This is a genomic window from Acetobacter persici (assembly GCF_018256955.1).
Lineage (GTDB): Bacteria > Pseudomonadota > Alphaproteobacteria > Acetobacterales > Acetobacteraceae > Acetobacter > Acetobacter persici.
Genome location: NZ_JAERKU010000019.1, coordinates 1 through 57,671 on the forward strand (window position 1 = coordinate 1; position 57,671 = coordinate 57,671).

Genomic DNA, 57,671 nt, shown 5'->3' on the forward strand with positions numbered 1-57,671 from the left:
CTTTGTCCATCAGGGGGGCCGGCTGCGAGGGTTTCCCGCAGACCCTGTTCAAGAAGGATCTGCGCCACCCGAAGCCACGCAGTTGGGTAGGGGGAGCGTTGGAGTGATTGGCCGGATGATGTTGCGGTCGTTTGGGGAAGGCGTGTCTGCTCTGGTGTGAGGCACTCCAAAAGGAGAGTCTGCATGCGGAAGTTCAGAAATCTGTCTTGCGCATTGAAAAGAATAGAAAATTCTTTGCTTTTACTCGACATGGTTCTGCTGCTTCCCAGAAAACGCCTGATCTTAATAATAGACAGATAGACAGTAGATTTCGAATTACAAGCTCAGCAGATCATCGGCCCATCTATGAGTCCCCCTCAAAAGGGACTCCTGGTCGTCGTACCTTTGGTGCACGGTATCCGAAGTATCCAGCACAGTGCGATTGTCAAAGCACTCAACAATCAGAAGGGGTGAAGATGGAAGCGTCGGAGATTCCTGTTCTCACGATGGAGCAGAAGATAGAATGGCTGAAGCAGCATTGTTACAAGCATGATATCGTGAATACAGTTCGAATACTTAATATTATCAGGTGGGAATGGCACGTTGTTGGACCCGATACGATTTTGCAACATTGCCCCGCGGAAGTCCGGATTGGGTTGTCTCGAAGTGAATTATGGGCGCTAGTGATGCAGGTGGTCCGATCTGGAGACAGTGGTGGGGTTTTGCGGTATCATTATAGTCCTGGTGAGCGTCAAGAATTTTTGATGAACCACTCTCGTTATAATGTACGCAGCCAATATATTGAAATGGTACATATTATCTATCGGCGCTGGGTACCGATCACACCCCCGACCTTGATTCTCTGTTATCCAACTTCTTATTGGAGATATGCTCAAAAAAGTGCATGGGGAGAAATAAAGGACGTGGCACAAAAAAATATTTACTATCCTGAAAAATTTATTCCTGATCCCATTGACTGGGAGGCTATGGGATTTGATGAATTGTTTCAAATGGCCTGTATCGCAGATACCCGAGACGAAGAAAGAAGGGTTCTTGTTCCTGTCCGGGATAATTTAAAATACCCCGTAAAAACTGATAATCTGGAAGTGGAGGCTATTCAGAGCCCAAAATTTGAAGAATGGGCATCTTTTCGAAAAGAGCCTTTAACACTCAAGAATGTTGTGGAGGAATTTCTTCAACGCACGTGGCCACCTGGGACGATCGAGCAGCGTCAAATATCAGAAAATCTGAAAGCAGCCGGCTGGGGACCAGCTCGTACGGCAACATGCAGATTCTGGGTCAAAAAATAGATATGCCGGATGCAATTCGTTAGCGTTGCTTTTGTAAAGAATTTTCGGGCCATTCACGTAAGAATAGCCCGGTAATATTATGCTTTTTTTATGATTTTACTGGGACCGGTGAAAGCCGTGTGCAGGGTTTTCGTGACGCCCTGTTCGTGATGGTGATCGCGGATATAGCTTTGGCCAGCCTTCGAGTTTTGATTAAACAGGTTGCGGTCCGTGTGGGCGAGAACAATCAGCTGTGCCAGATTTGCATTTCCGGTGCCGACAAGCTTTGTCAGTGCTTTGGGTAAGATCAGTCCCTCGGTGGCGATCGGCGTCATGACACACGGCACGCCTGCAGCAAGACTGTCGAGGACTTTTCCTTTAATGCCTGCACCAAACCGCAATGGGGCAACAGTCAGCCTTACCTGATCAAGCACCTCGCAAAGATCAGGAATATGCCTAAGAATATGGACACGGTCGCTGGCAAGGCGCCGAATTTCTTCCGGCATCGCGCTGCCAACAAGATGGCAGATGATATCCGGCGCCTGTTTCCACACCAGCGGCATGATCTCGTCGACCAGCCAGTGAGCAGCATCAACGTTGGGCGCATGAGCAAAATTGCCGATAAAGGCGAGGCCGGCGCGCTTTTGGAATCCCGGGACACGTTTCCTGACACGGACAGCCCATGGTGCATGCACAACGGTGGCAGATGGCACGTCCCGGCACAGCAAATTTTGCTCAGCGAGAGAATGGGTTAGCACGACGTCTGCCTTGCGGGCCATCTCATATTCGGACGCTTTCAACCGGCGTGCCGTTGCGAGCAGTTCGGGGCGTCCCTCAATGACAGCCTGACGGGCGACGCGAACATGATGCAGATCCGCTACCGCATAAACAACCCGGGCCCGGCGCTGGGTCTGGCGAACAAGGGTCATGTAACACGATGCCACATGTTCCCGATGGAGGTAAACAACGTCGTAGCTGTTGGCATGCCGCGTCAGAACCTCTTCCACCGAATTATAAAATGGCAGGGTGCAGAGCATGACATCCGGAACAGGGAAGGGAGCCCGCGTTCCCATCCCGTCAGCGGCGACAAAGGTCACCTGATACCCCAGAGTTTGCAGGGTTCGGACATGCGACAGAACAGCCACTGATCCGGCGTCCCGCTGGCCGTCCGGCAGGGCGCTGTCGATGACCAGCGCTCTCGGGGCTGGGGTGACGGGTTCAGTATATCCTCGTCTGGTGAGTTGCCGGTTCAGCGCCATACGGGTGTGGTCTGTGGCTGTCTCTGCTCGCACCTGCTTCAGGCGATCGACCTGCTCCAGCAGGAAGGACAGGACATGGTTCTGTGTCTCGAGGCTTTCTGCCGACGAGACTGCGGTCTTCACCGCTTGCTCCAGATCTGGATCAAAGCTGTCTGCTTGCGGCAGAACAGTAGGCGCGCCCAGCAGAGAGCCATTGACGGCCCAGCGTATCTCGATGGTGTGCCGCGTCAGCGGAGAGAGGGGCGGAAGCAGAAGAAGGTCGAACCCGCAGCCTTCAGGACCCTGTCCAGCCTGCAACACATCGGGGCGACGCCCGTTTGCGACCGTGCTGGCACGAAGCTGCCCATTGACCACGATCTGAAGGGGTGCGGGTACTTCGGGGGTGGAGGGGTTGTAGGCCCAGCCTGCAATCCGGTCCCGCGACACGAGATCAACCCAGCCGCGAAGAGAGTTCGGAGAAGCGGGGTGAGTGGTTCGAGTTTCGGTCTGCGTTTCAACCACAGGTTCAAGGCCCCTGGGAGCATGTCCGAGCTGACCTGTTCCGTGCAGTGGCTGAACATCAATCATATGGCGCTGGTGCGGAGACAGGCCACCGGGAACAATGAACCGGAAACCACACGCCATCCCGACATCCTGTCGTGTCAGATCGGCCGTGATGGCCCCAATACAGATACCATGATCCAGAATGCGCAGAAGAACAGGTTCGGCGCTGTCAGACCACCGCGCCCATCCCCTGACTTCCGTGTGGGTCACAGCGTCCAGATAGCCTTCCAGATGTCTCGAACCTGACGATTTTTCCGTGTTGTCTGGCCCATCTGTTTGGTTCAGACGGTTTCGAATAGTTTCAAGAAGAACACCTTCTTCAACCCGCGGGGCGCAATATCGAGCCGGTTTTTTCTGGGTGTCGGGATGCAGCGCAGCGTATTCTGGAGCATTGTGGAACATGCCGCGCGAGGAATCATCGACAAAGCTTTCCGCAGGTGCGCCTTCGGCCAACAGGATATCATGGCTCTCCAGTTCAACATGAAAATACTGGACACGATCAACCCGTTCCGCCTGCCGGATGGTCTGGCCGTTGACCAGCAGAACCGCCGGAATCAGGACGTCATCGATGAACATTGCATGCAGCGGGGAGACCCAGAGATCGCGTCGTGGCAGGTCGTTGCCCAGAGACCCGGCTGTAAAAATGACAGGTAGAACAGAGGGGTTTCGGGAGGCAAAACGTCCGGAGTAGCTCCGGTGGCCAATCCAGTGGATGGGGCGTGTCTCCCCGGATGCTGTCACTACCCGGTCACCAATTCGCAGTGTTTCTACCGGGATATCGCCATGATCCGTGGTGATCAGCGTTCCGGCGCAATAACAGGGTGTGCCGTCATCAGCCTCCAGAGTGGCCAGCGTGCCGCCATGTCCATCGCTCGAGAGAACGAAATGCTCGCCAGTATAATCTCCGTCCAGTGTAACGGATGAGGTGACACCCCTGGCAGTGACGTCAAGAATAGGGTCACCCACGATCTGGGCTGCCACAGCATCGTCCCAGCTCAGAGCAGAAAAATCGAGACTGCCTCCGTCTTCAATCGTGACGCCGTCCGCAGGCACCGTGTCAACGCCGAGAATGCCACCACTTGCGACAGTGACATTCGTGAAAGTGGCATCCGATTGCAGAACAAGAGAAGCTCCCTGCCCAAGGGTCACACCTGTAACGGTCGCCCCTGCTTCAATCAGCATGCCGCCGTTTTGCTCAAGCGTGACATTCCTGATAGTTGCCCCGGAATCAACCCGCATGCTCCCGCCGCGCAGGGTTGCGTCGTTTACTGTCCCGGCAACTTCGATGTATCCCCCATCCGTCAGGAGAACGGTATGGGCGGTACCGCCCTGTTCGATAATTCCCCAGCCGGAACTGGTAAAAGTGGCGTCTTCCAGAAGGCCGCCATAGGCTTCGAGAAAGCCGTTTTCGTCGTTATCCCCAGTGACGGTCACGCCGGAGGCGAGGCCGCCAGTACTGATAGTGAGATCTCCCTGGTCGACAAGGGTATTAAGGGCTGTACCGCCGCTCTCAACCCATAACTCTCCATCATCTCCGAGCTCAGTGTCCTGCCAGACGGCACCATTTACGACGTGAACATCCGAACTGACGAGACTTATTCCTGACGCTGAGGCTGACGTCACCTTGGCCATTGCACTGAAATCCTTCCCGGACGGACCGCAACGAGGCGCGGTATTTCTCAGGAAAGATTAGGTGAGGAGCTGTAGAAAAACAAGCGGAAACACGTACAATTTTTATTGTGCGAGTTTTCGTGGAATGAATAGCGTAATTATCCCCGTGGCAGGCCACCAAACCAGACCACTTCTCCGACAACCTTCAGGCTTTGAATGTCTTCTGCCGACAGGTCCTGCGGTGGGTAACGATCATTGTCAGCCAGAACGCGTATGCCGCCACCCAGACGCAGGTCAAGGCGGCGTAGCATGACGGTCTCATCGACTTTCAGGGCATACAATGCGCCTCCCTGAACCTGAGTCGAGGCCGTATCGATCATGACGAGATCTCCATGGAGCAGGGTCGGTGCCATGGCGTCGCCTGTAACATCTGTCAGGCGGAGTGCTGCGATGGTTGGGCGCGTCAACGTCGTTTCCAGCCAGCCTTTACCAACCCTCAATCCTTCTTCCCGATCATCCAGCCAGGGGATGACAATCTGGTGGCCACCGCGTTGCGGAGCAGGGCGGGAGGGAGATTGGCTCAGGTGTGTTTCGCCAACGCCATAGGCAAGCCAGTCCAGTGTTACGCCGCAGACCCGTGCCAGAGAGGCAACGGCAGAGAGCTTCATCTCACTGCCGTTCATGTAATCACGCAAAGTTGTGTAAGGCACGCCCGCAGCCTTTGCTGCATGTGTAATGCCAATGCTCTGGGCAGCCTGACGCAGCCGTTCCCCGCGCTCGCGCATCATTTTGATCTGCTCATCCATGAGCTTGCGCTTTCTGGGTCGGGGCGGTGACATGCGAACGCTCCATAACGGAAAAGTTCGTCATTATACGACGAGGCGCTTGCATGTATAGTCGGGGAGCTGTAAGTTCCATGGAAAGCATATGAAGCGGGTCTCCGTGTCTCATGGGCCTGTTCTCGCATGAACAGCGCGGTCTGTCGAAGGGTTTGTCATGTCTCATGAAGCGCCTTGCCTGTCCTCCGTGCCGCCCCGGGATCGCCGGCTCGAAGACCTCCACGCCGGATTGCATGATGTCATGCGGCTGGTGGAACTGGAGCATCAGGTCCTTCGGGGGCGGCTTGATACGCTCAGAGCCGATACAGATGGTGTGAAAACCCTTGAAGGCGTCATTGTTCTGGGGAGCGTGGTGCATCAGAAACTGACACATCTGCTCGCACTCTGCCGTGATGCAGGAGACCTGTAAGATGTCGTTCCTGATCTCGTCGCTGTCAGGGGTGATCCGTTCGGCCCCACGCCTGAGTGCCTTGCTTGCTGTCGCAGGCGCAGGCGGCCTGAGCTTTATTCTGTTCTCCGGGCCGCACGGTGAAACTCGCGATTTGCAGAAGGTGCTGGTTGAGCGTCATCCTCAGGGCATGCGGTCCTGTGTGCTGTTACGCTCTGGTGCGGGGATAGACTTTCGTGAATGGGCCAATAAACGGTTCTGGATGCGGTCGTCGCCCTGGACGGCTCCCACGGCCCACCCGTTTCTGTTTCATGCCGGACCAGCAGATGAGGCGCCCTCGGATCTGGTGACGGATCTGACGCAGCGTGGTGTTCTGGAACGGCATGTCGTGCCAGTCACATTCAAAACGTCCGGCGCAACGAAAGAGGCCGTATTTTACGCGACATCCCGGAATAGTCCGGATTTTAGCTATACGCTACGCCAGCCCGGGCGCCTCTTCGACGGGTATATTCCGATTGCGACCCGGGCCTATCCTGAACAGGTGCCGCAAAAAGGGGAGGGAGAGCGTGATGAACCATTGCTGCTTCACCCCTATCTGATCAGTGAGGTCGATGGGGTCTGTGTCGGTCTGACGCTCCGCAGGATTGTCGATATCCGGCATCCGGAGCATGATCCGACCGGCCGGGAGATCATTACGGCGACGGCTGTGTATCGCAGCGACGGCCCCAAAGACTGGATGCAGACACCCGTCTTTCGACGCATGGCGGGAACATTTACCGGGCTGGAGGCCGGGGCCGAAGTGCGCCACCATCTGATCTATCGCAAAGGGATTGATGGCCTGACGCTTTTTGCCGAGCAGCCGGAAGGATGAGAGTCATGCGCGTTCAGTGCGTTTCCCTAAAAATCTGTGTGGTTGCCATGAGTTGTCTGGCCTTCGCATTGCCAGAACGGAGTTATGCCGCTTCAAATGCTGAGGCGGCCAAGGCAGCTGATGCCATATTGGAGCAGGTTCGCCATGATCCGGCAGATCGTGGAGAGATCGAAAATGGCAACAGTCGGCGGGTCTGTCTTTCTATCGGGTCAGAGGCCTTTCTGAGTCTTTCGGCCTATCCACGCTCGATCGATGTGGCCAATCGGGTCGAGAAAGGTGTTGAGCCCGGGGAGGGGTATAATGCCTCCACACAGGGCGTGCTGTTTGGGGAAGGGCCGCGGAATGTGGAGCCAGGTCCCTTCATCCAGGCGTTGATGGACGCTGGCCTTGTGCAGCGGGTTCCTGTGACCTGGCGTGTCCATGCTCAGCATCCTGCAATGCCAACTGCAGCGCAACTCGGGCTTCACGATCTCGATGACAGTTCGGAGCCGAAGCCTGATGAAGGTCCGCCGGGTCAGGAAGAAACCACGCAGCATTTTGCGGGCGACCTGTTTCTGGCCACGGGGCCTGAAGCCATGGCGATCTTTGACGGACCTTCAGAAGACCAGAGCGTACAAAATAGTCTGAAGGCACCTCATCTCGCTGGAGATACCGCGCCGTCCGGGGTGCGGGTGCCAGCCCGGCTCTGTTACGGTCTTACAGCCCAAAAAGTTCTGGAATATGGTCCGTTGCAGTCTGTGGCGCCACAGCATGACCGGATAACAGTCGTTCTGCTCATGACACCAGAGGGAGCACCGGTCTGGGCACAGGACCCTCGTATCCTGCAGGTGCTGAAAGGCCATTTTGTGGTGTCTCAGGATGTTCGCATTGGTACCTATGACAGCTATGGCGATGGCTGGCACAAAAATAACCTGACTTTTCTGAAAGATCTTGCTGAATCAGGGCACGTGACCGGAGAGTGATAAGCGTTCGGATAAGGTGCCTTGGTGTTTTGCGCGTTTGAGAAAAATCAGAGTTAAGGCATTTTTTTATAATAAGGCGTCTCTGGAAAGGGTATTTCATGAAGAAGGTATTTGCAGGGCTTTCTGTGGCCGTCGGCTTGGCTGTTGGCCTGCCGCAACAGGCACATGCTGTGAACTGGCAGAAGCTCGCCGATGCAGCAGCATCGCATTCGTACGGCAATGAGCAGGGAACGCAGCCGGGGAGGGCGGCGACATCAGCTGATGCACCGTTCTTCGCACAAACGAAGGGAATCAAATTTGCAAAAGGGTCTTTTTATCCTGCTGACCCTGCATCTGATCCAGATGCTCAGGCGCTTGAAAAGGCACCCCGTATTGTGGATGTCAGTTTCGGGCCATCACAGCCTCATGTGACGGTGCTGATTGCCTATTCCAATTATTATGGTCCCGTGGGAACGCATATTGCGCTGACTGACGCGCAGCATAAGGTGCTGTGGGAGAGTGAGGCGCCAGAGATCCGCATTCTGCCGACAGAAAATGCAGGTGTGCATGATTTTGCGTCTGCACTGTCCTATCCGGGGTGGGTCATCAACAGGTGGCAGCCTGCTTCTCATACATGGAGCAAATTCACGTCGGTGGGCACGCCGTTCTGACCAGAGATCTGGCGTATGACGATGCTGAGACTGGTGGGTATCCCCGCATGATCATGAACGTGGCCTGCGACCGTAAATGAGATCGATAGTCTGAGCCAATAACGGGAAATGACGTCACAATGACATCATTTCCCGTCCTGTCATCGTCCCTGACGGTGTCATGACACTTCAAAACTGCTGTCATGAATGGCGTCATACGGTGTGGCCGTGATGGAGTGGACTGTCTGGGCCGCAAAAATGGCCGCCTTTTCCCTTTTCTGTCCCGCTTTTGTCTCTTTTTCGTCCTTTCGAAGGGAGTTTGAAGGCACGCTACCGCAATTTCATATGCACTCTGCGGTATGCATATGAAATTGCTGGGTTTTTTCTTCTTTTCTCTCGTTCTATCGCATTTAAAAATGCTCTCTCCCAACTCATTGTTTTGAAATGAATTTTCTAAAAAAGGGCTTTTCTGACCGGGGCGGGGTGGAGACGCTTTGTCTGTGTGTTCCGGTGACTGTGCATATCCGTCAATGCCCCAGAGGAAGAAGGACGTGATGTGTGTGGTCTTTTCCTCCCTATTTTGGACGACAAGGACAAAAATCATGTCTCATTACCCTCTTTCCGACCTGCTTCCCGTCACCGATGACGTTGTGCATGCAGCGATGGAACTCAAAGCCCTTCATGTTCTGGAGGGTGTTCTGCTGCTCGAGATCCTAGGCGGTAGCGAAGCCGCTTTTGAGGCGTTGGAGGGGCTGGTCATATTGCATCGCGACATGGAACGTCGTTATGGCCGCCTGGAACAGCTTCTGGCGGCTCCAGTGACGATGAAGCGGGCCGCCTGACCTCATCAGCCACGCTCTATACTCTATCCCAGACAATCTTTTCCTGGCTCCGTGTCACGCTGCGTGATCGGAGCCATTTTTTTAGGATACTTCCTAATGACACCGGATTATCGCTTCGACCCTCTTCAGTTTCCAATGCCTGCCAGGACCGGCCTTTTCCCGCGTCGGGATATTGATCTTTATGCTGAGCTTTCGGCCCGTGTTGGCGTCTGTGTCCATGGCTTTATGCTGGCAGATCTTGGGCGAAAGGCCTGGGATCTGCGCAAAAAATACTGGCAGCCAGGGGAGGGGGCATGGGCGGCCTTTCGTGAGGCTGTGCATCAGTGCCATCCGCACCTACCTGTCGAGGAAAAGCTCGCACAGGACGGTCATGAGTTTGATTCTCTTTACGAATTGGCCGTATACCGACGCCTCAAGTCTACCCTGCCTTCAACGTTAAAGCTCGACATTCATCCTGTTGTGAAAGGATGCTTTTTTGAGGAAGCGGCTTTCGCCGATTTCAAAGTGAGTTCGACCCAGTCCGGCAAAAGCTGTTTTATCGAAGTCGTCGGTCTGTTTGACCGGACATTCACGGCTTATTCGTCAACACAGAAGGCGCGAAAGGACGAGACCTTAAGGCGACTTCATCGCTATCCATCCAGTCAGCGCCCGATACTTATTTTTAAGGATATGGTCTGTGATCCTGAACAGGTCACTGCAGCCCTCAGGCAGGCGATTGAGGCAGTCGCGGAGGACGGACTGCGAACCGCTGCCTGATGGGGGGCTTGCCAAATGACGCCATGATGACACCTAATTTTGGGTGTCACTGCCTGAAAAGTGGCGTCATGACATCAGAAACATGCTGTCATGCTCGTGTCATGACGCCTGCCACTGAGAAGACGACAACAAATGCGAGAAAATGCCTGATTATGGAAATGGCAGAAAACAGCCATTTCCTTTGGTATCCTTATGGTTGTCGCCATCGGCAGATGAAGGCACGCTACCTCAATTTCCTACGCTCCTGTTCGGAGCATAGGAAATTGCTTGTTTTTTCTGATTCTATCGCTGAACAGGTTCGGCTGGTTCAATAATCTCCGTATTCTGTCATCTGTTGGAAACATCCCGTCACCAGAAGATGAGGTCCACTTTTATGCGCAGCAGAAATCACATGCTTTGGCGGCTTACTTCAAATAAAAAACGTCTCTACAAAACCATGGGCAATTCAGTCTTTGACTGCAGTGCCCCGGCGGACGACCGTCCCTCATGGTGTCAGGCCACACGTGCAATTCAATTTGCGCGGCATACCTACGGTGTAATCTGTTGGCGAAAAGCTGGCATGCCTATACCAAAAACGTCGAAACCATTGCAGCGGCATGCTTGTAAAACGTCAGTGGAGTGATGATGGACTATCTGGCCGCCATGAAAGTGTTCGTCCGGTCTGCCGAACTGGGCACGTTCACCCGCGCCGCAGAGGAAGCCGGAATTAAGGTTTCTACCGTCTCTCGCTACATTACTTTTCTGGAAGATGACTTGGGAGCAGCCCTCTTCAACCGATCGACGCGTCATCTGCATCTGACGGAAATGGGCCGTATTTTTTATGAAAAGGCTTTTTCTTTGCTGGATGATATTGAACAGATTCGTTCACTCGTCCCCACTCTTAACGCTATTCCGCAGGGGTTGCTTCGCATCCAGCTTCCAGGCGCGTTCGCGCGGAAGTATGTCGTAGGAGTTCTGGGGGAATTTCTGGCCCAGCACCCGATGATACAAGTGGAAACGATTTTGGCCGACGCCGAACGCGACATCATCGAAGGCGGCGTGGACGTTGCGTTGAAAATCGGTGCTCTGGCGGATTCTCAGCTTGTCGCAAGAAAAATAGCATCAAACCATTATTGTTGTTGCGTCAGCCCATCCTTCAGGGACGTCAACGGGCGGCCTGATACGCCGCAGGCGCTTGCCCATCGTCCTTGCCTGCCGCTCAGCCTGCAATCCGGCGCGACATGGGCTTTCAGATTCGCAGGCGGCTGGGAAAAAATAAAGGTCTCAGGGCCTTTGCGATCTGACGATCTGGAATGTCTCCGGGCCGCCGTTATCGGGGGGGCGGGTTACGCTGTTTTGCCCCATTGGCTCGTCAACGACGATCTGCAATCAGGTTTATTGGAAAATGTCTTGGCTGATTATGAGTTCTCTTCGGAAGGCGAAGCCGATGAGGGAATCTGGATCACCTATCCCCCCAAAAAAATTGTCCCCTCAAAAGTACGAGCTTTCATATCTTTTTTCGAAAACCGTTACCGCGCCGCAATCGAGTGGTGAGGCTTTATACAATGAGCTTCCCCTCGGGACAAAACTCCTGTGCGGCGCGGGTTATCGATCTCAACGCGGCGGTTCAATATCTTGCCGAAAGTACTTAATCAGAAGTGCTTAAAAAACTTCAAAAATGAGAGCCGCCATGGACAAATATTCACCACAGCAGACCCCGGTTACGCTACGTGACGAAGATGGCCCTGCCATCACGCGTGACGCCGAATACTTTGAGTACAGCACCGCGGCTAACCCTATCCGGCCCAGCCTGACGCCCCGGATTCCATTCCATTTCTTCTCACCTGCTCTCTACGTGGAAGGGCCGTCACGGGTGGTCCCGCTAGACATGAGTGAGGCGTTAAAATGTGAGGCTCCTGCGACGGGGCCTGGACTTTGCGCGAATTTCGTTCGTGTCGTCGCAGGGGACTCCCTTGTAATGCAGCCTAAATCGACGTCGACAGTGTTCTACGTCATCCGAGGCGCCGGATCAGTTAAAGCTCATGGCGCAACGTTTGAATGGAATGAAGGAGATTTCTTTACTGCCCCCGGCGTCAGCGTGATCGAACTGAAGGCGACAGGCGATGCTGCGCTCTACTATGTCAATGACGCTCCCTTGCTGCGCTACCTTGGAGTGGAGCCCAGCGTCGCCCAGTTCGAGCCGACACTCTACCGGGCGGAAAAAGCGAACGCCGAATTACGAATAGTCGCATCTCAGCCGAACGCCGGTGAAAAAAGTCGGGTCAGCATTCTGCTCGGTAACGCTAATTTCCCTTACACCCGCACTGTGACGCACGTGCTCTGGGCCATGTACGGGATGATTGGAGCGCATACGCAGCAGAAACCGCATCGCCACCAATCCATTGCACTCGATTTTATCGTCGACTGCGACACGGGATGCTACTCCCTGCTGTCGAAAGAAATAGATCAGGACGGTAATATGGTCGATCCCACCCGCGTCGACTGGGAAACCGGCAGTGCCTTTGTAACACCGCCCGGATACTGGCATGCCCATTTCAACGAATCTGACAGGGATGCCCGTTTGATCCCTATCCAGGACGCGGGTCTGCAGACTTATCTGCGTACTCTCGACATCAGATTCACGTGATCGATGAGGACGCAAATCCGTCAATTCATCGTAGAAAACGTCTCTTGCCCGCCAAGTTTTACTCATCGTCCTGCTGGGGATGGAATTGTTTACCGGTATGGAATGATATTTCGATCACGTTGGGCAACCTTGCCGGCGGCATCGTTTTTACAGGGGAGCGCTTTAAGCGACCCACAGGATCACGCCCATCTCTAATCAGGATCCGGCTTCCCGCCTGATCCAGGTCTGCGTTAGAAGGACAAAGAGGACTTTTATCATGAGCGAAACCGCCAAACCCCGCTACGAGACTTATGACCAACCGGCTGGCGGCTGGGGCGCGGCGAAAGCGACCGCCAAGGCCCTGCTGGAGCAGAGCGTCATCGGCAAGGGATCTCGTGCGCTTCTCTCCATGAACAAGCCCGGCGGCTTCAAGTGTCCCAGTTGCGCCTTCCCTGATCCGGACCGCGAAAAGACGCTGGAATTTTGCGAAAACGGCGCGAAAGCGCTGGCCGTGGAAGCCACGAAGAAGCGTGTAACGCGCGCATTCTTTGAACAGCATACCGTCACGGAACTTATGACGCAGAGCGATTACTGGCTTGAGGAGCAGGGGCGCCTGACCGAGCCTATGCGTTACGATGCCGCGACGGATCGCTATGTGCCCGTCACGTGGGATGACGCATACGAGATGATCGGCAGGCATTTGCGCACCCTGAAAGATCCGAACGAGGCTGAATTCTACACGTCTGGCCGTACCTCAAACGAGGCAGCGTTCCTGTATTCGATCTTCGTCCGCGCATATGGCACGAATAACTTCCCTGACTGTTCCAACATGTGCCACGAGCCCACGTCACGCGGCTTGCCGCATGCGATCGGCATAGGCAAAGGCACGATCGTGATGTCCGACTTCGACAAGGCGGAGGCGATCTTCATCTTCGGACAGAACACCGGCACGAACTCGCCACGTATGATGAGTAACCTCGTCCATGCGCGCAAACGCAACGTGCCGATCGTGGTTGTAAACCCTATGCCGGAGCGTGCGCTAATCCGCTTTACCGAGCCTCAGGATCCAGTGAAGATGGCGACGTTCGGCTCGACAGCTATCGCCAGCGAATTCGTGCATATCCGCATCGGCGGCGACCTCGCCCTTGTAAAAGGCATGATCAAGGTCCTTCTGGAGCGAGAAGCCTCCGGCGAGAAGGTGCTCGACCAGGAATTCATCGCTGAGCACACCCACGGTTTCGAAGCCTGGCGTGACGAGGTTCTTTCCTGCACCTGGAACGATATCACTCGTGTTTCCGGAATTTCCGAGGAGCAGATTCGTCGCGTCGCGGAAATTTACGCGCGCTCCAAAGCGACTGTTCTGTGTTTCGGCATGGGCATCACGCAGCACCAGCAGGGCTCGCGGATGATCCAGCAGCTTGCGGCGTTGCTGATGTTGCGCGGCAATTTCGGAAAGCCCGGCGCCGGCATCGCGCCTATTCGCGGTCATTCGAACGTGCAGGGAGACCGGACTGTCGGTATCGACGAAAAGCCAACCCAAGCTTATCTCGATCGTGTGCGCGACACGTTCAACTTTGAACCGCCGCGCAAGCACGGACATCACGTTGTGGAATCCGTGGAGGCGATGATCGACGGACGCTCCAAGGTCTTTATTGGCATGGGCGGTAATTTCATACACGCCATTCCCGATACCGTTATTGCTTACGAAGCGATGAGCCGCCTCGAGCTTACCGTTGGCATAGCCACTAAGCTGAACCGGGGTCATATCGTCCATGGCAAGGACGCGCTGATCCTTCCGGTGATCGCCAGATCCGAAATCGACCGCACGTCAGTGGGCGAGCAGTTCGTCACGATCGAGGACGCGATGTCGAACGTGACGTCCTCGCGTGGCGTGCTTGAGCCCGCGAGTCCGGATCTGCGGGCTGAAGTTGAGATTGTCTGCCGCATCGCGCGTGCGACACTCCCTGACAGCGATATTCCTTGGGAAAGCTACATAGAGGACTACGATCTGATTCGAGAAAAGATCGCGCAGGTTTATCCCGAAATATACGAAGATTTTCTAAATAAGATCAAAGACCCCAAGGGTTTCCACCTTGATATTCCACCTCGTCGTCGCGCGTGGAAAACGTCTACGGGCAAAGCAAATTTCCTAACAATCCCCGGCCTTGCCGTGGACAGCGACGTCGCGGATCCCGACATGTTGCGTCTTTCTACCATTCGCTCGCACGATCAGTATAACACGACGATTTACAGTAATAGTGACCGGTATCGCGGCGTCTACAACGATCGCATGGTTCTGTTCCTCAACGCTGCGGAGCGAGAGGAACGCGGGCTGAAGAAACACGCACGCGTGGCACTCGAAACGATTTCCCGCGATGGCGTGAGGCGGCGGGTTGAGGGCCTGACAGTGTTGGACTATCCGATGCCGCGGGGCTCGGTCGCAGGGTATTATCCCGAATTAAACCCTCTTCTGCCGTTGAGTCACTTCGACGATATCAGCGGAACGCCTGCCGCGAAGTCCATCCCCGTGCGTATTGTCGCTGTTGTCGGGACGTCGGAGGAAAGAACCGCCTTGGCGGAAAATGCCGAACTGGGGCGGTGGCAAGGTGTCCCGTAGCGTTATCAGCTTCCGTCGTGCTCACTGAAGATCAAAATAAACTTACAGGCTGTTTTTAAAAAAGGCCTAAATCACCCGAAAACGTGAGTCATACTCAAAGGTTTCTGTAGGTTTTTTCTTACGTTGAAGGTGCCGTTTTTTAGGCGCGAAGAAAGTGGCCGGAGCATTGCCCGGCCACTTTTCTATTTTACCAAATGACGATAAGCAGTTTGGAGAGGCTGACGTGCCCCCGAGACACTTGTCTGGCGATCTGATCGGGTGTCCTGCCATCCAGTTGGGAATGGGGACGCACCGTGTTGTAGTCTTTCCGCCAGTCAGCCAGAACCTGGAGGGTTCGAAGAACCGTTGATTGAGTCCCCTTTTGCCTGATTTCAGTTTTTTGTCGTGTTGATTGCTGGTTCGTGGACCTGATTTTCACCCTGCGGTTTGAGCAGAGTGAGGGTCTTATGCCCTGAATTACTACGCGATAGCGTTAATCCGCTCCAGTAGGAGAAAGCGGCGCATATTATAGACGATATTGGCCAGCCCGATCCTCATAGTGGCTCGTGTTATGCCTACGGTTCGTATGAACAGTCCTGTCTGCGCTTTCTGATCAGCAAAAACATGTTCGACACGCGACCGGATAACGGACTTTCCTGCATTCGATTTCTGGATATGTCGTGGCATGGGCTTGAGATGAGGCTTTTTCCTGTGAACCTTCGAGACAAAGCCATGCTTTTCCATGAAGTCCTCATTGGCTTTTGAGCGGTAGGCTGTATCTGCCCAGACATCAGACGCCGTATTGCTACCATCAAGAAGTCCCTCACGCAGTCTGGCACCATCGCTGGCAGCGGCATCCGTCGTCTTCCATTTGCGGATCAGCCGAAACTTTCGGTCGATGGAAATATGCAATTTATAGCCAAAGAAAGGGATGGCGAGATCCGTAGACGGGATCGTCCAGTCATCCTGACGCTTTGCTTTGGTGAACTTCAGCGTCCATCGTGCATGACGATCTTTATGGGACAGCTTTGACGGCTTGTCCTGCCCAATCCTGTGGGATCCGTCCTTCCCGCAGATCGGCCTTCTCCTCATTGGTATTACGCTGCTTTGGGGCCGCTACCAGTGTAGCATCCAGGATCTGGCCTGACATCGGCAGATAACCAGCGTTACGCAGGGTCACATCAAAGCGGTTAAACAAAACATCAATTGCTCCCGCCTGTGTCAGACGTTCCCGGAACAGCCAGACGGTCCTGGCATCAGGCACGCGGTCAGACAGCCCCAGACCAAGAAAGCGCATGAAGGACAGGCGGTCGTTGATCAGGTATTCCGTCCGTTCGTCGGACAAATTGTTCAGCGTCTGGGTGACCAGAATTTTGAACATCAGCACTGGATCAAACGGAGGACGACCGCTTTTGCTTCCGTCTGAATAGGCCAGTGCCTTGGTCAGCTCCGGACGGAACACCTCAAAATCCACAGTCCGGGAAAACGCTTCAAGTTGATCACCAAGCCCGTCCAAACGAGAAAGCCGCTCTTCAACATCAAAGAAACCGGCCTGTTTCATGTCGCCACTCCTCCAATAAAAACCGGAAAAATGGAACCACAGAGAGGGCCGCAAAACCAAGAGGTTTTTCGAACCCTCCAGCTTGTGGCGCGGTAACAGATGAAGCACCCTACACTACTAAATTGCGGTCACAGTTCCGTAAACAGGCCACCACTGATGTACATTCACGGCTTCAACTATATCCGTGATTTCAGACTGCGCCAGACCCTGCTCCTGTGCCTTGCGGGCGACTTCGATGGCGACAACGCTTGATGTTGCACGAAGGTCTGCGTTGGACGGCAGAAGAGCCGAGCCGGGTGCGGTATCGGTTGCCTGACTGGCGACTGCTTGTGCGGCAGCAAAGATCATTTCGTCAGAAACCTGACGCGCTCGCGATACGATTGTCCCAAAGCCAAGGCCCGGATACAAGGCTGCATTGTTCGCTTGGCCTATTGTGTAGGAAACGCCCTGATAGATGACATTATCAAACGGCGCACCCGTTGCGACGAGCACGCGCCCTTCCGTCCATTCAATAAGCTGGGCGGGGGTAGCTTCGTGCAGGTTTGTTGGGTTGGATAGCGGAAGAATAATCGGGCGCTCGACATGCGCGGCCATATCCTTCACCAGTTCTTCGGTAAAGAGGTGAGGGGTCGTCGAGGTGCCGATCAGGATGGTCGGATGCACATTTTTGACGACTTCAGCCAGTGCGATAATGCCGCCACTCTCGGCTTTTTCACGCCGTAGGGTAGCCATTGCAGGCCATCTGGTTTCAGTGGCAGCCAGAGTATCGGCAGAGGCACGCGCCCATGACTCAACTTCAGAAGTGGGTCTGGCGTAGCTGATCTGAAAATCAAGAAGTCCGTGCGTCATGTCCTCGGTTAGCAGGCCGGGCAGATCCACAAGCCAGATGCGACGGGTTGCTTCATCCTGTGAAAGGCCATGCCGCATCATCTGGTCACGAATTTGATCGGCAATGCCTACACCGGCCGTCCCGGCTCCCAGAATGACCACACGTTGATCGGACCAGAGGGTATTGCTGCGTTGGACTGCATTGAGCAACGCCCCCAGCACAATGGCGCCGGTTCCCTGCATATCGTCGTTAAAGGTCGGAACCTTGTCACGGAAACGGCTTAAAATACGGCGGGCATTTGTTGAGCCGAAGTCTTCCCAGTGCAGCATGGCTTTGGGGAAGAGTTTTTTGGCGGCTGTTACATAGGCATCGATAAAATCGTCATAAACCTTACCGACAACGCGGCTATGCCGATATCCGATATAGAGTGGATCGTTGAGAAGTTTTTCATTATTTGTTCCGACATCCAGAACAACTGGAATGACGCGGTGCGGGTCAACGCCTGCCGCGGCCGTATAGACTGCCAGTTTGCCGATGGAGATATCAATTCCGTTGGCCCCCCAGTCGCCAATGCCAAGAATTTCTTCAGCATCACTGGCAACCAGAAGGTCAATGTCGTCGGCGCTGGCGCCGAACGCCGCGAGTTTTTCCTCAATTTTCTCAGGCTCGTTAATGCTGAGAAAAACACCGCGCGGGCGGGTTATGACTTCACTATACTGCTCTATGGCCTGCCCAACGACAGGATCGTACACAACAGGCAGCATTTCCATGAGATGACGCTGAAGCAAGGCGTAAAACAGCGTCACGTTGTTATCGTGAAGCCTCCACATGTAGATGTGCTTATCGAGATCGCTTGGTGCTTTACGATAAGCAGAAAGAGCGCGGGTTAACTGGGGTTCCAGCTCAGTGGTTATGACCGGTGGTAGCAGTCCGTTCAGTTCGAGAGAATCCCGCTCATCTTGGGTAAAGGCAGTGTCTTTATTGAGTGCGGGGTCACGCAAAACATCATAGCCTCTGGCTGTCGTCTCGATTTTTCTCGATTTACCTGTGCCAGTAATCTTTGCCTGTCTGCTGAACATTTCCCTCTCCTAGAGTGGTTTGATTTTCATGGTGCTGAAATTTCGAGATCAGGAGCGCTACAGATCATTCAATCCGTTTGAATCGAATGATGCTGCGCGACAGCTTGCCAGAGTCCCAGTTAGGCATTTTGCGCCATGGTGTAATGACATTGGCGTAATCGCCATTAATTTCTATGGTGCGTCTTTGCTCTGTTCCCACCCACTCCGGTGCCCACGCCGTCTGCACACTGGTCACCCATTGGTTGCCTTCAACCCTGTAGCGACCGATATATGCAACGAGTGTTTTCATCAAATGAGCGCGGTCTGCATCTGTTTTTGCCGGCTGTCGGTCACTGCCTTCAAGATTGAAGGCAACCCACCCATCTGGCGTGAAAATGACACGCCCACGGGGGGACGGGCCCATGGCATCAATCATCTTACCTGTTTCTTTATCTTCCACTTTGTAAGAAACAAGTCCCCACACGCCAACGATATTTTTTTTCAGATTGGCTGTTTCTGCGGATGTTGACGTGGCTTCTTTTGTATCCTGTGCACATGCGGGCACTGCGGCGGTCAATACACTGACTGCGCATACAGCAATCACGGATTTTACATGCAAGGAAATATGTTTTGCTAAGGCCATGAAAGTTAATCCCCTTTTCGTCTTTTATTTACGGAATGTCCGCAAAAACCAGAAACACCCAAGTGCGATAATAATGGCTCCTCCGGCTATGCCGATACGGCTCAAAACGAGTAGTGGCGATTTTGGGCCACCCTGACGGATCGTGGCGACTTGTGCTGGTGATACAGAAACCTGAGGCCTGCCATATGTATCAAAAACATATTTTGTAAGTTTGGCTATTTCCTCATCATTGAGTTGCGCGGCATCTGTTTTTTTTCCTCCAAAGCCGGGCATGAACGCTTGGGTACCTGCAACATGACGGTCAACACCGAAAAGAATGGTCGCAATCAGATTGTCCGGGTTGGAGGCGCCTGTAACGGAGTTGTGCCATAATGACGGATAATATCCGTCGCGACTGCCCTGTGCCTTGTAGTTATGGCAGGAGGCACAATTTCCCATAAACAGTTCAGCGCCGGAAATATCGGGATTATCTTCCGACCGGATGGGTTGATCGCCTCTGACACGGTCCGCGCTGGAAACCGGCTGTCCAAGAGCGAAGCGTGAGAGATTCCCATCAGCTGGGTCACGCACTGGCTGTGTTGATGCAAGGTATGTCGCCAGAGCGTTCAGGTCTGCCTCGGTCAGGTGCTGGAAACTGTGTTCGACGGCTTCTCCCATGCCACCCGCGGCCTGTGCCAGACCGTCTATATGGCCTGATTTCAGGTAGGTCTTGATTTCGTCCTGCGACCAGTTTCCTATGCCACTGATTTTGTCCGAGGTGATATTGGGAGCATACCATGAACCAAGGCTCGCGCCCCCAAGGGCTTTGGAGGTCTCTTCCTGCATAAGAAAGCCGCGCGGCGTGTGGCAGGTTCCGCAATGCGCTGGCCCCAGCGCGAGATAGGCTCCTCTATTCCACTCTGTCGAGCGTGATGGGTCAGGCTGGTACGTTGTATTGTTACGAAACAGGATATTCCAGAACATCATTGAGTTGCGGATGTTCATTGGAAAAGGAAGGGCCGTTTTTGGCGGAGCGCTCTCGACCGGCTGAACGGATTTCATGAAATACAGGTACAGGTCGTGTATGTCCTGATCTGTCATGTAAGAATATGCTGTATAAGGCATTGCAGGGTAGAGATTGCTCCCATCCTTGCGGATGCCTTTACGGACAGCACGAGAGAAATCCGCTTCGCTATACTCGCCGATACCATATGTTTTGGATGGCGTGATGTTGGTTGAATACATCGTGCCCAGCGGCGTTTTCATGGCCAGCCCACCGGCAAACGGTTTGCCGCCCGGCGCGGTATGGCAGGCGACGCAGTCTGATGTGACCGCTATGTAGGCACCCGGATCTGTATTGCCGCCATCTTCGGCTGACGCAGCGCTGCACAGGAGTATCGGCCCCGCCAGAGCAGTAAGGAATGAGAGCCTGAAGGCCTGTATGGTTCTAAGCATGGTTCAGTTGCCCGACGATTGCATCCGCAGCTTTAAGCGCCAATGCGGCCATAGTGATCGTGCTGTTCCCGCTGCCGCCGGTCGTCATTGCGCCACCACCTGGCAGGAAAAGATTGTCATGGTCATGGGCCCGGCAATCTGCATCCACGACTGAATCGCTTGGATCGTTGCCCATGATCGTGCCTCCCATGATATGATCGCTGTGCAAGAATTCAGGTGAAATCTTGATATCTGTCGCGCCGAGTGCAGTGGCGAGTTTTTTAAGCAGGGGAACGGTATAGTTTTCAGCACTTCTCCGTACATAGTCGCCTACATCGTAATAGATGCGAGGACGGTTCAGGCCGAGCCAATCCTTTTTGTCTGATAGGGTCAGGCGGTTGAAGGGCAGCGGAAGCGGTTCGTGCTCAACGGTCAGGCGGGCAGTGCAGGCTGACAAACGACGGATTTCCTGATCAAGGGCTTTGCCGTAAAGACCTTTTTCAAGAGCGGCCAAACCTCCGAGTGTGCTTCGCGCCATGTTTTCCATACGGAACATGGCACCGGCATACTCCCGCCGGAAATCACCCTGACTCGTGTTCATGATACTGCTGCTCTGAACAGGGCCTACGCCGGTCCAGAGTGGTTCCGACATTTCAATGTCCGCGATCAGCTTTGGCTGATCCATCATGTTGCGGCCGACCTGATCTGAACTATTGGCGACACCACCAGGGTTTTTGTCATCAGCAGATAAAAGGAGGAGCTTGGGCGTTTCTATGCCATTGCACGCCAGCACAAAGATCTTGCCTGAAACGGAATGTGAGGCTCTGTTCGGGTCGTAGTAGTGAACGGCCTCGACCCTCTTCTGGGCATTTGTTTCAACGCGATAGGCGACAGCATTCGTGATGATCCGGCCGCCTTTTGCCTCGATGCGGGGCAGGGCGGTTGCCGCATCGTATTTTGCAGCGATCGGGCAGACTGGAAAGCAGTTATTGTTTCCGCAGCACGGGGGGCGGCCATCAAATGAAACGCCACTGTTGCGTGCTTGTGGGGCGGGAAGGTTCTGCATGCCAAGGGTTGCGGCAACATCGGTCAGCCGCTGCTCGCCCGGACCAAAGGGAATGGGCCCCATTGGGTAGGGGCGAGAGCGCGCGGTGCGTGGCGGCCATTGCAGGGCTGGGTCACCGGGGCCACAGACACCCATCGCATGCTCTGCCCGTGCATAGTAGGGTTCGAGCACATCATAGCTAAAGGCCCAGTCACGCCCTACGCCATATAGGCTTTTAAGTCGTAGGTCATCCGGCGTCATACGCCAGCAGATACCGGCCCAGTGCCAGGTGGCACCACCGGCGTAACGCACGTACCCCTGCTCGTAGGCTTTGGCATTTGGTCCTGTCAGGTCAAGATACGATGCGGCCTCAGTCGGGGTGCGTGTTTCAAGGTGCGGCGCCCACGGCTTAGGGGGATACGGGGCGTTCCAGTGGTTGCGCAGTGTGGGGGGCAGGTTACGGTAATTTTCAACGATGGTATCGCGACTGACACGGGGACCTGCCTCGAGCATGACCACTGAAAGCCCGGCATCAAGGGCCTGTTCTGCGATCAGGCAGCCGACGACGCCAGTACCGACGATGACAACATCGCTATTGAGAGTGGAGGGCATGAACAATTCTCCAGAGAAGTTCAGAACGCAGGCATGTTCAGGAGAGGAACGGGAGTCGCATTCCATGCATTGGGTGCTGACTTCGCGTAGGAGGGGACCGTCATGACATCGTTGGTGACTTTGAACATGAGCGCCTCTTCAAAGGCGACAACGCGATCCCCCGATTTGCTGTGCACTACGCCTGAATACCAGGCTGATATTATTTTCAGGGCTGAGTTTTTTAGTGCTGTATCAGTCAGTGCCGGCATGAGATGTTCAACATCCACAACGCTATTTTTCATGATGAAGTCCTGAAGTGCTGTGACTGTATTGTCAAAACCCTCTTCGGAATCACTGAGTGCGTTGTAGATTTTATGACCGACAAAGGGATCCAGTTCGTGTGGAACAAGAAGTTTCGAGACGAGCATGAACTGTACTATGCTGTCAGGCTCATGTATGTGTCCGTTTGACGCGGCAAGGCCCAGAGACTGTGTAAAGCTGGCGGCGGTGGCAAGCGCACTCATACCAAGCAGCAGGCTTCGTCGGTTTATTTTGAATTCTTTATGAAAGGGTGTCATCTGTTAGCTCCTGCACATATAAATTTTATTATGTGGTTGCCCCGATAGATGAGTGGACTTGAATATATAAATAAACATTCCTAAAAATATTTATTTATATATTCAAGAACGGAAAGGGTTTGTTGGAATGTTATGGGTGATCTGTGTGTTGTAAATGTATTAGCGCAATCCTAAATTTTAAATTACAATTATATTATTGATGTAATTGAATATGATATTATGGCGATCTCTATAATATTCTATGGGGATCCATGAATTGTTTAGATCAAGACCGACTCTCTCCATTCTTTAGAACCACCGTAATGAGTGACGCTGTTGAGAGCATAAAGTTGCAGCTTTATCTGAATGAAGGATACTACGTATGATTACGGAGTTGCTTTCGTCTGGTCGATCGTTCATCGCCAAAGTAAGGGCTCCATTGAGGGACTTCTGGGATCTGTCAAATCAAGAGATTATGGTGCGAACACGCCATAGGCACCTCGTGACTGCTTCTCTGGCTGCATTGGGCCTCGTGGTATTGGGTGCACTCTCACGCTGTCTGATCTCACCGCTTCTTGGCAGCACCAGAACATTGTTTCTCCTTCTCCTTCCCGGGGTGCTTGTTGGTGCTGTGACCGGCGGCCTCTTGCCCGGTCTCACGGCTGCGATCCTTGCCTCGGTGATGGGCTCCCTGCTTTTGGCGTATGACGGTGCTCCGTCGATCGAAAACTGGGTTGAAACGCTTCTGTTTGCGACACTCTGCGTTCTGATCACCTGCGGGGGCGAATGGCTGCTGCGTGCCCGGTGGCGCACGGCCGCGATGGCGCAACGCATCCTCGAACGCGAAACCCATCTACGTTCCATTCTCGACGCCGTTCCGGACGCTATCATTATTCTGGATGAGCAGGGGATCGTGCAGTCATTCAGTCATGCGGCCGAGACATTGCTGCGGTGGAGTGTGATGGAGGCGATCGGCGCGAATATCGCGGCCATCGTTCCCGAGCTTGGTGCGCCTCCGGCTCTCGACAGGCAGGGCTTTGCGTCCATTGCCCGTCGGGGGAACGGGACGACGATTCCCGTCGATCTGTCCATAGGCCGCCTGAGTTCGGGAGGGCGCCCATTTGTGATTGTTTTCCTGCGTGACCTTACGGAGCGCGAGGAGGCAGATTGCCGCATGAGACAGTTGCAGGCCGAAGTCACGCATATCTCCCGCCTGTCGGCAATGGGTGAGATGGCGGCGACACTGGCGCATGAACTCAACCAGCCACTGACGGCCATTACAAACTTTCTCAATGGTGGCCGTCGTCTTCTGCAGAAGGGAAGCGGGCAGAACGAACTCGTGCAGGAGGCCATAGACAAAGCGGCGCTACAAGCGCTGCGGGCAGGTCAGATCATACGATCGTTACGGGAGTTTGTCTCGCGAGGAGAAGGGGACCTGGGGCTGCAGAGCCTGACAGCACTTGTAGAGGAGATGGCGGTGCTGGCGCTGGTCGGTATTGCGGAGCGCGGCATCAATGTGTCCTTTCGTCTGGATTCCAATGTCGATCAGGTTATCGCGGACAAGGTCCAGATTCAGCAGGTGCTGCTCAACTTAATCCGTAATGCCGTGGAATCTATGGAAGATTGCCACGAGCGGCGTCTTGTTGTCGCAATTGACGCCTTTGAAGGCATGGCACGAGTGTCCGTAACAGATACTGGCGCCGGAGTGAGGCCAGAGATCGCCGGCAAGCTGTTCGAGCCTTTTTCGACAACGAAAGATCATGGTATGGGAGTCGGCCTGTCGATCTGTCGCACCATCGTAGAAGCTCATGGAGGACGCATTTGGGCGCAAGCGGTGCCCGAGGGTGGGACATGCTTTCTCTTTACCCTCCCTTGTGCTCGGATAGAGGGGGTAGGCGAATGAATTCTGATTGCACCGTCCATGTAATCGACGACGACGAGGCCGTGCGTGAGTCCCTTGCCTTTCTGTTGCTTGCATCGGGATATACCGCACGGACCTACTCATCGGCGGATGAGTTTCTCAGCATCCTCGACCGGATCGAGCATGGTTGCGTTGTCACCGATATCCGGATGCCCGGCATGGACGGCCTCGATCTCGTTAGCCATCTTCAGGACGTTAGGCCCGTCCTGCCGGTCATCGTGATCACGGGACATGCCGATGTTCCCTTGGCTGTGCAAGCGATGAAGGGTGGCGCTCGCGATTTCATCGAAAAACCGTTCGGCGACCATTCCATCCTTGAGGCGGTGGCTTCCGCTCTGCAAAGCGACGGTGAGATCAGTGCTGGTCGGACGCCGGCGCATGTCGTTCGTCAGCGGATCGCTGTTCTGACGAATAGGGAGCGACAGGTTCTTCGCGGTCTTGTTGATGGTCAGTCGAACAAGGCTATTGCTCGCGAGCTTGAAATAAGCCCGCGAACAATAGAGATTTATCGAGCCAATCTCATGACGAAAATGGACGCTCGCACCCTATCAGAATTGGTGCGGATGGCGCTCGTGGCGGGAGAGCATCTGGCGTAATCTTGAGAGATTGAAGAGATGTTGGCCAGTATTGAAAATTATCCCAACGAGGCAAGGCGGTTGTAACGGTGGTGCACCGAGGCCTATTCCGGGATACGTATCGTGGAAGGGTGGGGGATAGCGATACAGGGATATCAGTTTCGGCTGAAGCTGGAGGGTTCGAAGACCCGTTGATTGAAGCCCTTTCAGCCCGATTTTGGACATGCAGGTATTGAAGGTTCTGGATGATGATTTTCACTGAATTTGTCATCGCATCAAGTCGTCAGCGAAGCGTCGCAAAAGCGTCTGTAACTGATTGAGGTCGGCATCCGTCCAATCGATGAGAATACGGTTGGCCAGCCTCTCACGGGCCACATTCAGCAGATCGACCATTTCCTGCCCCTTGCCAGTCACTGTCGCTTCGCGAATGCGCCTATCCGTTATGGACGGCTTGCGCTCAATAAGGTCCAATTCCTCTAACTTGCTCATTTGTCGGCTGATCGTCGTATGATCGCGACCCGTTCTTTCCGCGAGTTCGACAACGCCGATAGGACCGTAACGCCATACCCGCCCAAGGAGCGGAAACAGAGCCCGATCCAGCGGTATGCCCGCTTCTTCAATCAATCGATCATCCCGGCGTGGACGGTTGATCTCGTCCACCAGATCGATGATCGCGGCATGCAGTTTACGCAGGATGTCAGGGTCGTGTGCATTATTCACGTTTTTCGTTGCCTTCGATGCCAATCTCATATACGTGAATATTACACATTGATTCGCGGAGTTGCCAGTGTCCTTCGATACAGATGTCCTGATTTCGGGTGCGGGTGCCGCAGGCCTGACACTTGCGATCGACCTTGCTCGGCGCGGGGTTTCGTTTCGATTGATCGAGCAGAATATGCAGCCGTTCAGCGGATCGCGCGGGAAAGGTATCCAGCCCCGAACAATGGAGATTTTCGAAGATCTCGGCTTCGTCGATCGCATTGCGGCAGCAGGCGGCCCCTATCCGCCATTACGCTCCTATCGTCCAGACGGTACCACACAAGAGACGCTTTTGACTGAAGCGGACGTCTTCCCGCCGACCGCCGAACCCTATGCCGCGCCACTGATGCTGCCGCAGTTCGCAACCGAAGCCGTCATGCGGGAGCGACTTGCCGAGCTGGGTCACCATCCTGACTTTGGCACACGGCTGCTTAGTTTTGAACAAGATGCCCATCGCGTCACGGCGAGGACGGAACAGGAAATCGGTGAACGAATTATCCGCGCTCGCTTTCTTGTCGGAACCGACGGCGGTCGCAGCTTCGTCCGCCATGCTCTGGCTATTGGTTTTCCGGGAGAAGCGCTCGGTGTACGTGCGATCGTTGCCGATGTGCGGTTGGAGGGGCTTGATAGGTCCGCCTGGCATCGTTTCCAGTTCGATTCACCGGCGACGCAGGTGATGATCTGCCCACTGGCGGGAACGGACCTGTTCCAGGTTCAGGCGCCTGTGGCACTGGATGGAGAGATCGATCTGTCTCCGGCCGGGCTGACCGCGCTCATCGGAGAACGAACTGGTATAGGGGACATTATCGTCCGTTCGGTGTCCTGGTCCTCGGTCTATGCGATGAGTGCGCGTCTAGCCGATCGCTATCGGGTCGGGCGCGTCTTCATTGCGGGAGACGCCGCCCATGTTCACCCGCCAACCGGTGGTCAGGGCCTCAATACCAGCGTTCAGGACGCCTATAATCTCGGCTGGAAGTTGGCTTCCGTGCTCTCGGGCGCACCGGAAGCGCTGCTCGACAGCTACGAGGCGGAGCGTCGGCCGATTGCATTGAACATGCTGCGTCTTTCGACGCGGCTGCTCGAAGAAGCAAAGCAGGGTACCATGCGGCGCGATCGCGAAGCGCGTCAGCTTGACCTAGACTATCGCAGATCATCATTGAGCATGCCCGGTTCGGTGAACTGTAGAGTGCAGACGGGCGATCGCGCACCCGATGCTCCCTGTCTCGGACAGGCGGGGCAACGGACACGGCTGTTCACGGTTTTTCAAGGAACTCATTGGACTTTGCTTGGCTACGAGCCACACGACCGGCCATCGGCTATTGCGGGTGTCCGTATCGTCAGCATCGGCTCGAGGCATGAATTCGTCGACGAAGGTGGCGATATTGTCCAAGCATATGGGGTCAAACCCGGTCAGTGGGTGCTCGTGCGTCCGGACGGTTATATCGCCGGGATCTTTCCCTCTGAGGGACTGGAGCCGCAGCTTTCGCGCTACCTCGCGCATGTAATGTCGTTCTGTCCAACCGATACGCTCGGAGAGTCATGAGGGCGACGGTCGCTGGTCTCGTCCTATATTATTGCAGTTCTGGGGAAAACGGAACCTCCGGTCTTGAGTGGGCGGTAACAGGAACAGGAGGCTGGATTTGTGTTAATATTGGGATAAATATATAAAACTCAATTATATATGGTTTAGATAGTTTGAAATTTCGACCAGATTTTTGTCTGGATCTCGAATGTAAACGGATTTTATAGGTCCATTAGCTCCTGTTCGTTCTATCGGACCCTCTTCAATACTAATACCAGCGTTGTTGAGGTCAGCTATTACGTCTTCCAAAGGCGTTGTGGCAATCAGGCAGAAATCTGTCGAACCCGCTGTAGGTTTAGCTGCCTTGGGTGTAAACTCATGACCTGTCTCATGCAGGTTAAATTTCTGGTTGCCATACTTGAGAGCTTTTCGTCCGGCACCAAAGGTAATAATCTCAAATCCAAGTATGTCGTGATAGAAAGAACAAGTTTTTTCAATATCCGCCACAGTCAACACAAGGTGGTCTAGGTGATCAATCTGGATCATAGAACAGCTCCCTAATATAATTTGTGTATTCTAATATAAGCAACAGCTTTGCGTCGATGCATGACGTGCCGCTGACTGTGATAGTGATGTCAACTTTCGGTGTGGCGAGATGGAGGATTGAGCTGCCGAAATGAGGGGAAGAACCGACTGACAACTCCTTTATGCGCTAGTTACCTGAATCTGAAGTTCGGTTCATTGTCTTGTGACAAAAACGTTTCACCGAGGCGAGGATCTGGTCGGCTGATTTGACCCACCGATACGGCCTTGGATTTTCGTTATGTGCGTCGATAAAGGTTGTGATGTCGGCTTCGAGTTCAGTTATTGACCGATGCACGCCGTGCTGGAGTTGCTTGCGCGTCAGTTCGGCGAACCAGTGCTCCACCTGATTGATCCAGGAAGCCGAGGTGGGCGTGAAGTGAATATGCCAATGCGCGCGGCGCGCGAGCCACGTCTTTATTGTGGGCGTTTTATGCGTGGCGTAGTTGTCTATCACGAGGTGAACATCCAGGTTATCAGGGATCTCGGCGGCGATACGTTTCAGGAAGTCCAGGAATTCCGTGGCACGGTGACGTTTGTAGCATTTGCCGATCACCGCACCCGTCGCGATGTCGAGGGCTGCAAACAGCGACGTCGTACCGTTCCGGAGATAGGTATGTGTACGGCGTTCCGGCACGCCGGGTGCCATGGGCAGTGAATTGCCTCGGGTTTTGTGGAGACGTTTTTTATCTGATTTAAGCGGCTAAAGCATGTGATTTCTGTTGTGCATAAAAGCGAGCCTCAGCTTCTGCTGGCGGGATGTTTCCAATGGAGGACAGGAGCCGCCGATTATTGAACCAGTCGACCCATTTCAGTGTTGCCAGCTCAACAGTGTCCCTGTTTTTCCATGGTCCCTGGCGTACCATCAGATCCGTCCCGTTATAGGCAAGGTTTTCGCGTTCGATGATGCTCTGGGGGCTTATGGTTTTCTGGAAGAGGCGACGCATACTGGGAAGATCGTGATCCAACGCGCCCTTGCATGAGAGGTCATATCGGACAAGATCAGTGTGTTGGAGAGAGGAACCATATGATATGACGAAATGTCCGGTAGTGACACTGAATAACGGTGTGGAAATGCCTCTGCTCGGCTTCGGTGTTTATCAGATGACCAATGCGGCAGAGTGTGAAGCCGCCGTTCTGGAAGCCCTGCATGTGGGCTATCGCCTGATCGATACGGCCGCCGCTTACGAAAATGAGGAAGCTGTCGGCCGGGCCATCGCTGCAAGCGGTATTCCTCGGAACGAGATTTTTATCACAACGAAGCTTTGGGTTCAGGATGCCGGCTACGAGACAGCCAAAGCGGTGTTCCACCGTTCTCTGGAGCGTCTGAAACTCGATTATCTTGATCTGTACTTGATCCACCAGCCTTATGGAGATGTACACGGCTCTTGGCGGGCAATGGAGGAACTGCAGGAAGGTGGCAAGACACGTGCGATTGGTGTGAGCAACTTTCATCCGGACAGAATCATGGACCTGATCGCCTTTAACCGCATCAAGCCCGCGATCAATCAGATCGAGACGCACCCATTTTGCCAGCAGATTGCCACACAGGCATTTTTGGCCGAGAATGGCGTTCAGATCGAATCTTGGGGACCTTTCGCCGAGGGGCGCAACAACCTTTTCAACAACCCTGTGCTGACGGAGATTGCGTCTCGGCATCATCGCTCCGTTGCTCAGGTCGTGCTGCGCTGGCTGCGGCAACGACAGGTCGTCTCCATCCCGAAGTCGGTCAACGCCGAGCGAATTCGACAAAATTTCTCGATATTCGATTTTGATCTCGATGACGAGGATATGGCGTCAATCACGACGCTCGATACGGGGCAAACGGCTTTTACGGATCATCGCGACCCTGAGCGAGTCAAACGGATTGCCGAGATACGCTTCAAGACCTGACGGTTATGTGTGTTGGTGTTGGACCTCCAACGCACATTTTTACGCTACATAGCGTAGCCAGGCTTTTTGTAGAGTGATGCCTCTTTGTCCTGAATATCAGGTCTATAAACCTGATTACGCCAGTCTGACGAGGCAACCTGGATGGTTCGACAAACCTCTTGGTTTTGAGGCCCTCTCTGTGATTCCCTCTTTTGTGTGATGACTGGAGGAATGGCTGATGAGGCAGTCTGGTTTCTTTGATGTTGAAGAGCGGCTTTCTCGTTTGAGCGGGCTTGGTGATCAGCTCGAAGCCTTTTCCCGGACTGTGAATTTCGAAGCATTTCGTCCTGATCTGGATAAAGCGCTGGCCTATGCAGACGGCAGTAAAGGCGGTCGTCCGCCGTTTGATCCTGTGCTGATGTTTGGACATGTCACGGTTTAATTCCGGACCATAGGTTGTCTGTGAAGCGGCGTTGCGCTCATAATCCAGAGGGCTTTTCCATTGAAGTGCAGGGTGCAGCCTCTGCGGATTATAGAAATCATTAATGTAGGATGTGATGGCCTGCTCGACGTCCTGACGCGTCGTCCATGCTTGCCGCCACAGGAGTCCTGCTTTTAAGGTCTTGAAGAAACTCTCCGTCACCGCATTATCCCAGCAGTTTCCCTTTCTGCTCATGGACACGAGAAAACCATGAGCAGAAAGGAGTTTGCGGTAATCCTCTGAACAATACTGACTGCCACGATCCGCATGATGGACGCAGCCTGGTGGTGGCTGACGCAAGGCAATAGCGCTCTGTAACGCAGTCGTGGCAAGATCTGCGGTCATACGGACCTCAAGGTTCCAGCCGATGACTCTGCGTGAGAAGAGGACCAGCACCACAGCCAGATAAACCCAGCCTTCACATGTCCAGATGAATGTGATGTCCGCTGTCCATTTCCGGTTCAGCGCTGGTGCTGAAAAATCCTGCCCCAGAAGGTTGGGTTCAATACTGTGCTTGTGCGAACTGTTCGTAGTCACCTTGAAGCGTCGTGTCCTGACAACACGAATGGCATTCTCGCGCATCAGACGTCCAACGCGACGATGCCCGACAGACAGACCTGCCGCCCTGAGTTTCTCTGTCATACGAGGACGTCCGTAGCTTCGCCTGCTCTGAGCGTGAATGGTGCGGATATGGACCATCAGGATGTCATCCCGTCTTTTGCGGGCACAGACCGGGCGTCGTCGCCAGGCCCTGAAACCCCGGTCGCTGACACCAAACAGGCGGCAGACCCGTTCGCGTGAAAGTGGCCCATGATAGCGAGCGATAAAGGCGAACCTCACGACTTTTGGCTCGCGAAGAACTGTGTCGCCTTTTTTAACAGCTCCCTCTCCTCCCGCAGCAGAAGGTTCTCACGGCGTAATCTCTCATTCTCACGCAATAGCGCCGTATGATCTGTTGTGTCAGCGACTACAGTATCAAGCTTTTGCGCATCGCGGATCCATTTCTTCAACGTCGAGGAGCCGATCCCCAGATCCTGGGCAATACGCTCACGCGACAGACCGCTGCTCGGAGCTAAACGCACCGCCTCATGCCTGAACTCTGCCTTATAAACTCGTCCCACTCCACGTCTCCTTCATGACCATCTTCGGTCTTAAAGGCCCGGAACTAAATCGTGACACGTCCATGTGGGGCATGCCCACCAGCACGCCGCTCCAGAGTCTGATCCTGCGCGCATGGTCGGACGGCAAGGTTGTCGCGTCCGTCTGCCATGGGTCGGCAAGTCTGACCGGAGTTCGTAACCCCGATGGAACCCCGTTCGTGAAAAGCAAGACGATCAGCGCTTTCACGGATAGTGAGGAAGACCCCAGTTCTCAGTGAAAATCAACAGCCGTCCTCCCCAAACGGCGATGTGCCAACGTGGTCATTCGGAACAGCCACGGAAGACAGGACGGCAACCACCACATCTCATAAGTGCCACATTGCTTCCAATTTGGATGAAATAATCTTCCAACCTTCCCGTAGATCCGAACCGCTCCGACGGACAGGATACCGTTCAGTTCATGGCTTGGGGACCGACAGTCCGCCCCTTGGTCAGTTCGGTTTTCTGGAAGGATCATCTCATGCGTTTCTCTTTATCCCGCATCGCAATTCTGGCAGTTTCGGTCGCAGTTCTGCCAGCCATCGCCTCTGCCCAGACGGTGACGAACCCGGCTCAGGTCCAGTCCGGCAGCTATGCCATCGAACCGGGCCATACACAGGTCGGGTTCTCGCTGCTGCACTTCGGTTTCACCTATTATAGCGGGCTTTTCTCCAATGTTTCCGGCACGCTGGAGTTGGACGCCAAAACGCCGTCCGCTTCCAAACTCTCCGTGACCATCCCGGTTGCATCTGTTCAGACGACCAGCGACAAGCTGACGGAAGAACTGAACAGCGACCAGTGGTTCGATGCAGCAAAGTTCCCGAATGCAACCTTTGTCTCCACTGAAGTCAAGCGTTCCGGCAGGAACGATGCCACCGTGACCGGCAACCTGACCCTCCATGGCGTCACGAAGCCCGAGACGCTGAAGGTGCATTTTGTCGGCGCCGGCATCAACCCGATGGACAAGAATTACACGGCCGGCTTTGAAGCCACCGCCACGATCAAGCGCAGTGACTTCGGCGTGAAGATGTATGTGCCCTATGTCGGTGACGATGTGACGCTACGCATCGCCGGTGCTTTCGAAAAGCAGGGCTGATTTCATGAACACGGTCCCGATGCGTGCCGAAAGAGCATCGCGATACGGGGCGGTGGCGATCGGCCTGCACTGGCTGATCGCCACCGGTATCCTGATCCTGATCGGCATGGGGATGACCATGGATCATGTTGCCCTTGACCCGATGCGCATGTTCCAACTGTACCAGCTCCATAAATCCATCGGGATTTCTGTCCTGCTGCTGGTCTGTCTGCGGGTAGGGTGGCGCCTGACCCATGCGGCGCCGGCGCTTCCCGCGGACATGCCCGCCGCGGAACGTCGGGCGGCCCATCTGGCTCATCTGGTCTTGTATGGGCTACAAATCGTCCTGCCACTCAGCGGCTGGGCCATGGTATCGGCGTCTGTGCTCGGCATTCCAACCGTGCTGTTCGGCACGGTACCGTGGCCGGACCTTCCGGTTTTCGCAATGCTGCAGGACAAGGCTCCCGTGGAGGCAGTCCTGAAGGAGTTTCACCATTGGGGCGCCTGGACGCTGGTCGTTCTGATCGTCCTGCATGTCGCGGCCGTTTTGCGGCATGTCCTGATTTTACGGGATTCCGTGCCTGGGCGCATGCTGCCCTGGCCGGTTGTATCGTCGCGTCGCAAGCGGCCGGAGGATTTGCACAATGCCATCCATTAAGACGATCGCCGCGTTGGCGCTTGCAGCAGGTTTTTCTCTGCCCCTGTCTGCCCTGTCCGCGGACTGGACGCTCGATCCGGCGCATAGCACGCTGGCCTTTTCGGGCAAGCAGACCGGAACGCCGTTCAGCGGTCATTTCGGAGCATTCGACGGCACCATTTCCTTCGATCCGGAGCATCCGGAGGCCGGACAAGCCCATGTGACGATCGTCCTGTCGAGCGGTGTCACGGGAGACCGCCAGCGTGACGGCGCCCTGCCGGGAAAGGACTGGTTCGACGTTGCGCATTTTCCGTCAGCGATATTTGACGCGCGGAACTTCCGTGCCACGGGAGGCAATGCCTATGAGGCAGTCGGAACCCTGACAATACGCGGGATCAGCAAGCCGGTCACCTTGCCCTTCACGCTCGATATCAATGGCTCCGCACTTCATGTAAAAGGGCATCTGGATCTCGTGCGCTCCGCCTTCGGGGTCGGGCAGGGACCATGGGCGACCGGGCAGTGGGTCGCGCTGGAAGTTGGCGTCGACCTCGACATCACGGCGCAGCGGAAGTCCTGACCTATGAGAGAGCATCCTGTCTTTCCCACGGGGTTTGCCGTGGATCATGTCGTACTGACAGTGAACGATCCGGAAAAGGTTGCGGCCTTCTATCAGAAGACAGTCGGCCTCGAAGGACACGGCCGGGATGGGGAGACAATGCGCCTCGGTGCCGGTGGCACGTCCCTGCTCGAACTCCGGCAGGACAGACATGCCCGGCTACGTTCCTCCCGGGAGGCGGGGCTGTTTCATACGGCATTCCTGCTGCCGTCCCGCTCTGCGCTGGCATGTTGGCTCGACCATGTGATCGAACAGAAGCTACCGGTTGTCGGCGCCTCGAACCAGGATGTGAGTGAAGCCGTGTATCTGTCCGATCCCGAGGGAAACGGCGTCGAAATCTATGCCGATCGCCCTGCGTCCACCTGGATCTGGCAGGACGGGACAGTGCGTATAAGTACGGCGGCCCTCGATATTCCCGCTCTTCTCGGGCAGGCCCGGGGGGCACGCTGGGATGGCGCGCCACACGGCACGCGGGTCGGGCATGTCCATCTTCAGGTCGGCACCATTGAGGCCGCGGAGGATTTTTATGCCCGCAAACTCGGTCTGGATATAACCTGCCGGTATCCGGGGGGCACGTTCTATGCGGCGGATGGCTACCATCACCATATCGCCACCAACATCTGGAACAGCCGTGGAGCGGGCCAGCGTCGTTTCCCCTCGACCGGGCTGGCCGAAATCGCCCTGTCGGACTTCCGGCCTCCAGCGGCAGGATTGACATCCGTTCCTGGCCCGAATCCCTCCACGAACGAGGTGACGGTTGCAGATCCATGGGGTACGCTGATCCGTTTGCACACTCCAGAAGCACTGGGAGAGCCTGATTTGAGAACGTGCGCTGTCGAAGACCGGACGCAGATTGTCTTTATCCTTGGTACCGGCGCTCACTCAGGTTGTCCTCGCTCAACCAGCTCATATTTTCAAACAGGCTGTGAGACTTTCCTGCACAATGGGATGCAGGGCCAGGCAGGAAAAATCCGGAAGGGACTTGCATGTCGGATGACCGTTTTCACACCTACCGTCCTGAAGACGGGCATGGTCTTCTGCACGATCCGTTTAATGCCATCATCGCGCCACGGCCGATCGGGTGGATTGCGACGGTTGATACGGAGGGTGTACCCAATCTTGCCCCCTACAGTTTTTTCAATGCGTTCAACTATATCCCACCGATCATCGGGTTTTCCTCGATGGGCTGGAAAGATACGGTCCGCAATGCGCAGCAGACCGGAGAATTTGTCTGGAATCTGGTCACGCAGCCGTTGGTCGGGCGCATGAATCTGTCGTCCGCTGCATTCGACCGGCAGATTGATGAATTTGATGTGGCGCGACTGGCGAAAATTCCGTCCTGTCGTGTTCGGCCGCCACGGGTTGCTGCCAGTCCGGTGCAGTTTGAGTGCCGTGTGACGCAGATCGTCCAGCTTGAGGCGGCTTCCGGGGAGCGCCTGGAGAGCTGGCTTATGTTGGGGGAAGTGGTGACGGTCCATATCGATCGCTCTTTTGTAAGCGAGGGAATCTACGAAACCGCTGCGGCGCGCCCCGTTCTGAGAGCCGGCGGAGCAGGATGGTATTCAGAACTGGCCGAGGCTTCCATGTTTGACCTGCGTCGCCCGTCATCGTCCGACACCGCTCTGGACGAAGGTGCCGGCTTGCCGGTTCTGCCTTCTACGCCCTGAAAGAAGATTACCAGCCTTCGTCCCATTCTGCCCGGCTTCGGAAGTAATCCGAGAGGAAATCGGACAGGGCCCGTACCTTTGCGGCAAGATGCCGCGCGGGGGGGTAAAGGGCATGTATTCCCAGCGCTGGCGGCTCGAAGTTGTGCAGCAGGGGCGTCAGCTTACCTTCCCGTATTTTCGGGCCTGCAATGAAGCTGGGCAGATAGGCTATTCCCAGGCCCCGTTCAGCCGCTGTCAGGCAGGCTTCCCCGTTTGAGAAGGCGATGCGTCCGGTCACGGGAACCTGAATGTCCTGTCCTGATGACTCGTCGTGGAAAGACCAACAGTGGGGTGTGCGGAAATTGGTGTCGATGATGCATGTATGCTGCGACAGTTCTTCCGGACGCTGGGGTGCGCCATGGTCCGTGATGTAAAACGGGGCGGCGATAGTGACGATCCGGGCATCGCACAGCCTGCGGACAATCAGGCTGCTGTCGGACAGACGCCCGATACGGACGGCGACATCAAAGCCCTCCTCAACCAGGTCCGCCAGCCGGTCCGAAAAACTGACATCGAGGCTGATGGCGGGATATTGCTCCGCGAAGGCCAGCAACGCCGGCACCAGTTGGACAGCGCCGAACGACATCGGAGCCGTGATCCGCAGTCGGCCCGAGGGTGCGCCCGATGTCTGGCGGATGGATGCATCGAGCGCGTCGCGCTGCTCAAGCAAAATCCTGACACGCTCATAATAAACCTGGCCGATCTCGGTAGGGGAAAGGGCGCGGGTAGTCCGCTTGATCAGTTGCACGCCCAGATCGGACTCAAGGCGGGACAGCATCTTGGACGCCTGGCCGCTGCTGACCCCCATCCGCCCGGATGCCGCGACAAAGCTGCCTGTTTCCAGAACGGCAACGAACAGGCGGTCAAGGCTCAGACGATCCAAATCACAGGTCCTTAGGAGGCAGACGCACCCGGAAGCAGAAGGGACTGTATGAAGTCCTGTGCCCGCCTCACTCCCGAAGCCGTCAGAGTATGACCGACACCGGGCAGAATGTCACATGTAACGGTCATGCCGATCGTCGTCAGGGTCTGTGCTGCTCTTTGAGATTCCTGCACCGGCATGAGGGGGTCCGCATCGCCATGGATCAGCAGAATGCGTGTTCCCGTGGACGGAGCATAGAAGGGGGGCGAGGCAAGCCGCCCGGAAAAGGCGGCCACGCCAGCCACGGGCCAGCTGCCGGAGACCGCGGCATCCAGCGCCATGATCGATCCCTGGGAAAAGCCCACAAGCACCACCCGGTCCAGCCTGTTTTCAAAGCCGGCCTCCGAGATGCAGGACTGGAGCGTGTCGTCAAAAGCCTGCCGCGCAGCGACGATCCGTTCCGTCCGGTTGGCCTCCGTCACGCCCTTGATGCTGAACCATTGTCGCCCGTCTGGCGCAAGGTCGAACGTGAACGGCGCATCGGGAGCGGCAAGGGCGATCGTGGGCAGATCCGTCCCCCATTGTGCCAGTAACGGCGCAAAAGAGGCGCCCCGACTGCCGACCCCATGCAGGAAGATAACCAGGCCGGCACTCATGTCCCCGCCCCCGATGGGAGGGGTGTTGCAGGCATGTGTGCCGCCCATGTAAGGTCGGGCCCGAGGGGCACGATGCCATTGGGGTTCAGCGCCTTGATCGAATAATAGCCGCACTTGATATGGTCGAGGCTGACGGTTTCCGCAACCCCCCTGACCCCGAGCATCCGTTCCAGATAGCGGCTCAGGTTAGGGTAGTCCGCGACGCGGCGGCGATTGCACTTGAACAGCCCGTGATAGGCGGCATCGAAACGGACCAACGTCACGAACAGGCGGATGTCACTTTCGGTCAACTGGTCTCCGACCAGCCATGAGGTGCTTCCGGACAGACGTGCTTCCAACGTGTCCAGCATGCTGAAAACACCCTCGAAGGCTTCCTCATAAGCCTGCTGGGTTGTTGCAAACCCGGTGCGATAGACGCCATTGTTGAGCTGCACATACAGCCCGTCGTTCAGGGCATCGATTTCACCGCGCAGGGCTTCGGGATAGAGGTTGTGGTTCGAGGACGCCAGCGTACCAAACCCGGAATTGAACATCCGCACGATATCGGCGGACTCGTTGTTCACGATCGTTCGTCTTTCCCTGTCCCACAGGACCGGAACGGTGGCGCGACCCGTATAGTGCGGATCGGCGCGGGTATAGAGTTCATGCATCCACATCGCGCCATTGAGCGTATCGACGTCCGCTCCCGGATAATCGCCAAAGCGCCAGCCCTGATCGGTGAGGGCGGGTTCGACGACCGATACCGACACGATATCCTCCAGCCCTTTCAGGCTACGGGCAATGAGCGTGCGTGACGCCCACGGGCAGATCAGGGCGACGTAAAGATGATAGCGTCCTTTTGTGGCTGTAAAACCACCCTCTCCCGTGGGGCCGGGACTTCCGTCAGGGGTGATCCAGTCGCGGAAAGACGAGGTCTGGCGGACAAAGCCTCCTTTCGCGTCTTTGGCTTGAACCGGCTGCCAGTTCTCGACCCATTGTCCATCAACCAGCATCTGCAACTCCTGTTCCACAGTATCATGATGATCTTCCGGCGAAAGACCGACGTTTTCTTCCGCTACCGAGATTACTTGCTCCGCTACTGTTAATATGGCCGAACGCGAAAGATTAGATACCGTAGCAGCAAGGCATTCCTTCCCTGTAGGAAGTAGTGTTGCGATTGGACGCCTCCATGTAATGTGGCATTGCCACTCTGTCATGCGGCGAGACGGGGTAGGGGTTCGAAGGCGTGAAGTGAAGAGGCTCGACCGGCAGGGCGGTCAGGCGAAGCTTCCTACCGCAATGCTGCGGGCACGCCGGAGGACCAGTGCGCCCCTGCCATCACGAAGCGTTTCCAAGGCTGTCTGACCGGCAAGTTCGGGATGAGACTGCATCAGGAAGCGATGAATGGTCCATCCGCTGTCGCCCAGCGCATCGAAAAGTGCGTGCAGGACAGGGAAGGGCGGTCCCGTCGCGTCGATCTGCCAGGCCGGATAGCGCACTTCTCGTGGTGAGAGCCCTGGCAGAATGAGGACAGCATGGGCCTGTTCCAGATTACGCAGATCTGCGACAGTCAGGCCAAGACGGTGGGCAAAAACCTCGCCCGTCAGCATGTCCGGACCTGACAGCATGGTGGCTGTCAGGTGGCGACCCCGTTCTTCTGCTCGGGCGAAGGCTTCACTCCGTGTTCGTGGCCTGTCCGTCATGAATGCTGTCTTTTTTATCTTTCAGGGAGAGAGGAAAGCGATACCATCATGGAGCATGACGGGAGATCCACTGTATCACCTGTCTGGATTGTGTGTATGCGGTGCAGAGGACTCCAAAAAATGTGGGACATCGTCGTACAAATGGGATATACATAATATATATCCATGGGGGTATCCGATGCTGACCCGTACGACACTCTTTCTATCCAACCGCTCGCAGGCAGTGCGTCTGCCGAAGATGGTTGCCTTCGGGGAACAGGTCCGTGAGGTGGTCATCGTGTCCGAAGGCCCACGACGGATCATCTCCCCGGCCGATGCGGCGTGGGATGATTTCTTTGCTGCTCCCGGGGTGGATCTGGGGGAGCGGAACCAGCCAGCCATGCAGGAACGTGAGACGCTCTGAATGCTGCGTTACCTGCTGGATACGAACCTCTGTATCAGGGTATTGCGGGATCGGCCGCAGGGGCTGCGTCCGAGGTTCAACAGCTGTGCGGAAGAACTCTGCATCTCGGACGTGGTTCTGTATGAGTTGCTTTATGGCGCCGAACGCTCGTCCGATCCCGTACGCACAAGACGCGAGGTTGAGCACTTCGCGGCAAGGCTGGCAATCCTGCCATTCGACAGTGAAGCGGCTGCCCATACGGCGGACATTCGGGCTGTTCTTGAACGGAATGGCCGTATCATAGGTTCCTATGATCTCATGATTGCCGGGCATGCCCGGAGCAGAGGGCTGATTGTCGTGACGGGGAACCTTCGGGAATTCCAGCGGGTGGAAGGTCTTCGAACGGAGGACTGGCTGACTGGCACGGTCTGACCGGGAAAGGCGTGGCTAGACAGAATATTGATAAAAACGATTGTTTATCAATCGACTATGTCATGCAGCGAGCCTCTCTACGAACCCGCTAACAAGCAGCAGTTTTCTTTGGTTGTGTGCCCCCGCAACCAAAATCACCACTAAATTGTAGTCACTATACCCAACCCGCCTCCCTCAGGCGGGGTTTTTGCGTTGCGCTCAATCCCCCAGCAAATCCATAAAATCCATCACACTCTCTCAGAGCAGAAATGGCAGCTCAAATTCTCATCTAAAATAGAATGGAAATGAATAAGGGAAAATGTGAATATATTCCATAAAGAAAAGCAGGGAGCGAAAAACCCTGCTGTTTTTAAGGCTCAAAAATTGTGCAAAAGACTGAGGCGGTAATTGCGATCTGCTGAGAGTATTATTGTATGAACGGTAGCGGTGTCGGTGTTCTCGATAAATATATGGAACTGCAGAAGCAGCTTGCGCGAGTTTCGAAAGGCCTGACAGCGCAGGAGCTCGCCCGTTTGACGAGTATGGATCGTGGAACGGTTCATCGGTTGCTCAAAGCAATGATCTATTGGGGGCAGGTGGAAGCAGAGCACGGCATATACCGTCTGGGGGGAGGGTGCTTACTGCCCGCCAGTGCGTATCTGACGCGCCTGCCTTTGCGCCGTGTTGCACTTCCCTACACAATTGATTTGCAGAACGTCATTGCGGACCGCCCCGCCATTGTATCTGTCGCCTTGCCCGTGGGGGATCAGATTGTCCTGATCGAACGCATGTGGACGGCGGCAACACCTTTTAATGTTGTGGCCGATCTGGATGATAAATTCGCCATGGATCGTTGCACAAGTGGACGTGCTATTCTGGCGACCTACCCTGAGGAACGGGCGCTGGAGATACTGGGAGAAGAACGGTATGAAAATATATCGCCCAGAATACAGGAAATTATGGAGGCTGGCGGCTATTCCTTCGGGCGGAGTGAGCAGCGCGAGGGCTTGTCGTCCATGGGTTACCCCATTCGCCTCGGGCAAGAGGCTGCTGTTGGGGCGCTGGTGATAGCCGGACTGGAGATGGATGCTGTGTTGCAGGTCTCATCTCCTCTGGCGCAACATCTCCAGCGTGCCTGTAAGGGGATTTCAGAACAGCTTTTTGGCTGAGCACGCGCTGGCAGTTAGGCTTCTAAAAGTTTAAGCAGTTTAGCCTGTTGCACCTTGCCGTAATGAGAACGTGGCAGGTGGGAGACAAAAAGGATTTGTTTGGGCACTTTGTGCCGGGACAGGCGCTGTTTGCAGTGCAGGATCAGGTCTGCTTCTTGGATGTAGGCATCGGCGTGCAGGACAATTGCCGCGCAGACGCGTTCTCCCCATTCTGGATCAGCCGCACCAAAAGCATGTGCCTCAGCAACACTGCTGTGGGAGAGCAGACATTCCACAACTTCCGAGGGCTGGACGGACATCCCGCCAGATCGAATAATGTCTTTTCTACGACCAACAATTTTAAGAAGGTGCGTGTCGTCCATCACGCCCAGATCTCCTGTCGCCAGCCAGCCATCCTGTAATACGGAGGCCGTTTTTTCTGGTTGCTTCCAGTATCCCGCCATCAGGTGCGGGCCACAAATTTCCACCTCCCCCGCGTTAAGAGGGGGGATGGTGGCGGACAGACGAACCTGCACCTGCCGGAGTGGGAAGCCTACTGCTCCAATAGAGTTTCCGGCGGCATGCAGGGCAGTCAGTTCCGGGGCAGGCAGGTAAAAGCTCCAGGGCGCTTCGGTCATGCCGTAAAGAATGCTTAGCCGCGGGCCAAGCAGAGACATGGCTTTCTCAAGCAGTTCTGAGGGCAGCGAGGCCGCACCCACGTCGAGCGAGCGGAAAAAAGGAAGCGTTTTCCGGCTTTCAGGAACGTCGCCATGTTCCGCAATATGCTGCACGAGACGGGCAATCTGTGTCGGGACAAGCGAACTATAGGCGGCTTTGGTCGTCTCAAGGAGAGAGAGAAAGGTTGCAGGGTTAAACCGCCCTCCCAGCACTACACTCCCCCCGTGGCACAGATGCGCCAGCACGGAGACTGAGGCAATAGGCCACAAAGGCCGGACGTTTAACAGCGCATCCCCCACGTCTGTCGGGCGCGCCAGTCCGATATTGTTCACAATGGCATTCAGGCTGCCCTGCGTGTGCATAACCGCTTTTGGGTGGCCTGTTGTGCCCCCCGTATAATTGAGAGATGCCAGTGTGGATAGAGCAGTTTCGGATACGGTGAGCGCTGTCGGCGCGTCTGATATTGGCCAGCTTGTGGGAAGAGAAACACAGGTGGCCCCTGCTGCCTGCTCTGCCAGTTCCGCATGCGTAGGGTCATGAAGCAGAATGGCAATATCGGCATCGCTAATCTGATTCCGTAATTCCTCAACGGAAAGAGAAGGGTCAAACGGCACGCGCACATAACCGCAAACCATGCTGCCGTAATCGGCAATCAGATAGGGAATGCTGGCATCAGCCAGAATCCCAACCCGTGCGCCGGGTGTTACGCCCTGTGCAGCCAGAAATGCCCCAAAACCCTGTAAAGCAGTCTGCATATCTCCGAAAGAAAGCGTCTGGCCTGTAGCAGGTTCATGGAGTGCCACCGTATCAGGCCATCGGGCTGCGGCATTCAAAAAAAGATTTTGCACGCTCATGCTTTTACCACCCGCTTAAAATAATGCGGCCGTTCACCTGCCTTGCTTCCAGAAGTGCATGGGCCTGCGCCGCCTGCGTAAAGGGCATGACGCGGTCAATCTGCGGCCGAACAAGGCCAGTGGAAATCATGGCGAGAGACTGGCTGACTTCATCCAGCGTGGCGCTGCCAGACCCCTGCACACGGAGCCTGCGCCCGATCAGCAGGCCGGGGGAGACTTCGACAGGTGCCGGAGCGATATTGCCCAGCACCACAATGCGTCCGCCCATGCCAGTTGCCCGCAGGGTTTGGGGGAGGGTGAGGCCCAGATTCTCCATGGCAACATCCACACCGCGTTTACCGGTCTGGTTCCACACCGCAGCACTGTAGTTTCCATCCGGTGCCACTATGACTGAGGATGCCCCAAGTTCTTCCAGTCTGCTGGCTTTTGCAGGGTCCCCTGTCACGGCAATAACCTCCGCCCCCAGCGCACGGGCAATCTGGATCTGATGCACGCCCAGCCCTCCGCTGGCGCCATTAACCAGAACAGTCTCGCCCGCAGTCAGTCCGGCCTGTGAGACAAGTGCCCGCATGGCGGTGCCAATAGGGCAGGATGCAAGGGCGGCCTGCTGAAACGTGACATTATCCGGGATGCGGATGGCGGAGACGGCGGGCAGGCGAATATACTGGGCATAAGCGCCTTCCGTATCCACGGCGGGGAGAGAGACAGCGCGGCACAGGTCTTGCCGCCCTCTCAGACAGTCCCGGCATTGTCCGCAAAAGCGGCGTTGATAGCCGGTTATGCGGTCCCCGACGCGCAGCGTGGTTACGGCGGCACCCGTTTCCACAACGCGGCCCGCCACCTCGTGACCGAGGATAACCCCCTTAGGGGCTCCTGCCAGTTTGCCTGCTCTGTGCAGCAGGTCATGGTGGCACACCCCTGCGGCTTCAACCTGCACAAGCACATCATGCGCACCAGCCTCAGGTGTGGGGACGTCTTCCAGCCTGAGCTGAGAGGGACCGCCAAAGTCCGAAAGGATAATTGCTTTCATTGTTACAGCCCTGATATTTGTTCATATAACGAACATAAAGAACACAATATAAACTTTTTATATTCCACATCGAAAAATGTTGCTATGGCTAATTTAACGAATCGGAATCATGCTTAATTCGGGATAAACCATGATAGATAGTGCTATTCAGTCCGGTGTTCTCACCATCACTCTCAACCGTCCTGACCGGTTGAACGCGCTGGACAGCCACGACAAAACAGCACTGGGGCGTATCTGGCATGAGGCACTGCATAATTCCGCAGTCAGAGCCGTGGTTTTGCATGGTGCGGGAGAAAAGGCGTTCTGTGCAGGGTCAGACCTTAAGGAAATTTCTGCAACGCAGCAGGTGGCGACAACAGATGTGCTGGCCTCCTGTATTCCCGGTGTTGCGGAAGACTTTACCAAACCCGTTGTTGCGGCCCTGCACGGTCATGTCATCGGGTTAGGGATAAGCATCGCCATGTATTGTGATTTTCGGATTGCAGCACCCGGAACCCGTTTTCGTTTTCCTGAGGTCGAGCATGACATGCTCTCCGGCTTCAGCGCGATAGAGTTGCCCTCGCTGATCGGAGAGGCCGCAGCGCTGGATATTATGCTGACGGGCCGGAGCTTTGATGCGGAAGACGCGCAGCGCATGGGACTGGTGTCTTCCCTGGCACAGGATCCGCTGGCAGAGGCCACGGCTCTCGCCACACGTCTGGCAGGTTTGCCGACATCCGCTATGGCATGGAGCAAGCGGCTGCTGCTGGCTGAGCGGCGTGCGCGGCTGGACAGGCATTATGCGCTGGTTGATCAGGCCAGACTGGAAGTCGGTCGATATGAGCAATGAGGATCTGATTCCTGCCGGGTCGGCAGAGGGTGCTGTTTTCCGGCGTGTGGCGTGGCGTCTTATGCCGTTCCTGTTCATCTGCCTTGTTTTCAACTGGCTGGATCGTGTGGCTGTCAGCTTTGCGCATCTTCAGTTCGGTGCGGATCTGCATATCAGCGACACAGCTTTTGGTCTGTCTGTTGGCCTTTTTTCAGCCGGTTATCTGTTGTGCGAAATTCCGAGTAATCTGGTCATGGAGCGGTGGGGGGCACGCAGAACCCTCGCCCGGATCATGATTATTTGGGGACTGGTGACTGTTGGTATGGCATTCGTGCAGGGGCCGTACTCCCTGTATGCCACGCGCACTTTGCTGGGGATGGCGGAAGCCGGGTTTTTCCCCGGTGTTATCCTCTATCTGACGTACTGGTTCCCCAGCGCTTACCGCGCCCGCATCACGTCACGCTTTATCATGGCGATTGCTGTGTGCGGGATCGTCGGGGGGCCGAGTGCAACCTGGATCATGACCCATCTGGCCGGACTCTGGGGCTGGCACGGGTGGCAATGGCTGTTTCTGCTCGGGGGGCTCCCGCCGGTTGTTGCAGGATTTCTGGCCTTTGGCTGGCTGGCTGATAAGCCTGATAACGCACGCTGGTTGAAGAAGAATGAGAAAATAATCATTCAGCAGGCCATGGTACGCGAACCGTCCGCAACCATCCGCCCCGTCCGGGCCTCTCTTGTCAGTGCGTTTTCCAACCGTACAGTCTGGCTACTGTCTCTGAGCTACTGCCTGACTATTACGTGCACGGGGAATGTCGTCAATTTCTGGGTGCCGTCGCTCCTGCGTGCCGCAGGGGTGCAGAACCTGCAACAGCTTGGTCTTTTAAGTGCCTTGCCGCATGCGGTGGGTATTGGGGCCATGCTACTGGCCTGCCGGCATTCAGACCAGCATCAGGAGCGGCGCTGGCATTTCGCGCTGGGCGGAGCGCTGGCTATGGCAGGCATGCTGGCTCTGCCGTGGATAGCGCACGGAACGACAGAAACCCTCTTTTTTCTGACTGTTATGGTTGCAGGCTATCTGATTGCAACAGCAATTTTCTGGAGTATTCCCGCAGGCCTGTTGCCTGCGCAGGACCGGGCCATTGGTTTTGCCCTGATCAATTGCTGCGGCCAGATCAGCAGCATGCTTGTGCCGGTTTTAATTGGTTTTCTCAAAACGCGGCTGGGTGGGTTTGAGGTCGCTTTGAGTCTTGTCAGCCTCTTTGTCGGGCTTGGCGTGATCGTCATGCTTGCCATGACCGCCCGTACGGCGCGCCTTCCGGTCTCTCAGCCTTATTCGGTAATGGATTCACAGTCATGACAGATTATGTTCATCTCGCCCGTACGCTTGCGCCCGTGATTGCTGAAGAGGCTTCGCAGCGGGACGCAGAACGGATTTTACCGTTTGATATTTTTGAAAAAATTGCCTGTTCAGGACTTGGTGCGGCACGGGTGCAAAAAGAGCTTGGGGGTGGAGACGTTACTCAGGGTGCGGTTGCTGAGATCTTTATAGCGCTTGGTAAAGCAGACCCCAATGTAGCACAGGCTCTGTTCCCGCATTTTATCAATATTGAACAATTACGGCTTATGGCGGGGCCAGACGCGCAGGTCCGTTATCTGGGGCAGATTGGCCGCGGCCGCATCAGTTCTGGCGCGGTGGCGGAACGCACCGGCAGTTTCAGAGGGGAAATTCATACCCATCTCGCGCATGTTGATGGCAAGACAGTCTTGCGAGGATGTAAATTTTACAGCACAGGCTGTCTTTTTGCGGATCTGATCAAGGTACAGGCACTCGATGAGGCAGGGAAGCCGCTCTACGTCATGTTGCCAAAAGATGCGCAGGGCCTTGTCTTAAAGGACGACTGGGATGGCATGGGCCAGCGTACCACAGCCAGCGGTACGACGGAGTTTCACGATATTGCCCTCTCAGCAGAGCAGATTATTCCAACAGGCCACTGGTCGGGCAGGCGGAATTACGTTGGGGCCTCGGCGCAGCTGATCCATTGCGCTATTGATGTGGGGATTGGGCTGGCTGTACTGGATGATGCCATTTACTGGGCCAGAAACCATACACGCCCCCTGCGTGAAAGTGGTGTCAGCAAAGCGACTGATGATCCTTACATTCTTTACGCGGTAGGAGAAATTGCAGCGCGTGTAAGAGCAGCCGAAGCACTGGTCCGGCGTGCCGCCGGATATGTGGAGCAGGCGGCCCGTGCGCAACTGGAAGACGTCAGCCGTGGTCATGCCACAACGGAAGAAACGGAAAATCTTCTGGTGCAGTCGTCAATTGCGGTTGCAGAAGCAAAAATAGCATCCACGGAAAGCGCCCTGTACGTCTCGCAGAAACTGTATGACGTCGGGGGTGCCGCCACAACACAGAAGCCGTTTAATTTTGACCGGCACTGGCGTAACGCCCGCACACATACAACGCATGATAGCGTGGCTTACAAATACAAGGCTATTGGCAATTTTCTTCTTAACGAAGAGCCGCCGCCGATTACCTTTACTTACTGAATCAGCCGAGAGGCATTTTTTTATCTAAATATAACTATTAAAAACAGTTGTATGAAAAAGGGATCGTTCACTATGGTTGTTAAGGTCGCGAGTGGAAGAAAAGCACTTCCAATTGTTGTTGTTATGGCGGCCCTTCCGGCAACGGCGTATGCAGGCACGGTGGAGGAAGGCAAACCGCGGGAGCGTCAGGGAACCCATACAGTCTCTTCCCATCAACCTGCGACAAAAACCCGCGCGACAGCAGCAAAACCATTTCATAAAAAAGAGGTTTTACAGGCTTCCCCGGAAACAATTTCGGTGGTGGGCAGGCAGGAAAACCCGGTGCTTTCCGGCACAACCCGCAGGCACAGTACCGTCAATGTCCAGGTGATCAGCGCGCAGGACATTGTCAAAACAGGTCAGAGCAACGCTATGGCTGCACTGGAACAGCTTATGCCTTCAGTCAGTTCTCCCTCATTCAGTGGCGTGGGCTCCAACCGCTTTATTCGCACCATGCAGTTGCGTAACCTCTCGGCCGATCAGACTCTGGTGCTGGTCAATGGAAAACGGCGGCACCTGACAGCAAATTTCAACGCGAACGCTGGCCCTAATTCCGGAACGGAGCCCGCCGATTTGTCCCTGATTCCCCTGAGTGCTATCGACCATATTGAAGTGATAACGGAAGGGGCTTCTGCCCTGTATGGTCAGGATGCCATCGCCGGTGCCGTCAATATTGTGCTCAAGCATAATACAAGCGGAGGATCGCTCAATTTTGTAGACAGCGGCTACTATGCGGGAGATGGTGTGGGCGTAAACGGGTATGGGGATTATGCCATAAAGCTTGGCAAGCGTGGGGGCTTTCTGGATATTGCGGCACAGGTATCCAACCAGCTCCCCACTAATCGTTCCGGGCTTTATACAGGTAGCATGTATTTCCCTCTCGCCGACGGGAGTGTGGACCCACGTCAGAAAAAGGCAGGGCGGGACTATAACCGGCTGGAAGGGCTGGGGCACACAACCATGGAGACGCTTTCCCTCAATGGAGCTTTACCCATAACGGACAGTATTCGTGGTTATCTTACCGGAACGTATGGACACAGGACGGTTGAAAATCAGGTCACGTATCGCAATCAGGCCAACAACAACACGGTGCGTGCCCTCTACCCTGATGGCTTTATTCCGCTGATGGGAATGACGGAAAATGACTTTCAGATTAACGGCGGTGTGCAGGGTACAACCGCAGGGTTTGACTGGGATGGGTACGTAACGTTCGGTCGGGATGATGAAAGTTATACAACGCTCAATTCCAATAACCCGACATTTGGTCTGGCCAGCAAACGTAATTTTTACGATGGGTCCGATATTTCCACCCAGTTTGTGGCGGGGTTCAAGGCCTCCAGAAACTTCACACCGTCCTTTCTGTCTCGGCCGGTCATGCTGGAGTTTGGCGGGGAATACCGGCACGATACGTTCCAGTTGACGGCGGGGGATTATCAATCCTGGGCGAATGGTGGCGTCAAGGTGCTGGATGGGCCAAATGCCGGGGCTACGGCAACGCCGGGAGCCTCAGGCCATATTGGTGCATCCCCTGATACGGCCAGTAACACTGCGCGGGATACGTTTGACGGGCATGTTAATCTCTCTTTCCATATTCTGCCAAAATGGGAGTGGACACTGGGTGGGCATGTGGTCAGCTATTCTAATCTGACGACGACGGAAACAGGCTCCGTTGGCACCCGTTATGATTTTAACAAACGCTGGGCTATTCGCGCTAATTTTAATACCGGCTATCGACCGCCGACACTTGGTCAAGAAAATTATTATTATACCTCAACCTTTCCGACCTATACCTTTGCACAGCTACCGACTACGAGCGCTGCGGCCAGCGCGTTAGGGGGTGGCCCGTTAAAAGGCGAGTATTCGCGCAGCTACAGTATCGGGATTGACGCGCATCCGGTCGATAATTTCACACTCACAGCCAACCTTTACCGCATCGCTATCAATGACCGCATGGCCAATTCCACCCAGTTTGGGGGGACTGCGGTGGAAAGTATGCTGAACAGTCTTGGGCTGAATGGTATCCGGTACGTTCAGTACTATACGAACCCCGTCAATACCGTGACCAATGGCGGGGATGTGAATGCTGCCTATAACCTGAATCTGCATGATTACGGGCAGTGGATTTTTTCCATTGGTGCCAATTTCTCGGATACTGAAATCAGCCATTACAATGCCACGCCATCCCAGCTTCTCGCGTTTAACCAGCCGTATTTTGATGGGTATGCCCAGAACACATTACTCCACTCCTCCCCTAAAAACCGGGAAACTCTTGGGATTACATGGGCAAAAAATAAATGGATGGTGTCCTTTCAGGAGCAGCGCTACGGCCAGTTGACCTATATTGCTAACCCAAGTCTTGCAACGAAGGACTGGACGGTTGTCAAACCGGCATTTATTACCAATCTTACAGTGAGTTATGATGTTACGCCGCGCTGGTCCGTCAGCGTGGGGGCGCAAAACCTGTTCAACAAATATCCTAATCAGGTGTCCAAAGCCGGGCAGGCCTCGTCTAGTGGCGCCTTTAAATATCCATACTATTCGGCGTATGGCTTCATGGGCGGATACTATTTTGCTAAAATAAGCTACCGTTTGTGAGTGTTTTCCTCTTTAGAATAAAGGAAGAGAAACGGGCTTATTGATTTTTGTTTCAGATAAAGGGAGGGCGGCAGAGTTTATCTGGCTGCCTTCCGGAGTTCAGAAAACCTGGTCTCTTTATCGCATTCAAAATATTTGATTTTTTTTAGAACATTTTCAAGAGTTCTACTTTGCGCCGTAAAGATTTCTTTTCATGCTTCTCGCACGATGCATTCAGGGTAATTATATATTGTTTTGAAATGGCAGTATAAACCGCTATTTTATTAGGTTTTTCTGGAATAAATTAAGAATATTAGACTCTTTTTAGGATTGGATATTATATTAATGGGTATGAGAGTGTGTAAGAATCCATTGTATAAAACTGTCAACATGACGATTTTTTTTGGGATCAGTTGCTATAAAATATCCTCTTTGGCTTTTAATGCTCTTGTTACTTAAAGATACAATTTGACCGGTTTTTATCAGATCATCAATCAAAGGCCTCCACCCCAGAGCGATACCCTGATTTTGCAACACAGCCTGAAGCAGGAGTGGATAATTTCCGAAAAACAATCCATTTTTCTGGAATGATTTTAACGGGAGGCTACTATCAATCGCGCCAAACCAGTCTGCCCATGTAAACCACTGATGGTCCGGTCCGCTTAAATGTAAAAGCTTTGCCGAGAGAAGATCTTGCGGTTCATGAAATAGTCCCGCTGTTTTGAAATACAGGGCACTGCAGATAGGCACAATCTCTTCCTGAAACAGGCAGATTGAAGAAACGCCGTGTGCATGCGGGTCCTCCCCAAAAAGAATGGAAATATCATGTGGGGTATTCCTGTGGTCTATTTTGGCGTCTCGCCTGGCTTGTGTTGTCAAAAGACTGACGTCAAATTCAGGATATTTCTCTTCAAAATCAGACAAACGGGGCAGAAGCCAGTTCGCTGCGAACCCATAATCTGTGAGGATTGTCAGCATTTTTCTGGAATGACTGTCGTGTATGCTCTCCATGGTACTATAGAGCTGTGCCAGCACGTCACTTGTGGTCGCATGGAGCATCTGGCCGTGTCTGGTAGCCAGCACCCCTCTGTGCCGACGCTCAAACAAAACCACTCCTAAAAGTTTTTCAAGCTGAGCAACCTGCTGGCTTACGGCCGGTTGGGTCATGCCGAGCTCAAGCGCTGCTGTGCTGAAGCTGCCACAGCGGCCAACAGCCTCAATCAGGCGGAGTGAGCGTAACAGATAGTCAGCTTGATTCGGTGTCATAAGTCATGCTTATACAACACATACAAACGTGGATAGATCAAAAATAACGAATAACATGGCTTATTTTATATAATAAAACGACAAAAAATAGTTAAATTAGCAATGGAAAGTGATGCAGTGACAAAAGATGCTCCGTTGAACTTCTTGGTTGTCGTGGCGGACCAGCTGACGGCTCTTGCGTTGCCAGCCTTTCTGGGGGGGCCGTGACCCCTCCCCGGCAAAAGTGCCCGCTCTGCGCAGTCTGGCAGAACGTGGCGTAGTTTTTAAGAATGCCTACACGGTCAGCCCGCTCTGCGGGCCGTCTCGGGGCGCCTTCATGACGGGCCTGATGCCCTCTCAAAGCGGGATTATGGATAACGGGAGCGAATGGCATTCAGACATTCCCACATTCGGCCACAGGCTGCGCGATGCCGGGTATCAGACCATTCTTGCCGGGAAGATGCACTTTGTCGGAGCGGACCAGCTACATGGTTTTGAGGAGCGCCTGACCACAGATATTTATCCTTCGGATTTCACCTGGGTGCCGGACTGGCAGAACAAGGAGGACCGGCCGGACTGGTATCATTCGATGGATTCCGTGCTGAATGCAGGCCCGGTTCTGCGCAGTAATCAGATTGATTTTGATGAAGAAGTTGCTTTTGCGTCCCGCCGCAAGCTGTTTGATCTGGCCCGACAGCGTGATGATAAACGGCCGTTTTGTATGGTTGTGTCCTTCACGCACCCCCATGATCCTTTCAATATTACTCCGGAATGGTGGGACCTCTATGCAGAGAGTGACATTCCTCTCCCGCGTGTGCCGGATGCCGTAGAAAATCATCCTTCTGCTGACCGTATCCGGGCGGCATGCGGGATTGATGCCCAGCGTCCATCCAAGTCTGACGTGCTGCGTGCCCGGCGGGCTTATTACGGCGCTCTGTCCTACGTTGATCATCAGCTTGGGCAGCTTGTTGAGGTTTTGCGTCAGACCGGACTGGACAAGACCACAGCTATCATTTTCACAAGTGACCACGGTGAAATGCTCGGTGAGCATGGGCAATGGTATAAAATGTCCTTTCGGGAAGGGGCGGCCCGTATCCCGCTTCTCATGGCTTTTCCGGGTGGTGCGTCACAGAAGGTGGCTCAGGCTGTGTGCCTTGCGGATGTGGGGGAAACCCTCTGCGGGCTGGCTGGCGCACCCTCTGCGCCACAGGTTACCGGCCGTGATCTGACGCCTCTGCTTAAAGGGGAGACTGTCTGGACGGACGAAGTTTATGGCGAATATCTGGGTGAAGGGACATTCGCGCCAACTGTCATGATCCGGCGGGGCAAATGGAAATTCCTCTATACGCCGGATGATCCTGATCAGCTTTATAATCTGGAAGACGACCCGGATGAAAAGCGGAACCTCGCGTCTCTTCCTCTTTATCAGGCCGATGTAAAGGCTTTCCAGACCGAAGTTCTTCAGAAATGGAATTTTGAACTGCTCCGCCAGAAAGTTGTGCTGAGCCAGCAAAGGCGGGCGCTCGTAAAGCGGGCTCTGGCGACGGGCCGCTGTACGGCATGGGATTATCAGCCTCCCGCCAATGCGCACCGCGCCTATATCCGTCATCATAAACCTCTGGAGCAGCTTGAAGCCGAAGCGCGGCTGCTACCACAGGATGTTGGGTCACTGTGATATGCTCTTCCATAACTTTCCCTACCGCGCGTCTCTCACTTTTGTTGTCTCTCTGGGGGCCACATGCGCGGCATACGCAGCCGAGACAGAGCCCCATACCGTTTCAGCCGCCCCAAAAAGCGTAGTGCAGAAGCCGGCCAGTCAGAAAAGCCATGCAGCTGTGTCCACGCCACAATCTAAACCCTCAGCTCTTGAGGAAATTACGGTGCGGTCAAACAAGCGTGCTCAGCAGGTGAACACAACACCCGCATCCGTTGTGGCACTCTCCGGCAAGACCCTTCAGACCACAGGTGTGCGGGATGCTTTGTCTCTGGCGCGCGATATTCCCGGCCTTATGGCAGAAAGCACGTCAGGCTCAACTAACCCGCGCTACCGCCTGCGCGGGATTGGTACAAATGATTTTTCAGCAAACATGACAACCGCGGTTGGTGTGTCTGAAGATGACGTGTTTCTGGATAGCGGCGCATCGCAGGGCACACCAATTTACGACCTTGACCATGTGGAAGTATTTCGCGGCCCGCAGGGCACCTTACAGGGCAAAAATACAACGGCGGGGATGGTGTCTTATTACACCAAGAAACCGACAAACACTCTTGATGGTTATGTGCGCGGCACGGCTGGTAATTACGGCTTGTGGGGAGAAGAAGGCGCCATTGGCGGCCCCATTATAAAAGATAAACTGATGGCGCGCTTTGCCATTGTGAACCGGCGTATGGATGGCCAGTATTATAATGGCAGCCATAAAAACCCGACAGGCGGATATCAGTATTATGATATGCGCGGACAGATTCTTGCAAAACCAACTGATAATTTCTCTATTCTGATCAAGGCCCATCTTGGGCGGAACAGGACGGAAGTTCCCATTGATCATGTAGGGCTTCTGGAGGGCGGGACGGATGCTCAGGGATATGCCCAGACATCGCACAGGGATATTCAGAATAACGGGCGCACGGATGCAACAACAAGACGGGCCGGGCTTTCTGCCTCGGCACGTTATGATTTTGCAGGTGGCTGGAGCCTGAGCAATATTTTTGCTCTGGAGTGGAATCATTTCAATGTCTTCTCGGATGATGATGCCAGCCCGGCCGCTGTGGATTATCAGGAAAATATTGGCGGCGTGGCGCGGGTTCTGAGTAACGAAATTCGGGTTGCGTCTCCGCAGAACAGGAAAACCCGCTATATTGGAGGTGTTTATTATCTGCGGAACATGACGCAGTCTTTCAGCCAGCAGCCGCTTTATAGTCCGATTGATTTCGGGGTGAACGGCAACGCATCCAGCTTTAATATCAATACGCAGGATGCTGCGGTTTTCTCGGCTTTGTCTTTTGATCTCACACGCCGCCTGACCCTTGATATTGGCGGCCGTTTTACGTCTGAAACCCGGAGCGCGAACGGCGAGGCATGGGCTTACACTACGCAAAGCTCCAACCCGTATGATACGAGCAGCCGGGCTCTGACCTACATCAATACCAGTACGGGCACATTTATTGATCCTGCTACAGGGGAGAGTCTGAGCGGACCGCCGCTGAAGAAAACCTTTAACCGGGACAGTGAAGATGCAAGCCTGAAATATCGTTTTTCACACGGGATTACGGGTTATCTGCGCTATGCACGCGGTTTCCGGACCGGCAATTACAATACCTATGTGGCAACGGCGTCCGATTTCAGCCTGTATAACCCGGAAGTGCTGACTGATTATGAAGGTGGGGTAAAAGCCCGGTTATGGCGCGGCAAGGCGCAGCTTAACCTCTCGGGTTTCCATTATGATTATAACAATATGCAGGTTACAATTCTGCAAAACACCGGTACGCATACAACCAATGCGGCCCGTGCTGTCTCCAACGGATTTGAATTTGAAGGACAGGTGCGGCCTACGGATAATCTGTTTGGGTCTTTTGGTGTTTCCTATCAGGATGCGCATTATACAAGCTTCCGGAATGCGAGCGCGCCGACACCCTTTAATGGAGGGAACCCGGTTGATCTGTCCGGTCAGCCGCTGGAACGTGCGCCACACGTCACGACCAACTTTCTGCTGAGCTATAAAATCCCCGTATCATTTGGAGATTTTACACTCCAGACAGACTGGCGTTACACCAGCCGGTATCGTTTTCAGGCATGGTCTGATGTACACCCTGCCACACCGGCTGCATTTCTATCGTCACCGCAGACGCAGGCGCTGGTGAGAAATGCCTTTTCCCAAAAGCCTGTTATTACTGGCAATGTCAGGATTGCCTGGCATTCCGTTGATGAAAAGACGGAAGTTGCGGTCTGGCTGCATAATATTACAAACCAGATGACCTATACAAATGCGTTTGGTGAGTTCTTCAACCGGAATATCAGCCGATATCCCGGTGACTTACGGTCCTTCGGCTTTGAAGTCATGCGGTCTCTTTAAGCATGTTACAGCAAACACGCACACTTGGCGTTATGACCCTCGTGGCAATCAGCGCGGCGGACTGTGCCGCGCATAGTATGAATTCTCTGGGTCCGTTTGCCGTTGGGGAACTGATAAAAAATGGGCAGATGACTGCCGCGCAGGCTGGCGTGTGGAGCAGTGTAGAAATGCTTTCTTATGCTGCGGCCATGACGGGCATAGCCTCCGCTGTTCATCGTATCAGGTTGCGTTCTCTGGCGCTTGTTGCCGCGATCTGCGTTGTTTTTGCACAGGCGACGTCTGCCTATGTACATGGTTTCTGGGGATTGCTGGGGCTCCGTGTGCTGTCCGGATTGGGGCTTGGCGCACTGAATGCGGTTGTCAATGTGGGCGCCAGCCGACTGGGGCAACCCATTTTTGTGCTCTCTTTTGTGATGGTCGTTCAGACGATTGTTTTTTCTGCGTCCAGCCTTTTTCTGCCCTCTATCGGAAAGATAGCCGGGCAAAAGGGTGTTTTCCTTGTTCTGGCATGTATTGTGCTCGCACTGGCCCCCTTGATGCGGCTGCTGCCCGATACCGTTAATCAGCCCGAAGGCATAGTGCGCACGGGGCAGCCCGCATCCGGGCCTGCCGTTGCCGCATTACTGGCTGTGTTGTGCTACACGGGCGGCAGTCTCGCGGTCTGGCCCTTTACAGAGCGTATTGCCGCCTCAGTAGGGCTGACCACGGCATCATTTGGCACATTATCAGCATTTTCAAATATACTCGGTTTGTGCGTCTGTCTTGCGAGTGTGCGGCTTAGCCGGAATACGGCAAGTATGCGCCTGCTGATTCCCGCACTTCTACTGACGGGTGTGATCTGCTTTTTTCAGGCATGGCCGCCATCGTGGCTGGTTTTTAAAGCAGCATTTTCTTTAAACTATGCTTTGTGGTTTTTTATCTACCCTGCTCTGGTTGGCTTAACCTGTCTGGTTGACCCTTCAGGAAAGCTGGCGTCTCGTTCCGGAGGCGCGTGGATGCTTTCTCAGGCAACGACAACAGTGATGGCTGGTGTCGCCGGTAATAGCGGCCAGTATCTGGGGATTGGGTTTCTCAGTTTCGTGCTGTGTCTTCTGTCAGCTTGCTGCGTGTTTCTGGTCAAACCTCACCAGATTATGGCGCGGTAGCCGTTAGAGGGCCTCAGTGGTTTCATCGTGAGGCGACTTCCTGCGTCTGCTGCGTCACATCATACTGGAACAGGCAGGACGTGGCATCTGAAAGTGCAAACAGTGCGGCCTGTGTGTTGTGTGCGGGCACCAGTGCGCCTCCGAGCAGCAGCACAAGCACGCCTGCCGTCAGGCCAGACCAGAGTGTTTTTCTGCGCATAAGTTCGGTCTCCACGGCTGAATGAGCTTTCCTCGAAAGGGGGCCAGATGCCCAAAATTCTATTCCACTAAAATATATTGAATTATGTTTTTTACAACGAGAAAAATATGTGCTTATTTTATTTCAGATTTAACAGTGTGGTTTTGGGGTGCGCTTATGACAATCCAGCTAGGCCAGACCGCTCCTGATTTTGTGCAGGACAGCACGCAGGGGCCAATCCAGTTTCATTCATGGCTCGGGGAGGGGTGGGGCATCCTGTTCAGCCATCCGAAGGACTTCACTCCTGTCTGCACGACTGAACTGGGGGCCGTCGCGCAGCTTGCGCCTGAATGGGCGAAGCGGAACACCAAAGTGCTCGGCCTTTCGGTGGACGACCTGAAAGACCATGCCTCATGGGAGGCGGATATTGCTGAAACTCAGGGCAGCAAAGTTAATTTTCCCATTCTGGCAGATACCGACAAAAAGGTTTCCACCCTTTACGGGATGATCCATCCGGATGCTGACCCGAAGGTGACGGTGCGAAGTGTCTTTATTATCGACCCCAGTAAAAAAGTCAGACTGACGCTGACATATCCGCCCTCAGCAGGCCGCAACTTCAACGAAATTCTGCGGGTGCTTGATAGCCTCCAGTTAACGGACAAACAGAAAGTGACCACCCCGGCCAACTGGCAGGCCGGGGATGATGTGATCATTGCGCCATCTGTCAGTGATGAGCAGGCAAAAACCCTGTTCCCGCAGGGCTGGAAGACGCTCAAGCCTTACCTACGTCTGGTGAAGCTTTCCTGAAATCAACCGAACGTCCTGATCAGACAAGGAATGTGTGATGCGACAGAGTGTGAATAAACGGACAATGGACGCAAAAAACATTGGAAGCGTAATGTCTGCTCTTAAAAGAAAACCTGTGTCGCGTCTGTCATTCTCAGGACAAAGCAGGCTCCCGCAGAAAGCAGCGTCCCTGCATCAGCAAGTGGACATACAAGGCAGCGCGTCAGAGGATATCGTCCGGCGTCTTTCTGCGTCTCTGGCGGGGTTTGAAGTCCTCATTGTGCCGGGTCTGGATGGATCTGCCCGCCACCACTGGCAGTCCAGCTGGCAGAGGCTGTTTCGGGCCAATGGTGTTGCGGTGCGGCGCGTCACGCAGGCCAACTGGTCAAAACCTGATTATGAGAACTGGGTGACGGCGCTGGTTGCGGCAGTCAAAAAAAGCAAAAAGCCTGTTTTGCTCGTCGGGCATAGTCTGGGCTGCCTTCTGATTACGCATGCGATCAAAAAAGGACTGCTGCCGGAGACTGTCGCCGGTGCCTTGCTGGTCGCGCCTGCGGATGTAGAGAATGGGCCTGAGCTGGAGCGGTACCGGGTGGCGGCGTTCAGCCCTGTCCCGTTGTCCCCGTTGCCATTTCCGTCCGTAGTGGTCGGGAGCCGGAATGACCCGTGGCTGAGTGTCACATCGGCTCGAAAATTTGCACGGCACTGGAGCGCCTCTTTTGTCGATGCTGGCCGCAAAGGGCATATCGGCAACCAAAGTGACCTTGGGGACTGGCTGGATGGCCTGTTATTTCTGGACCGCCTGACGCAAACAGTCCTGCT

50 protein-coding genes and 6 pseudogenes (1 of these 56 running past the window's edge) are annotated in these 57,671 nt (G+C 54.7%); 34 read left to right on the top strand and 22 right to left on the bottom strand.

Features of this window, described 5'->3' with window-relative positions; translation table 11 throughout:
- Positions 1-206: 206 nt before the first annotated feature.
- On the top strand, positions 207-1,289 hold the full coding sequence (locus JK199_RS14565) for a hypothetical protein (protein WP_212377245.1): 1,083 nt from the start codon (positions 207-209) through the stop codon (positions 1,287-1,289).
- Between the two features lie 77 nt (positions 1,290-1,366).
- On the opposite strand, the gene JK199_RS14570 is transcribed toward JK199_RS14565, so the two are convergent.
- Both JK199_RS14570 and JK199_RS14575 read right to left on the bottom strand, forming a co-directional pair.
- Positions 1,367-4,702, bottom strand: a complete 3,336-nt coding sequence (locus tag JK199_RS14570; RefSeq protein WP_212377248.1) for a Hint domain-containing protein — start codon at positions 4,700-4,702, stop codon at positions 1,367-1,369.
- A 137-nt stretch (positions 4,703-4,839) separates the two neighbouring features.
- Positions 4,840-5,520 (bottom strand): LexA family transcriptional regulator, encoded by a 681-nt coding sequence (locus JK199_RS14575; RefSeq protein WP_244985194.1) that lies wholly within the window; start codon positions 5,518-5,520, stop codon positions 4,840-4,842.
- A gap of 157 nt (positions 5,521-5,677) precedes the next feature.
- Between JK199_RS14575 and JK199_RS14580 the strand changes: the two genes are divergently transcribed.
- The 9 genes from JK199_RS14580 to JK199_RS14620 all read left to right on the top strand — a co-directional run bounded on the left by JK199_RS14580 (position 5,678) and on the right by JK199_RS14620 (position 15,190).
- Complete coding sequence (locus JK199_RS14580) at positions 5,678-5,929, top strand: hypothetical protein (protein WP_061487250.1); 252 nt, start codon at positions 5,678-5,680, stop codon at positions 5,927-5,929.
- Position 5,930: 1 nt separating this feature from the next.
- Positions 5,931-6,779: a hypothetical protein gene (locus JK199_RS14585; protein ID WP_212377251.1), complete on the top strand. Its 849-nt coding sequence runs from the start codon at positions 5,931-5,933 to the stop codon at positions 6,777-6,779.
- A gap of 5 nt (positions 6,780-6,784) precedes the next feature.
- Positions 6,785-7,741, top strand: a complete 957-nt coding sequence (locus JK199_RS14590; RefSeq protein ID WP_212377254.1) for a hypothetical protein — start codon at positions 6,785-6,787, stop codon at positions 7,739-7,741.
- A 98-nt stretch (positions 7,742-7,839) separates the two neighbouring features.
- The gene (locus tag JK199_RS14595) at positions 7,840-8,391 is read left to right on the top strand and encodes a hypothetical protein (protein WP_212377257.1); all 552 of its coding nucleotides are present in this window, start codon (positions 7,840-7,842) and stop codon (positions 8,389-8,391) included.
- A gap of 581 nt (positions 8,392-8,972) precedes the next feature.
- Positions 8,973-9,212 (top strand): hypothetical protein, encoded by a 240-nt coding sequence (locus JK199_RS14600; RefSeq protein ID WP_212377260.1) that lies wholly within the window; start codon positions 8,973-8,975, stop codon positions 9,210-9,212.
- Positions 9,213-9,308: 96 nt separating this feature from the next.
- Positions 9,309-9,968, top strand: coding sequence for a hypothetical protein (locus tag JK199_RS14605; RefSeq protein WP_212377263.1), 660 nt, complete (start codon positions 9,309-9,311; stop codon positions 9,966-9,968).
- A gap of 621 nt (positions 9,969-10,589) precedes the next feature.
- Complete coding sequence (locus tag JK199_RS14610) at positions 10,590-11,501, top strand: LysR family transcriptional regulator (protein WP_212377266.1); 912 nt, start codon at positions 10,590-10,592, stop codon at positions 11,499-11,501.
- 136 nt (positions 11,502-11,637) lie between these two features.
- Positions 11,638-12,594 carry a cupin domain-containing protein gene (locus JK199_RS14615; protein WP_244985195.1) on the top strand — a complete coding sequence of 319 codons (957 nt, stop codon included), beginning with the start codon at positions 11,638-11,640 and terminating at the stop codon, positions 12,592-12,594.
- A 256-nt stretch (positions 12,595-12,850) separates the two neighbouring features.
- Positions 12,851-15,190, top strand: coding sequence for an FdhF/YdeP family oxidoreductase (locus JK199_RS14620; RefSeq protein WP_212377270.1), 2,340 nt, complete (start codon positions 12,851-12,853; stop codon positions 15,188-15,190).
- 187 nt (positions 15,191-15,377) lie between these two features.
- On the opposite strand, the gene JK199_RS16085 is transcribed toward JK199_RS14620, so the two are convergent.
- The 7 genes and pseudogenes from JK199_RS16085 to JK199_RS14655 all read right to left on the bottom strand — a co-directional run bounded on the left by JK199_RS16085 (position 15,378) and on the right by JK199_RS14655 (position 22,887).
- Positions 15,378-15,608, bottom strand: a complete 231-nt coding sequence (locus JK199_RS16085; protein WP_212377273.1) for an integrase core domain-containing protein — start codon at positions 15,606-15,608, stop codon at positions 15,378-15,380.
- 41 nt (positions 15,609-15,649) lie between these two features.
- Positions 15,650-16,730, bottom strand: a pseudogene (locus JK199_RS14630) (IS5 family transposase).
- Positions 16,731-16,847: 117 nt separating this feature from the next.
- Positions 16,848-18,638, bottom strand: a complete 1,791-nt coding sequence (locus JK199_RS14635; protein ID WP_212377276.1) for an NAD-dependent malic enzyme — start codon at positions 18,636-18,638, stop codon at positions 16,848-16,850.
- A gap of 64 nt (positions 18,639-18,702) precedes the next feature.
- Positions 18,703-19,260, bottom strand: coding sequence for a lipocalin-like domain-containing protein (locus JK199_RS14640; RefSeq protein ID WP_212377279.1), 558 nt, complete (start codon positions 19,258-19,260; stop codon positions 18,703-18,705).
- A gap of 24 nt (positions 19,261-19,284) precedes the next feature.
- On the bottom strand, positions 19,285-20,694 hold the full coding sequence (locus tag JK199_RS14645; protein WP_212377282.1) for a c-type cytochrome: 1,410 nt from the start codon (positions 20,692-20,694) through the stop codon (positions 19,285-19,287).
- Entirely contained in the window at positions 20,687-22,330 is a 1,644-nt protein-coding gene (locus tag JK199_RS14650) for a GMC family oxidoreductase (RefSeq protein WP_212377286.1), read from the bottom strand. The genes JK199_RS14645 and JK199_RS14650 overlap by 8 nt, the downstream gene beginning before the upstream one ends.
- Positions 22,331-22,350: 20 nt before the next feature.
- A complete protein-coding gene (locus tag JK199_RS14655; RefSeq protein WP_212377289.1) occupies positions 22,351-22,887 on the bottom strand; it encodes a sorbitol dehydrogenase family protein in 537 nt (178 codons plus the stop codon).
- Positions 22,888-23,248: 361 nt separating this feature from the next.
- Here JK199_RS14655 and JK199_RS14660 point away from each other — a divergent pair, with 361 nt between their 5' ends.
- Entirely contained in the window at positions 23,249-24,769 is a 1,521-nt protein-coding gene (locus JK199_RS14660) for a sensor histidine kinase (RefSeq protein ID WP_244985196.1), read from the top strand.
- Positions 24,766-25,383 (top strand): response regulator FixJ, encoded by a 618-nt coding sequence (gene fixJ / locus JK199_RS14665; RefSeq protein ID WP_212377292.1) that lies wholly within the window; start codon positions 24,766-24,768, stop codon positions 25,381-25,383. The genes JK199_RS14660 and fixJ overlap by 4 nt, the downstream gene beginning before the upstream one ends.
- 246 nt (positions 25,384-25,629) lie before the next feature.
- On the opposite strand, the gene JK199_RS14670 is transcribed toward fixJ, so the two are convergent.
- On the bottom strand, positions 25,630-26,082 hold the full coding sequence (locus JK199_RS14670) for a MarR family winged helix-turn-helix transcriptional regulator (protein WP_342356341.1): 453 nt from the start codon (positions 26,080-26,082) through the stop codon (positions 25,630-25,632).
- Positions 26,083-26,149: 67 nt separating this feature from the next.
- Here JK199_RS14670 and JK199_RS14675 point away from each other — a divergent pair, with 67 nt between their 5' ends.
- The gene (locus tag JK199_RS14675) at positions 26,150-27,664 is read left to right on the top strand and encodes an FAD-dependent oxidoreductase (protein ID WP_212377298.1); all 1,515 of its coding nucleotides are present in this window, start codon (positions 26,150-26,152) and stop codon (positions 27,662-27,664) included.
- Between the two features lie 132 nt (positions 27,665-27,796).
- On the opposite strand, the gene JK199_RS14680 is transcribed toward JK199_RS14675, so the two are convergent.
- The 3 genes and pseudogenes from JK199_RS14680 to JK199_RS14690 form a co-directional block, all read right to left on the bottom strand.
- Positions 27,797-28,189 (bottom strand): VOC family protein, encoded by a 393-nt coding sequence (locus JK199_RS14680; protein WP_244985198.1) that lies wholly within the window; start codon positions 28,187-28,189, stop codon positions 27,797-27,799.
- 166 nt (positions 28,190-28,355) lie between these two features.
- Positions 28,356-28,880: pseudogene (locus JK199_RS14685) on the bottom strand (IS630 family transposase); the annotation flags it as partial.
- A gap of 40 nt (positions 28,881-28,920) precedes the next feature.
- A pseudogene (locus tag JK199_RS14690) lies at positions 28,921-29,097 on the bottom strand (IS3 family transposase); the annotation flags it as partial.
- A 39-nt stretch (positions 29,098-29,136) separates the two neighbouring features.
- Here JK199_RS14690 and JK199_RS15880 point away from each other — a divergent pair.
- The 3 genes and pseudogenes from JK199_RS15880 to JK199_RS14705 all read left to right on the top strand — a co-directional run.
- Positions 29,137-29,208: a hypothetical protein gene (locus tag JK199_RS15880; protein WP_244985204.1), complete on the top strand. Its 72-nt coding sequence runs from the start codon at positions 29,137-29,139 to the stop codon at positions 29,206-29,208.
- A gap of 49 nt (positions 29,209-29,257) precedes the next feature.
- Complete coding sequence (locus JK199_RS14700) at positions 29,258-30,118, top strand: aldo/keto reductase (RefSeq protein ID WP_212377300.1); 861 nt, start codon at positions 29,258-29,260, stop codon at positions 30,116-30,118.
- A gap of 214 nt (positions 30,119-30,332) precedes the next feature.
- A pseudogene (locus tag JK199_RS14705) lies at positions 30,333-30,521 on the top strand (IS5/IS1182 family transposase); the annotation flags it as partial.
- 42 nt (positions 30,522-30,563) lie between these two features.
- Here the strand turns inward: JK199_RS14705 and JK199_RS14710 are convergent.
- Positions 30,564-31,699: pseudogene (locus JK199_RS14710) on the bottom strand (IS3 family transposase); the annotation flags it as partial.
- 14 nt (positions 31,700-31,713) lie between these two features.
- Here JK199_RS14710 and JK199_RS14715 point away from each other — a divergent pair.
- The 6 genes and pseudogenes from JK199_RS14715 (at position 31,714) to JK199_RS14740 (ending at position 35,712) form a co-directional block, all read left to right on the top strand.
- Positions 31,714-31,956, top strand: coding sequence for a type 1 glutamine amidotransferase family protein (locus JK199_RS14715; protein WP_212377302.1), 243 nt, complete (start codon positions 31,714-31,716; stop codon positions 31,954-31,956).
- 242 nt (positions 31,957-32,198) lie between these two features.
- Entirely contained in the window at positions 32,199-32,813 is a 615-nt protein-coding gene (locus JK199_RS14720; protein WP_212377305.1) for a YceI family protein, read from the top strand.
- 19 nt (positions 32,814-32,832) lie between these two features.
- The gene (locus JK199_RS14725) at positions 32,833-33,450 is read left to right on the top strand and encodes a cytochrome b (RefSeq protein WP_244985199.1); all 618 of its coding nucleotides are present in this window, start codon (positions 32,833-32,835) and stop codon (positions 33,448-33,450) included.
- On the top strand, positions 33,437-34,006 hold the full coding sequence (locus JK199_RS14730) for a YceI family protein (RefSeq protein WP_212377310.1): 570 nt from the start codon (positions 33,437-33,439) through the stop codon (positions 34,004-34,006). The genes JK199_RS14725 and JK199_RS14730 overlap by 14 nt, the downstream gene beginning before the upstream one ends.
- 3 nt (positions 34,007-34,009) lie before the next feature.
- A pseudogene (locus tag JK199_RS16025) lies at positions 34,010-34,618 on the top strand (VOC family protein); the annotation flags it as partial.
- Between the two features lie 413 nt (positions 34,619-35,031).
- Positions 35,032-35,712 carry a flavin reductase family protein gene (locus tag JK199_RS14740; RefSeq protein ID WP_212377313.1) on the top strand — a complete coding sequence of 227 codons (681 nt, stop codon included), beginning with the start codon at positions 35,032-35,034 and terminating at the stop codon, positions 35,710-35,712.
- Positions 35,713-35,719: 7 nt separating this feature from the next.
- Here JK199_RS14740 and JK199_RS14745 read toward each other — a convergent pair whose 3' ends face one another.
- The 4 genes from JK199_RS14745 to JK199_RS14760 form a co-directional block, all read right to left on the bottom strand.
- The gene (locus JK199_RS14745) at positions 35,720-36,634 is read right to left on the bottom strand and encodes a LysR family transcriptional regulator (RefSeq protein ID WP_212377316.1); all 915 of its coding nucleotides are present in this window, start codon (positions 36,632-36,634) and stop codon (positions 35,720-35,722) included.
- Positions 36,635-36,645: 11 nt separating this feature from the next.
- Positions 36,646-37,269, bottom strand: a complete 624-nt coding sequence (locus JK199_RS14750) for an alpha/beta hydrolase (RefSeq protein ID WP_212377318.1) — start codon at positions 37,267-37,269, stop codon at positions 36,646-36,648.
- The gene (locus JK199_RS14755; RefSeq protein WP_342356342.1) at positions 37,266-38,261 is read right to left on the bottom strand and encodes a glutathione S-transferase family protein; all 996 of its coding nucleotides are present in this window, start codon (positions 38,259-38,261) and stop codon (positions 37,266-37,268) included. The genes JK199_RS14750 and JK199_RS14755 overlap by 4 nt, the downstream gene beginning before the upstream one ends.
- 264 nt (positions 38,262-38,525) lie before the next feature.
- Entirely contained in the window at positions 38,526-38,951 is a 426-nt protein-coding gene (locus JK199_RS14760) for a hypothetical protein (protein ID WP_212377321.1), read from the bottom strand.
- A 178-nt stretch (positions 38,952-39,129) separates the two neighbouring features.
- Here JK199_RS14760 and vapB point away from each other — a divergent pair, with 178 nt between their 5' ends.
- The 3 genes from vapB to JK199_RS14775 all read left to right on the top strand — a co-directional run bounded on the left by vapB (position 39,130) and on the right by JK199_RS14775 (position 40,913).
- Positions 39,130-39,354 carry a type II toxin-antitoxin system VapB family antitoxin gene (gene vapB, locus JK199_RS14765; protein ID WP_212377323.1) on the top strand — a complete coding sequence of 75 codons (225 nt, stop codon included), beginning with the start codon at positions 39,130-39,132 and terminating at the stop codon, positions 39,352-39,354.
- Positions 39,355-39,765, top strand: coding sequence for a type II toxin-antitoxin system tRNA(fMet)-specific endonuclease VapC (gene vapC / locus JK199_RS14770; RefSeq protein WP_212377326.1), 411 nt, complete (start codon positions 39,355-39,357; stop codon positions 39,763-39,765).
- Between the two features lie 449 nt (positions 39,766-40,214).
- Entirely contained in the window at positions 40,215-40,913 is a 699-nt protein-coding gene (locus tag JK199_RS14775) for an IclR family transcriptional regulator (RefSeq protein ID WP_244985205.1), read from the top strand.
- A 14-nt stretch (positions 40,914-40,927) separates the two neighbouring features.
- On the opposite strand, the gene JK199_RS14780 is transcribed toward JK199_RS14775, so the two are convergent.
- Together JK199_RS14780 and JK199_RS14785 are read right to left on the bottom strand one after the other, a co-directional pair.
- Entirely contained in the window at positions 40,928-42,424 is a 1,497-nt protein-coding gene (locus tag JK199_RS14780) for a class I adenylate-forming enzyme family protein (protein ID WP_212377332.1), read from the bottom strand.
- Positions 42,425-42,428: 4 nt separating this feature from the next.
- Positions 42,429-43,454 (bottom strand): alcohol dehydrogenase catalytic domain-containing protein, encoded by a 1,026-nt coding sequence (locus JK199_RS14785; RefSeq protein ID WP_212377334.1) that lies wholly within the window; start codon positions 43,452-43,454, stop codon positions 42,429-42,431.
- Positions 43,455-43,584: 130 nt separating this feature from the next.
- Here JK199_RS14785 and JK199_RS14790 point away from each other — a divergent pair, with 130 nt between their 5' ends.
- From JK199_RS14790 to JK199_RS14805, 4 genes are all read left to right on the top strand, one after another.
- Positions 43,585-44,283 (top strand): enoyl-CoA hydratase/isomerase family protein, encoded by a 699-nt coding sequence (locus tag JK199_RS14790; protein WP_212377337.1) that lies wholly within the window; start codon positions 43,585-43,587, stop codon positions 44,281-44,283.
- A complete protein-coding gene (locus JK199_RS14795) occupies positions 44,273-45,619 on the top strand; it encodes an MFS transporter (RefSeq protein ID WP_212377340.1) in 1,347 nt (448 codons plus the stop codon). The genes JK199_RS14790 and JK199_RS14795 overlap by 11 nt, the downstream gene beginning before the upstream one ends.
- A complete protein-coding gene (locus tag JK199_RS14800) occupies positions 45,616-46,812 on the top strand; it encodes an acyl-CoA dehydrogenase family protein (RefSeq protein WP_212377343.1) in 1,197 nt (398 codons plus the stop codon). Before JK199_RS14795 ends, JK199_RS14800 begins: the two co-directional genes overlap by 4 nt.
- Positions 46,813-46,884: 72 nt before the next feature.
- Positions 46,885-49,446, top strand: coding sequence for a TonB-dependent receptor plug domain-containing protein (locus JK199_RS14805; RefSeq protein ID WP_244985200.1), 2,562 nt, complete (start codon positions 46,885-46,887; stop codon positions 49,444-49,446).
- Between the two features lie 321 nt (positions 49,447-49,767).
- On the opposite strand, the gene JK199_RS14810 is transcribed toward JK199_RS14805, so the two are convergent.
- Positions 49,768-50,691 carry a LysR family transcriptional regulator gene (locus tag JK199_RS14810; RefSeq protein ID WP_212377348.1) on the bottom strand — a complete coding sequence of 308 codons (924 nt, stop codon included), beginning with the start codon at positions 50,689-50,691 and terminating at the stop codon, positions 49,768-49,770.
- Positions 50,692-50,914: 223 nt separating this feature from the next.
- On the opposite strand from JK199_RS14810, the gene betC reads away from it, so the two are divergent.
- The 3 genes from betC to JK199_RS14825 all read left to right on the top strand — a co-directional run bounded on the left by betC (position 50,915) and on the right by JK199_RS14825 (position 55,885).
- Positions 50,915-52,345 (top strand): choline-sulfatase, encoded by a 1,431-nt coding sequence (gene betC, locus JK199_RS14815; RefSeq protein ID WP_342356344.1) that lies wholly within the window; start codon positions 50,915-50,917, stop codon positions 52,343-52,345.
- Positions 52,346-52,505: 160 nt separating this feature from the next.
- On the top strand, positions 52,506-54,740 hold the full coding sequence (locus tag JK199_RS14820; RefSeq protein ID WP_342356343.1) for a TonB-dependent receptor: 2,235 nt from the start codon (positions 52,506-52,508) through the stop codon (positions 54,738-54,740).
- 2 nt (positions 54,741-54,742) lie between these two features.
- Positions 54,743-55,885: an MFS transporter gene (locus JK199_RS14825; RefSeq protein WP_212377351.1), complete on the top strand. Its 1,143-nt coding sequence runs from the start codon at positions 54,743-54,745 to the stop codon at positions 55,883-55,885.
- A 22-nt stretch (positions 55,886-55,907) separates the two neighbouring features.
- Here JK199_RS14825 and JK199_RS14830 read toward each other — a convergent pair whose 3' ends face one another.
- Positions 55,908-56,084 carry a hypothetical protein gene (locus tag JK199_RS14830; RefSeq protein ID WP_212377354.1) on the bottom strand — a complete coding sequence of 59 codons (177 nt, stop codon included), beginning with the start codon at positions 56,082-56,084 and terminating at the stop codon, positions 55,908-55,910.
- A 156-nt stretch (positions 56,085-56,240) separates the two neighbouring features.
- On the opposite strand from JK199_RS14830, the gene JK199_RS14835 reads away from it, so the two are divergent.
- A complete protein-coding gene (locus tag JK199_RS14835; RefSeq protein WP_212377357.1) occupies positions 56,241-56,870 on the top strand; it encodes a peroxiredoxin in 630 nt (209 codons plus the stop codon).
- 115 nt (positions 56,871-56,985) lie between these two features.
- Positions 56,986-57,671: the 5' portion of an RBBP9/YdeN family alpha/beta hydrolase gene (locus tag JK199_RS14840; RefSeq protein ID WP_212377360.1), read on the top strand. The gene runs 46 nt beyond the window's last position; the window shows 686 of its 732 coding nt (coding positions 1-686); the start codon lies at positions 56,986-56,988; the stop codon falls past the right edge of the window.

Excerpts from the sequence above, each read along its gene's own strand:
- JK199_RS14800 (WP_212377343.1), top strand. The coding sequence starts at position 45,616 with ATGACAGATTATGTTCATCTCGCCCGTACGCTTGCGCCCGTGATTGCT.
- vapB (WP_212377323.1), top strand. The coding sequence starts at position 39,130 with ATGCTGACCCGTACGACACTCTTTCTATCCAACCGCTCGCAGGCAGTG.
- JK199_RS14785 (WP_212377334.1), bottom strand. The coding sequence starts at position 43,454 with ATGAAAGCAATTATCCTTTCGGACTTTGGCGGTCCCTCTCAGCTCAGG.
- JK199_RS14635 (WP_212377276.1), bottom strand. The coding sequence starts at position 18,638 with ATGTTCAGCAGACAGGCAAAGATTACTGGCACAGGTAAATCGAGAAAA.
- JK199_RS14650 (WP_212377286.1), bottom strand. The coding sequence starts at position 22,330 with ATGCCCTCCACTCTCAATAGCGATGTTGTCATCGTCGGTACTGGCGTC.
- JK199_RS14575 (WP_244985194.1), bottom strand. The coding sequence starts at position 5,520 with ATGTCACCGCCCCGACCCAGAAAGCGCAAGCTCATGGATGAGCAGATC.
- JK199_RS14615 (WP_244985195.1), top strand. The coding sequence starts at position 11,638 with ATGGACAAATATTCACCACAGCAGACCCCGGTTACGCTACGTGACGAA.
- JK199_RS14830 (WP_212377354.1), bottom strand. The coding sequence starts at position 56,084 with ATGCGCAGAAAAACACTCTGGTCTGGCCTGACGGCAGGCGTGCTTGTG.
- JK199_RS14595 (WP_212377257.1), top strand. The coding sequence starts at position 7,840 with ATGAAGAAGGTATTTGCAGGGCTTTCTGTGGCCGTCGGCTTGGCTGTT.
- JK199_RS14795 (WP_212377340.1), top strand. The coding sequence starts at position 44,273 with ATGAGCAATGAGGATCTGATTCCTGCCGGGTCGGCAGAGGGTGCTGTT.
- JK199_RS14645 (WP_212377282.1), bottom strand. The coding sequence starts at position 20,694 with ATGCTTAGAACCATACAGGCCTTCAGGCTCTCATTCCTTACTGCTCTG.
- JK199_RS14740 (WP_212377313.1), top strand. The coding sequence starts at position 35,032 with ATGTCGGATGACCGTTTTCACACCTACCGTCCTGAAGACGGGCATGGT.
- JK199_RS14580 (WP_061487250.1), top strand. The coding sequence starts at position 5,678 with ATGTCTCATGAAGCGCCTTGCCTGTCCTCCGTGCCGCCCCGGGATCGC.
- JK199_RS14660 (WP_244985196.1), top strand. The coding sequence starts at position 23,249 with ATGATTACGGAGTTGCTTTCGTCTGGTCGATCGTTCATCGCCAAAGTA.
- JK199_RS14790 (WP_212377337.1), top strand. The coding sequence starts at position 43,585 with ATGATAGATAGTGCTATTCAGTCCGGTGTTCTCACCATCACTCTCAAC.
- JK199_RS14760 (WP_212377321.1), bottom strand. The coding sequence starts at position 38,951 with ATGACGGACAGGCCACGAACACGGAGTGAAGCCTTCGCCCGAGCAGAA.
- JK199_RS14585 (WP_212377251.1), top strand. The coding sequence starts at position 5,931 with ATGTCGTTCCTGATCTCGTCGCTGTCAGGGGTGATCCGTTCGGCCCCA.
- JK199_RS14600 (WP_212377260.1), top strand. The coding sequence starts at position 8,973 with ATGTCTCATTACCCTCTTTCCGACCTGCTTCCCGTCACCGATGACGTT.
- JK199_RS14720 (WP_212377305.1), top strand. The coding sequence starts at position 32,199 with ATGCGTTTCTCTTTATCCCGCATCGCAATTCTGGCAGTTTCGGTCGCA.
- JK199_RS14725 (WP_244985199.1), top strand. The coding sequence starts at position 32,833 with ATGCGTGCCGAAAGAGCATCGCGATACGGGGCGGTGGCGATCGGCCTG.
- JK199_RS14805 (WP_244985200.1), top strand. The coding sequence starts at position 46,885 with ATGGTTGTTAAGGTCGCGAGTGGAAGAAAAGCACTTCCAATTGTTGTT.
- JK199_RS14700 (WP_212377300.1), top strand. The coding sequence starts at position 29,258 with ATGACGAAATGTCCGGTAGTGACACTGAATAACGGTGTGGAAATGCCT.
- JK199_RS14810 (WP_212377348.1), bottom strand. The coding sequence starts at position 50,691 with ATGACACCGAATCAAGCTGACTATCTGTTACGCTCACTCCGCCTGATT.
- JK199_RS14590 (WP_212377254.1), top strand. The coding sequence starts at position 6,785 with ATGCGCGTTCAGTGCGTTTCCCTAAAAATCTGTGTGGTTGCCATGAGT.
- JK199_RS14755 (WP_342356342.1), bottom strand. The coding sequence starts at position 38,261 with ATGCTGGTTGATGGACAATGGGTCGAGAACTGGCAGCCGGTTCAAGCC.
- JK199_RS14780 (WP_212377332.1), bottom strand. The coding sequence starts at position 42,424 with ATGAGCGTGCAAAATCTTTTTTTGAATGCCGCAGCCCGATGGCCTGAT.
- JK199_RS14730 (WP_212377310.1), top strand. The coding sequence starts at position 33,437 with ATGCCATCCATTAAGACGATCGCCGCGTTGGCGCTTGCAGCAGGTTTT.
- JK199_RS14750 (WP_212377318.1), bottom strand. The coding sequence starts at position 37,269 with ATGAGTGCCGGCCTGGTTATCTTCCTGCATGGGGTCGGCAGTCGGGGC.
- fixJ (WP_212377292.1), top strand. The coding sequence starts at position 24,766 with ATGAATTCTGATTGCACCGTCCATGTAATCGACGACGACGAGGCCGTG.
- JK199_RS14835 (WP_212377357.1), top strand. The coding sequence starts at position 56,241 with ATGACAATCCAGCTAGGCCAGACCGCTCCTGATTTTGTGCAGGACAGC.
- JK199_RS14640 (WP_212377279.1), bottom strand. The coding sequence starts at position 19,260 with ATGGCCTTAGCAAAACATATTTCCTTGCATGTAAAATCCGTGATTGCT.
- JK199_RS14605 (WP_212377263.1), top strand. The coding sequence starts at position 9,309 with ATGACACCGGATTATCGCTTCGACCCTCTTCAGTTTCCAATGCCTGCC.
- JK199_RS14775 (WP_244985205.1), top strand. The coding sequence starts at position 40,215 with ATGGAACTGCAGAAGCAGCTTGCGCGAGTTTCGAAAGGCCTGACAGCG.
- JK199_RS14620 (WP_212377270.1), top strand. The coding sequence starts at position 12,851 with ATGAGCGAAACCGCCAAACCCCGCTACGAGACTTATGACCAACCGGCT.
- JK199_RS14825 (WP_212377351.1), top strand. The coding sequence starts at position 54,743 with ATGTTACAGCAAACACGCACACTTGGCGTTATGACCCTCGTGGCAATC.
- JK199_RS14655 (WP_212377289.1), bottom strand. The coding sequence starts at position 22,887 with ATGACACCCTTTCATAAAGAATTCAAAATAAACCGACGAAGCCTGCTG.
- JK199_RS14680 (WP_244985198.1), bottom strand. The coding sequence starts at position 28,189 with ATGATCCAGATTGATCACCTAGACCACCTTGTGTTGACTGTGGCGGAT.
- JK199_RS14570 (WP_212377248.1), bottom strand. The coding sequence starts at position 4,702 with ATGGCCAAGGTGACGTCAGCCTCAGCGTCAGGAATAAGTCTCGTCAGT.
- vapC (WP_212377326.1), top strand. The coding sequence starts at position 39,355 with ATGCTGCGTTACCTGCTGGATACGAACCTCTGTATCAGGGTATTGCGG.
- JK199_RS14715 (WP_212377302.1), top strand. The coding sequence starts at position 31,714 with ATGACCATCTTCGGTCTTAAAGGCCCGGAACTAAATCGTGACACGTCC.
- JK199_RS14610 (WP_212377266.1), top strand. The coding sequence starts at position 10,590 with ATGATGGACTATCTGGCCGCCATGAAAGTGTTCGTCCGGTCTGCCGAA.